The sequence below is a fragment of the Streptomyces kronopolitis genome (genome assembly GCF_014646275.1).
Taxonomy (GTDB): domain Bacteria; phylum Actinomycetota; class Actinomycetes; order Streptomycetales; family Streptomycetaceae; genus Streptomyces; species Streptomyces kronopolitis.
Window position 1 is genome coordinate 1 of sequence record NZ_BMND01000039.1, and the last position, 53,135, is coordinate 53,135.

Annotated in this window: 42 protein-coding genes, 1 pseudogene and 1 riboswitch; of the genes and pseudogenes, 13 read left to right on the top strand and 30 right to left on the bottom strand. The window is 73.3% G+C overall.

Annotated elements, in window-relative coordinates:
- Positions 1-154 precede the first annotated feature (154 nt).
- Positions 155-1,432, top strand: a complete 1,278-nt coding sequence (locus IEY78_RS28885; protein ID WP_189103237.1) for a cytochrome P450 family protein — start codon at positions 155-157, stop codon at positions 1,430-1,432.
- Between the two features lie 44 nt (positions 1,433-1,476).
- On the opposite strand, the gene glyA is transcribed toward IEY78_RS28885, so the two are convergent.
- Positions 1,477-2,760 (bottom strand): serine hydroxymethyltransferase, encoded by a 1,284-nt coding sequence (glyA, locus tag IEY78_RS28890; RefSeq protein ID WP_189103238.1) that lies wholly within the window; start codon positions 2,758-2,760, stop codon positions 1,477-1,479.
- Positions 2,761-2,801: 41 nt separating this feature from the next.
- Positions 2,802-2,893: riboswitch (ZMP/ZTP riboswitch) on the bottom strand.
- A gap of 120 nt (positions 2,894-3,013) precedes the next feature.
- Between glyA and rocD the strand changes: the two genes are divergently transcribed.
- Positions 3,014-4,219 (top strand): ornithine--oxo-acid transaminase, encoded by a 1,206-nt coding sequence (rocD, locus tag IEY78_RS28895; RefSeq protein WP_189103240.1) that lies wholly within the window; start codon positions 3,014-3,016, stop codon positions 4,217-4,219.
- 118 nt (positions 4,220-4,337) lie between these two features.
- Here the strand turns inward: rocD and IEY78_RS34655 are convergent, their stop codons facing one another.
- Positions 4,338-9,941, bottom strand: a complete 5,604-nt coding sequence (locus tag IEY78_RS34655) for a beta strand repeat-containing protein (protein WP_229700232.1) — start codon at positions 9,939-9,941, stop codon at positions 4,338-4,340.
- Positions 9,942-10,345: 404 nt separating this feature from the next.
- A complete protein-coding gene (gene pdxR / locus IEY78_RS28935) occupies positions 10,346-11,773 on the bottom strand; it encodes a MocR-like pyridoxine biosynthesis transcription factor PdxR (RefSeq protein WP_189103242.1) in 1,428 nt (475 codons plus the stop codon).
- A gap of 47 nt (positions 11,774-11,820) precedes the next feature.
- Between pdxR and IEY78_RS28940 the strand changes: the two genes are divergently transcribed.
- Positions 11,821-12,330: a carboxymuconolactone decarboxylase family protein gene (locus tag IEY78_RS28940; RefSeq protein WP_189103243.1), complete on the top strand. Its 510-nt coding sequence runs from the start codon at positions 11,821-11,823 to the stop codon at positions 12,328-12,330.
- A 5-nt stretch (positions 12,331-12,335) separates the two neighbouring features.
- A complete protein-coding gene (locus tag IEY78_RS28945; RefSeq protein ID WP_189103245.1) occupies positions 12,336-12,785 on the top strand; it encodes a carboxymuconolactone decarboxylase family protein in 450 nt (149 codons plus the stop codon).
- A 59-nt stretch (positions 12,786-12,844) separates the two neighbouring features.
- Here the strand turns inward: IEY78_RS28945 and IEY78_RS28950 are convergent, their stop codons facing one another.
- From IEY78_RS28950 to IEY78_RS28985, 8 genes are all read right to left on the bottom strand, one after another.
- The gene (locus tag IEY78_RS28950) at positions 12,845-13,996 is read right to left on the bottom strand and encodes a trypsin-like serine peptidase (protein WP_189103247.1); all 1,152 of its coding nucleotides are present in this window, start codon (positions 13,994-13,996) and stop codon (positions 12,845-12,847) included.
- A 151-nt stretch (positions 13,997-14,147) separates the two neighbouring features.
- The gene (locus tag IEY78_RS28955; RefSeq protein WP_189103249.1) at positions 14,148-14,372 is read right to left on the bottom strand and encodes a hypothetical protein; all 225 of its coding nucleotides are present in this window, start codon (positions 14,370-14,372) and stop codon (positions 14,148-14,150) included.
- A gap of 194 nt (positions 14,373-14,566) precedes the next feature.
- Positions 14,567-15,559 carry an ABC transporter substrate-binding protein gene (locus IEY78_RS28960; RefSeq protein ID WP_189103251.1) on the bottom strand — a complete coding sequence of 331 codons (993 nt, stop codon included), beginning with the start codon at positions 15,557-15,559 and terminating at the stop codon, positions 14,567-14,569.
- A gap of 2 nt (positions 15,560-15,561) precedes the next feature.
- Positions 15,562-17,562, bottom strand: a complete 2,001-nt coding sequence (locus tag IEY78_RS28965; protein WP_189103252.1) for an ABC transporter permease — start codon at positions 17,560-17,562, stop codon at positions 15,562-15,564.
- Entirely contained in the window at positions 17,559-17,729 is a 171-nt protein-coding gene (locus IEY78_RS28970; protein WP_189103254.1) for a hypothetical protein, read from the bottom strand. Before IEY78_RS28970 ends, IEY78_RS28965 begins: the two co-directional genes overlap by 4 nt.
- Positions 17,729-18,862 (bottom strand): quaternary amine ABC transporter ATP-binding protein, encoded by a 1,134-nt coding sequence (locus tag IEY78_RS28975; protein ID WP_189103256.1) that lies wholly within the window; start codon positions 18,860-18,862, stop codon positions 17,729-17,731. The genes IEY78_RS28970 and IEY78_RS28975 overlap by 1 nt, the downstream gene beginning before the upstream one ends.
- Positions 18,862-20,412: a GMC family oxidoreductase gene (locus IEY78_RS28980; RefSeq protein WP_189103258.1), complete on the bottom strand. Its 1,551-nt coding sequence runs from the start codon at positions 20,410-20,412 to the stop codon at positions 18,862-18,864. The genes IEY78_RS28975 and IEY78_RS28980 overlap by 1 nt, the downstream gene beginning before the upstream one ends.
- Positions 20,413-20,468: 56 nt before the next feature.
- A complete protein-coding gene (locus IEY78_RS28985; RefSeq protein ID WP_189103260.1) occupies positions 20,469-21,971 on the bottom strand; it encodes an aldehyde dehydrogenase family protein in 1,503 nt (500 codons plus the stop codon).
- Between the two features lie 224 nt (positions 21,972-22,195).
- Here IEY78_RS28985 and IEY78_RS28990 point away from each other — a divergent pair, with 224 nt between their 5' ends.
- Positions 22,196-23,032: a hypothetical protein gene (locus IEY78_RS28990; RefSeq protein ID WP_189103262.1), complete on the top strand. Its 837-nt coding sequence runs from the start codon at positions 22,196-22,198 to the stop codon at positions 23,030-23,032.
- Positions 23,033-23,173: 141 nt separating this feature from the next.
- Positions 23,174-23,383, top strand: a complete 210-nt coding sequence (locus IEY78_RS28995; protein ID WP_189103264.1) for a DUF5988 family protein — start codon at positions 23,174-23,176, stop codon at positions 23,381-23,383.
- Positions 23,384-23,398: 15 nt separating this feature from the next.
- Here the strand turns inward: IEY78_RS28995 and IEY78_RS29000 are convergent, their stop codons facing one another.
- The 5 genes from IEY78_RS29000 to IEY78_RS29020 all read right to left on the bottom strand — a co-directional run bounded on the left by IEY78_RS29000 (position 23,399) and on the right by IEY78_RS29020 (position 27,646).
- Positions 23,399-24,262 carry a serine/threonine kinase C-terminal domain-containing protein gene (locus tag IEY78_RS29000; RefSeq protein ID WP_189103266.1) on the bottom strand — a complete coding sequence of 288 codons (864 nt, stop codon included), beginning with the start codon at positions 24,260-24,262 and terminating at the stop codon, positions 23,399-23,401.
- Positions 24,263-24,264: 2 nt separating this feature from the next.
- Positions 24,265-24,639 (bottom strand): hypothetical protein, encoded by a 375-nt coding sequence (locus tag IEY78_RS29005; protein WP_189103268.1) that lies wholly within the window; start codon positions 24,637-24,639, stop codon positions 24,265-24,267.
- Positions 24,626-26,446, bottom strand: a complete 1,821-nt coding sequence (locus tag IEY78_RS29010) for an AbeC-like domain-containing protein (RefSeq protein ID WP_189103270.1) — start codon at positions 26,444-26,446, stop codon at positions 24,626-24,628. The genes IEY78_RS29005 and IEY78_RS29010 overlap by 14 nt, the downstream gene beginning before the upstream one ends.
- Before the next feature lie 143 nt (positions 26,447-26,589).
- Positions 26,590-26,727: a DUF397 domain-containing protein gene (locus tag IEY78_RS35050; protein WP_189103272.1), complete on the bottom strand. Its 138-nt coding sequence runs from the start codon at positions 26,725-26,727 to the stop codon at positions 26,590-26,592.
- Positions 26,690-27,646 (bottom strand): helix-turn-helix domain-containing protein, encoded by a 957-nt coding sequence (locus IEY78_RS29020; RefSeq protein WP_189103307.1) that lies wholly within the window; start codon positions 27,644-27,646, stop codon positions 26,690-26,692. Before IEY78_RS29020 ends, IEY78_RS35050 begins: the two co-directional genes overlap by 38 nt.
- A 324-nt stretch (positions 27,647-27,970) precedes the next feature.
- On the opposite strand from IEY78_RS29020, the gene IEY78_RS29025 reads away from it, so the two are divergent.
- Positions 27,971-28,291 carry a hypothetical protein gene (locus IEY78_RS29025; RefSeq protein ID WP_189103274.1) on the top strand — a complete coding sequence of 107 codons (321 nt, stop codon included), beginning with the start codon at positions 27,971-27,973 and terminating at the stop codon, positions 28,289-28,291.
- 153 nt (positions 28,292-28,444) lie between these two features.
- On the opposite strand, the gene IEY78_RS29030 is transcribed toward IEY78_RS29025, so the two are convergent.
- From IEY78_RS29030 to IEY78_RS29045, 4 genes are all read right to left on the bottom strand, one after another.
- The gene (locus IEY78_RS29030) at positions 28,445-29,437 is read right to left on the bottom strand and encodes a malate dehydrogenase (protein WP_189103276.1); all 993 of its coding nucleotides are present in this window, start codon (positions 29,435-29,437) and stop codon (positions 28,445-28,447) included.
- 423 nt (positions 29,438-29,860) lie between these two features.
- Positions 29,861-30,967: a helix-turn-helix domain-containing protein gene (locus IEY78_RS29035; RefSeq protein WP_189103278.1), complete on the bottom strand. Its 1,107-nt coding sequence runs from the start codon at positions 30,965-30,967 to the stop codon at positions 29,861-29,863.
- A 433-nt stretch (positions 30,968-31,400) separates the two neighbouring features.
- A complete protein-coding gene (locus IEY78_RS29040) occupies positions 31,401-31,829 on the bottom strand; it encodes a DUF3017 domain-containing protein (protein ID WP_189103279.1) in 429 nt (142 codons plus the stop codon).
- Between the two features lie 72 nt (positions 31,830-31,901).
- Positions 31,902-32,756, bottom strand: coding sequence for a bifunctional methylenetetrahydrofolate dehydrogenase/methenyltetrahydrofolate cyclohydrolase (locus IEY78_RS29045; RefSeq protein WP_189103281.1), 855 nt, complete (start codon positions 32,754-32,756; stop codon positions 31,902-31,904).
- 241 nt (positions 32,757-32,997) lie between these two features.
- Here IEY78_RS29045 and IEY78_RS29050 point away from each other — a divergent pair, with 241 nt between their 5' ends.
- Entirely contained in the window at positions 32,998-33,762 is a 765-nt protein-coding gene (locus IEY78_RS29050) for an RDD family protein (RefSeq protein ID WP_189103283.1), read from the top strand.
- A gap of 130 nt (positions 33,763-33,892) precedes the next feature.
- On the top strand, positions 33,893-34,444 hold the full coding sequence (locus tag IEY78_RS29055; protein WP_189103285.1) for a hypothetical protein: 552 nt from the start codon (positions 33,893-33,895) through the stop codon (positions 34,442-34,444).
- A gap of 73 nt (positions 34,445-34,517) precedes the next feature.
- On the opposite strand, the gene purH is transcribed toward IEY78_RS29055, so the two are convergent.
- Both purH and purN read right to left on the bottom strand, forming a co-directional pair.
- Positions 34,518-36,116 (bottom strand): bifunctional phosphoribosylaminoimidazolecarboxamide formyltransferase/IMP cyclohydrolase, encoded by a 1,599-nt coding sequence (gene purH / locus IEY78_RS29060; protein ID WP_373294266.1) that lies wholly within the window; start codon positions 36,114-36,116, stop codon positions 34,518-34,520.
- A 26-nt stretch (positions 36,117-36,142) separates the two neighbouring features.
- Positions 36,143-36,799, bottom strand: coding sequence for a phosphoribosylglycinamide formyltransferase (purN, locus tag IEY78_RS29065; protein ID WP_189103287.1), 657 nt, complete (start codon positions 36,797-36,799; stop codon positions 36,143-36,145).
- 245 nt (positions 36,800-37,044) lie between these two features.
- Here purN and IEY78_RS29070 point away from each other — a divergent pair, with 245 nt between their 5' ends.
- Positions 37,045-37,950, top strand: coding sequence for a hypothetical protein (locus tag IEY78_RS29070; protein WP_189103289.1), 906 nt, complete (start codon positions 37,045-37,047; stop codon positions 37,948-37,950).
- Between the two features lie 34 nt (positions 37,951-37,984).
- Here IEY78_RS29070 and IEY78_RS29075 read toward each other — a convergent pair whose 3' ends face one another.
- Complete coding sequence (locus IEY78_RS29075) at positions 37,985-39,646, bottom strand: cell division protein PerM (protein WP_189103291.1); 1,662 nt, start codon at positions 39,644-39,646, stop codon at positions 37,985-37,987.
- Between the two features lie 100 nt (positions 39,647-39,746).
- Here IEY78_RS29075 and IEY78_RS29080 point away from each other — a divergent pair, with 100 nt between their 5' ends.
- Positions 39,747-40,682 carry an RNA polymerase sigma factor gene (locus tag IEY78_RS29080; RefSeq protein WP_189103293.1) on the top strand — a complete coding sequence of 312 codons (936 nt, stop codon included), beginning with the start codon at positions 39,747-39,749 and terminating at the stop codon, positions 40,680-40,682.
- 200 nt (positions 40,683-40,882) lie between these two features.
- On the opposite strand, the gene sucD is transcribed toward IEY78_RS29080, so the two are convergent.
- The 7 genes and pseudogenes from sucD to IEY78_RS29110 all read right to left on the bottom strand — a co-directional run bounded on the left by sucD (position 40,883) and on the right by IEY78_RS29110 (position 51,079).
- Positions 40,883-41,767, bottom strand: a complete 885-nt coding sequence (gene sucD, locus IEY78_RS29085; RefSeq protein ID WP_006603733.1) for a succinate--CoA ligase subunit alpha — start codon at positions 41,765-41,767, stop codon at positions 40,883-40,885.
- Between the two features lie 20 nt (positions 41,768-41,787).
- Positions 41,788-42,963, bottom strand: a complete 1,176-nt coding sequence (gene sucC, locus IEY78_RS29090) for an ADP-forming succinate--CoA ligase subunit beta (protein WP_189103295.1) — start codon at positions 42,961-42,963, stop codon at positions 41,788-41,790.
- A gap of 635 nt (positions 42,964-43,598) precedes the next feature.
- Positions 43,599-44,942: a hypothetical protein gene (locus IEY78_RS29095; RefSeq protein WP_189103297.1), complete on the bottom strand. Its 1,344-nt coding sequence runs from the start codon at positions 44,940-44,942 to the stop codon at positions 43,599-43,601.
- 94 nt (positions 44,943-45,036) lie between these two features.
- Entirely contained in the window at positions 45,037-45,993 is a 957-nt protein-coding gene (locus IEY78_RS29100) for a hypothetical protein (RefSeq protein WP_189103299.1), read from the bottom strand.
- Positions 45,994-46,127: 134 nt separating this feature from the next.
- Positions 46,128-47,198, bottom strand: coding sequence for a VWA domain-containing protein (locus IEY78_RS34665; protein WP_308426947.1), 1,071 nt, complete (start codon positions 47,196-47,198; stop codon positions 46,128-46,130).
- Between the two features lie 270 nt (positions 47,199-47,468).
- Positions 47,469-49,916: pseudogene (locus IEY78_RS34670) on the bottom strand (DUF5682 family protein); the annotation flags it as partial.
- A complete protein-coding gene (locus IEY78_RS29110) occupies positions 49,913-51,079 on the bottom strand; it encodes an ATP-binding protein (protein WP_229700234.1) in 1,167 nt (388 codons plus the stop codon). The gene IEY78_RS29110 and the pseudogene IEY78_RS34670, both read right to left, overlap by 4 nt.
- A gap of 168 nt (positions 51,080-51,247) precedes the next feature.
- On the opposite strand from IEY78_RS29110, the gene IEY78_RS29115 reads away from it, so the two are divergent.
- Positions 51,248-52,645, top strand: coding sequence for an SWIM zinc finger family protein (locus IEY78_RS29115; protein ID WP_189103303.1), 1,398 nt, complete (start codon positions 51,248-51,250; stop codon positions 52,643-52,645).
- Between the two features lie 124 nt (positions 52,646-52,769).
- The coding region (locus IEY78_RS29120) for a DUF5691 domain-containing protein (protein ID WP_444544924.1) at positions 52,770-53,135 on the top strand (366 nt) is incomplete at its 3' end.

Sequence of the window (53,135 nt, forward strand, 5' to 3'; positions counted from 1 at the left end):
CGCGCGGGCCGGCCGGCGGCGGCCCTGCGGCTCGGCGGCGGCGGCCTGTTCGGGGCGGGCGGGAGCTGGGATCGTGGGCCGCGCAGTCGTGGTCCGCGCCCGTGCGGGCCTGTGCACCGCCCCGGATCTCCGCCCCGATCTGTGAGGACCGCCGATGACCGACGCCATCCGCCCCGCGCCCCCGACCGCCGCCGCCCGCCCCGCGCACTCCGGCCGGGAGCCGCACCGGCTCGCCCCCGGGGGCGCCGGCCGGGCCGCGGCCGACGCGCGGCTGCGCGCGGACGGGGCGGTGGTACCGGTGCTGCTGCCCGGGGAGGTGCCCGCGGTCGCCGTGACCCGCCACGAGGCGCTGCGCGAGATGCTGGCGCACCCCGAAGTCGCCAAGAACGCCCGGCACTTCACCGCCCTGCACGACGGCACGGTGCCGCCCGGCTGGCCGCTGACCCTCTTCGCCGCCGTCGAGGGGATGACGACCGCCGACGGGGCGGACCACCGGCGGCTGCGCGGCCTGGTGACCCAGGTGTTCACCGGGCGGCGGGTGGCGGCGCTGCGGCCGCGGATCGCGGAGCTGACGGCCGGGCTGCTCGACGCGCTGCCCGGGGCCGCGGACGCCGGCGGCACGGTGGAGCTGCGCCGGCACTTCGCCTATCCGCTGCCGATGGGCGTGATCTGCGAACTGCTGGGGGTGGACACCGCGTTGCGCGACCGGCTGCACGAGCTGTCGGACCTGATCGTGGGCACGGCCGGCACCGCGGCCGAGGTGCTGGCCGCCAACCAGGAGATCACCGCGCTCCTCACGGAGGTCGCCGAGGCCCGGCGGGCGGCGCCCGGTGACGATCTGACCAGCGCGCTGCTCGCCGCCCGGGAGGAGGACGGCGACCGGCTCAGCGCGGGGGAACTGGTCGGCACCCTGCTGCTGATGATCATCGCCGGGCACGAGACCACGCTGAACCTGATCACCAACGCGGTCCGGGCGCTGTGCACCGACCGCGGGCAGCTGGAGCTGGTCCTGGCCGGGCGGGCGAGCTGGGAGGACGTGGTCGAGGAGACCCTGCGCTACGACAGCCCCGTCGCCCACTTCCCGTTCCGCTACCCGGTCCGGGACCTGGAGATCGGCGGCACCCTCGTCCCGCGCGGCACCCCGATGCTGGCCTCCTACGCGGCGGCCGGCCGCGATCCGGAGGCCTACGGGGCGGACGCGGACCGGTTCGACGTCACCCGGCGGCCCGCCGCCCGCCACCTCTCCTTCGGCCACGGCCCGCACTACTGCCTGGGCGCGCCGCTGGCCCGGCTGGAGGCGACGGTGGCCCTGCGGGCACTGTTCACCCGCTATCCGGCGCTGCGCCTGGCCGTCCCGGACGCCGAACTGCCGGCGCACCCGAGCTTCATCGGCAACAGCACCCACGTCCTGCCGGTCCGGCTCACCGGCTGAGCACGGGCCGGTGAGCCGGGCGGGGGTGGCGTGGGGCCGCGGCGTCAGTCCGTCGCCAGGCCCGGCGCCGGGTAGGCGGCCATCAGCTCCGCGACCTCGCCGCGGATCACCGCCAGCGCCTCCTCGTCGTCCTTGGCCGCGGCCCGGACGCTCCGGTCGATCCACTCGGCGACCTGCGGCATCCGGTCCGTGCCCAGCCCGCGGGAGGTGAGGGACGGGGTGCCGATGCGGATGCCGGAGGGGTCGAAGGGCTTGCGGGTGTCGAAGGGGACGGTGTTGTAGTTGACGACGATGCCGGCCCGGTCCAGCGCCTTGGCGGCGACCTTGCCGGGGACGTCCTTGGAGGTCAGGTCGATCAGCACCAGGTGGTTGTCGGTGCCGCCGGAGACCAGGTCGTAGCCGCGGGCCAGCAGCGCCTCGGCGAGCGCCTTGGCGTTGGCGACGACGGCGTGGGCGTAGTCCCGGAAGGACGGGGCGGCCGCCTCGCGCAGGGCGACGGCGATGGCGGCGGTGGTGTGGTTGTGCGGGCCGCCCTGGAGGCCGGGGAAGACGGCCTTGTCGACGGCCTTGGCGTGGCTCGCCCGGGACATCAGCATCGCGCCGCGCGGCCCGCGCAGGGTCTTGTGCGTGGTGGTGGAGATGACGTCGGCGTGCGGCACCGGCGACGGGTGGGCGCCGCCGGCGACCAGCCCGGCGATGTGGGCGATGTCGGCGACGAGCACGGCGCCGACCTCGCGGGCGATCTCGCCGAAGGCGGCGAAGTCGATGGTGCGCGGCACGGCGGTACCGCCGCAGAAGATGATCTTCGGGCGCTCCTTGCGGGCGAGGTCGCGCACCTCGTCGAAGTCGATCAGCGCGCTGTCGGCCCGGACGCCGTACTGCACCCCGCGGAACCACCGGCCGGTCGCCGAGACGCCCCAGCCGTGGGTGAGGTGGCCGCCCATCGGCAGCGCCATGCCCAGCACGGTGTCGCCGGGCTCGGCGAAGGCGAGGTAGGCGGCGAGGTTGGCGGGCGAGCCGGAGTAGGGCTGGACGTTGGCGTGCTCGACGCCGAAGACGGCCTTGGCGCGCTCGACGGCCAGCGTCTCGACGCGGTCGATGTTCTGCTGGCCTTCGTAGTAGCGACGGCCCGCGTACCCCTCGCTGTACTTGTTCTGCAGGACGGTGCCGGTGGCTTCCAGGACGGCGGCGGAGACGTAGTTCTCGCTGGGGATCAGCCGCAGGGTGTCGGCCTGGAGCTGCTCCTCGGCGCCGACCAGTGCGGCCAGTTCGGGGTCGGCGCCGCTCAGCGCGGGATGCGGAAGGGAATGCGGCAGGGGAAGTGACATGGTGTCCTCCGGGGCGGTCGATCGGTGGTCCGGTCGTGGTCCCGGGGTGCCCAGGCGGGGCGGCACCTCGTGAGGGTTCCCGCACACCGCTTCCTCGAGGTTGCTTCCCCGTACGCCAGTCGCGCTGTGCACGGCCGAGTGTAGGACACCCCTGGCCCCCGGCGGATCCGTGCAGGTCCGCCCGGCCGGGCGCGACAATGGAGGGGGACGCGGCAGCGCCCGCGCCCCCGGGGTCTACCGAACGGAGTCACCGGTGACGTCCACGGAACGCTTCCTCGCCGCCGCCGAGGCCCACAGCGCGCACAACTACCACCCGCTGCCCGTCGTGGTGGCGACCGCCGAGGGTGCCTGGGTGACGGATGTGGCGGGCCGGCGCTATCTGGACCTGCTCGCCGGGTACTCCGCGCTGAACTTCGGGCACGGCAACCGCCGGCTGCTCGACGCGGCCCGGGCCCAGCTGGAGCGCGTCACACTCACCTCCCGCGCCTTCCACCACGACCGGTTCGGCGACTTCTGCACCCAGCTCGCCGAGCTGTGCGGGATGGAGCTGGTGCTGCCGATGAACACCGGTGCCGAGGCGGTCGAGACGGCCGTCAAGACGGCCCGGAAGTGGGGCTATCAGGTCAAGGGCGTCCCGGACGGCCGGGCGAGGATCATCGTCGCGGACGGCAACTTCCACGGCCGGACGACCACCCTGGTCTCCTTCTCCACCGACCCCGAGGCGCGCGCCGGCTTCGGCCCGTACACCCCCGGCTTCGACGTCGTCCCCTACGGTGACGCGGCCGCGCTGGAGGCCGCCCTCGACGAGGACACGGTCGCGGTGCTGCTGGAGCCGATCCAGGGCGAGGCGGGGGTCCGGGTGCCGCCGCCGGGCTATCTGGCGCGCGTACGGGAGCTGACCCGCAGCCGGAACGTGCTGTTCATCGCCGACGAGATCCAGTCGGGACTGGGCCGCACCGGGCGGACCTTCGCCTGTGAGCACGAGGGCGTGGTGCCCGATGTGTATGTGCTGGGCAAGGCGCTGGGCGGCGGGGTGGTGCCGGTGTCGGCGGTCGTGTCCTCGCGCGAGGTGCTGGGCGTCCTCGCGCCGGGCGAGCACGGGTCGACGTTCGGCGGGAACCCGCTGGCCTGCGCGGTGGCCCTGGAGGTCGTGGCGATGCTGCGGACCGGCGAATTCCAGCAGCGGGCCGCGGAGTTGGGCGCGCGCATGCATCGCGAGCTGGCGCGGCTGGCGGCCGGCGGCGCGGTGGCCGCGGTGCGCGGCCGCGGGCTGTGGGCGGGCGTCGACATCGACCCGTCGCACGGCACCGGACGGGAGCTGTCCGAGCGGCTGCTGGCCCGCGGGGTGCTGGTCAAGGACACCCACGGCAGCACGCTCCGGCTCGCCCCGCCGCTGGTGATCGACGAGGCGGACCTGGACTGGGGGCTCGAACAGCTGCGGGACGTGCTGGGGGCGTAGCCCCTGTTGCCACGCTCCCGTCCGCCCGGGGGCGCCACGGCACACGCGGGCGCCGGGCCGCCCTCCGAAGAGGACGGCCCGGCGCCGTGTGCACGGTGGTGGTGGAGGGGTCGGCGGGTCAGGGGAGCACCGTCTGGGTGTCCGTGTCGCTGGAGCCGGTGAAGTTGGTGTCACCTCCGTAGACCGCCGTGATCGTGTAGAGGCCGGCGGTGGTCAGGGGGCTGCTCACCGCGGCGACTCCGGCGCCGTCGAGGGTCCCGGTGAGGTTCAGCGTGGTCATCCCGTCGGTGATGGTGAAGGCGACCGTCCCGGTCGGGACGCCGCTGCCCGGTGCCACCGGCCCCACGAAGGCGAGGAACGCCACCGAGTCGTTCACGTGGGACGGGTCGGGGAACGAGGTGGCCGTGAGGGTCGTGGCCGTCTGGCTCACCGTCTGGGTGTCGGTGCCGCTGGAGCCGGCGAAGTCGGTGTCGCCGTTGTAGGTCGCGGTGACGTTGTGCACACCGGCGTCGAGGGTGGCGGTGGTGACGCTGGCCATCCCCCCGGCGACGGTGCCGACCAGCGTGCCGCCCCCGCCGCCGTCGATGACGAAGGTGACGGTGCCGGTCGGCGTGCCCGCGCCCGGCGCGACCGGCGCGACGGTGGCCGTGAAGGTCACCGACTGGCCGAACAGCGACGGGTCGGGCGCCGAGGTGACCGCGGTGGTCGTGCTCGCCTGGTTCACGGTCTGGGTGTCGGTCCCGGTGGAGGTACTGAAGTCGGCGTCACCGCTGTAGGTCGCGGTGACGGTGAACGTGCCGGCCCCCAGCGCACTGGTCGAGGCGGTCGCGACGCCCCCGGAGAGCGTCCCGACCAGCGTCGGACCGCCCGTGATGACGAAGGTGACGGTGCCGGTCGGCGTCCCCGCCCCCGGCGCCACCGGCGCGACGGTGGCCGTGAAGGTCACCGACTGCCCGACCACCGACGGATCGGGCGAGGAAGTGACGGTCGTGGTCGTCGACGCCTGCCCCACGATCTGGGTGTCGGACCCCGTGGAGCCGGTGAAGTTGGCATCACCACTGTAGGTCGCGGTGACCGTGTACGCGCCCGCCGTCACCAGCCCGTTGGTGCTGACACTCGTGGTGCTGCCGCTGAGCGTGCCGGTCAGCGTCACCGTGGTGACCCCATCGGTGATCACGAACCCCACCGACCCGGTCGGGGTGCCCGCACCGGGCGCGACCGGAGCGACGGTGGCCGTGAACGTCACCGACTCCCCCACCACGGACGGATCCGGCGCCGAGGTGACCGTCGTGGTCGTCGACGCCTGCCCCACGATCTGGGTGTCGGTCCCGGTGGAAGTGCTGAAGTTGGCATCGCCACTGTAGGTCGCCGTGACGGAGTAACTTCCCGCCGTCACCAGCCCGTTGGTGCTGACGCTGGTGGTGCCGCCGCTGAGCGTGCCGGTCAGCGTCACGGTGGTGGGCCCGTCGGTGGCCACGAAGACGACCGTGCCCGTCGGAGTACCCGCCCCCGGCGCCACCGGCGCGACGGTGGCCGTGAACGTCACCGACTCCCCGACGACGGACGGATCGGGCGAGGAGGTGACCGTCGTGGTCGTGGACGCCTGGCCCACGGTCTGGGTGTCGGTCCCGGTGGAAGTGCTGAAGTTGGCATCGCCGCTGTAGGTCGCCGTCACGGTGTACGCGCCGGCCGTCACCAGCCCGTTGGTGGTCACGCTCGTGGTGCCCGCGAAAAGCGTGCCGGTGAGCGTGACGGTGGTGACCCCGTCCGTGGCCACGAAGACGACCGTGCCGGTCGGGGTGCCCGCACCTGGCGCGACCGGCGCCACGGTGGCGGTGAACGTCACCGGCTGCCCGACGACGGACGGATCCGGCGCCGAGGTGACGGTCGTGGTCGTCGACGCCTGCCCCACGGTCTGGGTGTCGGACCCGGTGGAGGTGGTGAAGTTGGCATCACCGCTGTAGGTGGCGGTGACCGTGTACGCGCCCGCCGTCAATAGCCCGTTGGTCGTGACACTCGTCGTGCCGCCGCTGAGCGTGCCGGTCAGCGTCACCGTGGTGACCCCGTCCGTGGCCACGAAGACGACCGAGCCCGTCGGAGTCCCCGCACCCGGCGCGACCGGCGCCACCGTGGCCGTGAACGTCACCGACTCCCCGACCACCGACGGATCCGGCGACGAACTGACCGTCGTCGTGGTCGACGCCGGACCGACCGTCTGGGTGTCCGTCCCGCTGGAGGTGCTGAAGCTGCCGTCACTGCTGTAGGTCGCGGTGACGGTGTAACTGCCCGCCGTCACCAGCCCGTTGGTCGTGACGCTCGTGGTGCCGCCGCTGAGCGTGCCGGTCAGGGTCACCGTGGTGACCCCGTTGGTGGCCACGAAGGTCACCGTGCCGGTCGGGGTGCCCGCGCCGGGTGCGACGGCCGCCACGGTCGCAGTGAACGTCACCGGCTCCCCCACCACCGACGGATCCGGCGACGAACTGACCGTCGTGGTCGTGGACGCCAGGCCGACCGTCTGGGTGTCCGTCCCACTGGAGGTACTGAAGTTGGCGTCACCGCTGTAGGTCGCGGTCACGGTGTGGCTGCCGACGCTCAGGACGCTGGTGGTGACGCTCGCCGTCCCACCGGAGAGGGTGCCGGTCAGCGTCGGACCACCCGTGATCACGAACGTGACGGTGCCGGTCGGCGTCCCCACTCCCGGCGCGACGGGCGCGACCGTGGCCGTGAACGTCACCGGCTCACCGAAGACCGACGGATCCGGCGACGAGCTGACCGTCGTCGTGGTCGACGCCTGGCCGACGGTCTGGGTGTCGGACCCGGTGGACGTGGTGAAGCTGGCGTCGCCACTGTAGGTCGCCGTGACGGTGTAACTGCCCGCCGTCACCAGCCCGTTGGCCGTGACACTCGTGGTGCCGCCGCTGAGCGTGCCCGTGAGCGTCACCGTGGTGACCCCATCCGTGGCCACGAAGACGACCGTGCCCGTCGGAGTCCCCGCACCCGGCGCCACCGGAGCGACCGTGGCCGTGAACGTCACCGACTGCCCGACCACCGACGGATCCGGCGACGAACTAACCGCCGTGGTCGTCGACGACTGCCCCACGGTCTGGGTGTCGGACCCGCTGGAGCCCGTGAAGTTGCCGTCACCGCTGTAGGTCGCCGTCACGGTGTGGCTGCCGACGCTCAGAGAGCTGGTCGTGACGGTCGCCGTGCCCCCGGACAGCGTGCCGGTCAGCGTCGGACCACCCGTGATCACGAACGTGACCGTGCCGGTCGGCGTCCCCGCACCCGGCGCGACGGGCGCGACCGTCGCCGTGAACGTCACCGGTTGCCCGAATACCGAGGGATCCGGCGACGAGCTGACGGTCGTGGTCGTCGACGCCAGACCGACCGTCTGGGTGTCCGTCCCGAAGGAGGTGGCGAAGTTGGCGTCGCCGTTGTAGGTCGCGGTAACGGTGTAACTGCCCGCCGTCACCAGCACGTTGGTCGTGACACTCGTCGTGCCGCCGCTGAGCGTGCCGGTCAGCGTCACCGTGGTGACCCCGTTGGTGGCCACGAAGGTCACCGTGCCGGTCGGGGTGCCCGCGCCGGGCGCGACCGGCGCCACGGTGGCCGTGAAGGTCACCGGCTGTCCGACCACGGACGGGTCCGGCGACGAGGTGACGGTCGTGGTCGTCGACGCCGGGCCGACCGTCTGGGTGTCGGTGTCGCTGGAGCCGCTGTAGTTGGCGTCACCGCTGTAGGTGGCGGTGACGGTGTACAGGCCGGCGGTGACCAGCCCGTTGGTGCTGACGGTGGCCACGCCGGAGCCGTCGAGGGTGCCGCTGAGGCTGACCGTGGTCGTGCCGTTGGTGATGACGAAGGCCACGGTGCCGGTCGGGATCCCGCCGCCGGGGAACACCGGCCCCACGAAGGCGGTGAAGTTGACGGTCTGGCCGGTCACCGAGGGGTCGGGGAACGAGGTGACCGTGGTCATGGTCGCGGCCTGGCCGACGGTCTGGGTGTCGGTCCCGGAGGAGGTGGTGAAGTTGGCGTCACCGCTGTACGTCGCGGTGACGGTGTGCACACCGGCCGCCAGCGCACTGGTACTGACGCTCGCTGTGCCCCCGGACAGCGTGCCGGTCAACGTCGGACCGCCGCTGATGACGAACGTGACCGTGCCCGTCGGCGTGCCCGCACCCGGGGCGACCGGCGCCACCGTGGCCGTGAACGTCACCGACTGCCCGACCACGGACGGATCCGGCGCCGAGCTGACCGTGGTGGTCGTCGACGCCTGCCCCACGGTCTGGGTGTCGGTCCCGGTGGAGCCGGTGAAGGCGGCGCTGCCGCTGTAGGTCGCCGTGACGGTGTGCGTACCGGCGGAGAGTGCGCTGGTCGTGACGCTGGCGGTGCCCCCGGACAGGGTGCCGGTCAGGGTGGGGCCGCCGCTGATCACGAAAGTGACCGTGCCGGTCGGCGTCCCGGAAGCAGGCGGGACGGGCGCGACGACGGCCGTGAAGGTCACCGGCTGTCCGACGACGGACGGATCCGGCGACGAGGTGACCGTCGTGGTCGTGGCTCCCTGGCCGACGGTCTGGGTGTCGGTCCCGGTGGACGTGGTGAAGTTGGCGTCACCGCTGTACGTCGCGGTGACGGTGTGGACGCCGGCCGCCAGCGCACTGGTACTGACGCTCGCCGTGCCCCCGGACAGGGTGCCGGTGAGGGTCGGGCCGCCGCTGATGACGAACGTGACCGTGCCCGTAGGCGTGCCCGCGCCGGGCGCGACCGGGGCCACCGTCGCGGTGAACGTCACCGACTGCCCGACCGCCGACGGGTCCGGCGCCGAGGTCACCGTGGTGGTCGTCGCGGCCTTGTTGACGGTCTGGGTGTCCGTACCGCTCGATGGCGCGAAACTGCCGCTGCCGCTGTAGGTGGCGGTGACGGCGTGACTGCCCACGCTCAGGCTGCTGGTAGAGACGCTCGCCGTGCCGCCCGAGAGCGTCGCCGTCAGTGTGGGGCCGCCGGCGATCACGAAGGTGACCGTGCCGGTCGGCGTCCCCGAGGCGGGCGGGACCGGTGCGACGACGGCCGTGAAGGTCACGGACTGCCCGAAGACCGAGGGGTCCGGGGACGAGGTGACCGTGGTGGTCGTCGCGGCCGGCGCCGCCACCACCGTCTGGGTGTCGGTGCCGGAGGAGGCGTTGAAGCGGGTGTCGCCGTTGTAGGTGGCGGTGATCAGATGCGTGCCGACGGCGAGGCTGCTGGTGGTGACGGTCGCCGTCCCGCCCGAGAGGGTGCCGGTCAGGGTGCCGCCCCCGCCGCCCGCGATGACGAAGGTGACGGTGCCGGTCGGTGTCCCCGCGCCGGGCGCGACGGCGGCGACCTGGGCGGTGATGGTCACCGTCTGCCCGGAGTTCGACGGGTCCGGCGCGGAGGTGACCGTGGTGGCCGTGGAGGCCTTGCCCACCGTCGCGGAGCCGGTGGAACTGGACGGCCCGAACTGCGCGTTGCCGTTGTAGTTCGCGGTGTAGGTGTGGAATCCGACGCTCAGGCTGCTGGTGGTGACGGTGGCGGTGCCGCCGACGAGGGTTCCGGTCAGGGTCGGCCCGCCGGGGATGACGAAGGTGACGGTGCCGGTGGGCGGGCCCAGCCCGAACGGGATGACGGTGGCCGTCAGCGTGACGGTCTGGCCGAAGACCGACGGATTGGGAGCGGCGGAGGTCAGCGTGAACGTGGGCGTTGGCATGAAAGGCCCTCCGAGGACGGTGAGGATGACGGGCCGCAGGGCCCCGCGGCGTGCCGGATTCCGTGGGAAATACGGCAACTACCTGCGGAAGAAGGCGCGTTGTGGGCAGCCGGGACTCAAGTGCACCTGCCTTGCGGTCCTCCCACAGGTGGGGGCGGCCCCGCCGGTCGATGGCATCAGTAGGCGCGTTTTTCCGGCCACCACGCCATAGCCCGTGCGCAGTTTTACCCTGAATGGCGCAGCGCGGGACGGCGCACCCGTCCCCCGTGCCCGCACACCACCCAGCGCGCACCGCCCCCGCGCCGCCCCGACGGAAGCGGGAGCACGGCACACCCCCGCCGGAAGCCACGTCCGCACCACCCTCCACGCGGTGGTGCAACGGCGTCGGGGGTGGTGCGGGCCGCCTACCGCTCCGGTGGCAGCGCCCTGAGCAGGGCGTCCAGGACGCCGGTGAAGGAGTGGTCGGGTGGGGTGCCGTAGGCCACCACCAGGGCGTCGCGGGCGGGTTGGGAGGCGGCGGGGTGGCGGAAGCTGCCGAGTCCCTCCAGGGCCAGGCCCTGCCAGCGGGCGGCTTCGACGACGGCCTGTTCGGTGCCGGGCGGGAGTTCCAGTACGGCGTGCAGGCCGGCGGCGATGCCGGAGACCCGGACGTGGGGTGCGCGGTCGGCCAGGGCGGCCACCAGTTGGTCGCGGCGGCGCCGGTAGCGCAGCCGCATGCCGCGCAGATGCCGGTCGTAGGCGCCCGAGGCCAGGAAGTCGGCGAGGGTGAGCTGGTCCAGCGCGCCGGACTGCCATTCGCCGGTGCCCTTGAGTGCCAGCACCGGGTCGACCAGCCGGTCCGGCAGCACCATCCAGGCCACCCGCAGTGCGGGGGCCAGGCTCTTGCTCGCGGTGCCGAAGTGGACGACGTGATCGGGGTCCAGGCCCTGGAGGGCGCCGACGGGCTGGCGGTCGTAGCGGAACTCGCCGTCGTAGTCGTCGTCCAGGACGTAACCACTGGTGAGCCGGGCCCAGTTGACGGCGGCGGCGCGGCGGTCCGGGTGCAGCGGGACGCCGGTGGGGAACTGGTGGGCGGGGGTGAGCAGGGCCGCCCGGACGTCGTCGAGCCCGGCCAGTTGCCCGGTGTCGGCGCCGTGTTCGTCGACCGGCAGCGGGACGGTGCCCAGGCCGGCGCGGGTGATCACCGCGCGGTGGAAGTCCAGGCCGTAGGACTCGACGGCGATCCGTCCGGGGCCCAGCGCCCGGCTCAGCAGGGACAGCCCCTGCGGGAAGCCGGCGCACACCACGATGCGCTCGGGGTCGGCGCGCACGCCCCGGGCGCGGGCCAGGTAGTCGGCGAGCGCGGCGCGCAGTTCGGGGCGCCCGGCGGGGGTGGTGTAGCCGAAGGCCTCGCTGGGGGCGGCGGTCAGGGCGCGGCGGGCGGCGGCCAGCCAGGCGGTGCGCGGGAAGGCCGAGACATCGGCGGTGCCGGGGGTGAGGTCGAAGCGCGGCCGGTCGGGGCGGTCGGCCGGGCCGCGCGCCACGCCCGCCGCGCGCCGCGCGCTCCCTCGCGCCGCGTCCGGGGCGGCCCGCCAGGCGACCCGGGTGCCGGAGCCCTGCCGGGCGGTCAGCCAGCCCTCCGCGACGAGTTCGGCGTAGGCGTCGGCGACGGTGTTGCGGGCCAGCCCCAGGTCGGCGGCGAGGGAGCGGGAGGAGGGCAGCCGGGTGTCGGGGGCGAGCCGCCCGGACCGTACGGCGTCCCGCAGCGCGCGGATCAGCCCGGCCCGGCGCCCGCCGGGGCCGCCGAGGTCCAGATGCAGATCACGGCCGAAAGTGGCCCAGGAATGTGGCATGAAAGTGGACCATACAGCTGCGCCATTACCGCCGTAGCGTCAGAGACATGACGACACCGCAGACACCGCAGACACCGCAGACACCCGCTACCGAAGGCGCCCCGGCGCACCACCACGGCCCCCGGATGCGCTGGGTGCAGCGGGCTCCCGAGGTCTATCAGGCCATGATCGCGCTGGACGCGGCCGCCAGGAAGGGCGTCGACCCGGGCCTGGCCGAACTGGTCAAGATCCGCGCCTCGCAGCTCAACAAGTGCGCCTTCTGCCTCGACATGCACCTGACCGACGCCCGCAAGGCCGGCGAGTCCGAGGAGCGGCTCCAACTCCTTGTCGCCTGGGCGGAGGCACCGGACCACTACACCGCGAAGGAGCGGGCCGCCCTGGCCCTCACCGAGGCGATCACCGTCCTCACCGACGGCTTCGTGCCCGACGACGTCTACGCGACCGCCGCCGCGCAGTTCGACGAGACCGAACTCGCCCAGCTGATCGCGCTGATCACCACCATCAACGCCTGGAACCGCTTCGGCGTGAGCACTCGCATGACCCCGGGGAAGGCGTGACCACGATGAGCCGTCGCATGGCGTTCTGGGGCCAGATGTCCGCGTTCGGCCGGGCCCAGCTGCGGCTGACCACGGCCGCCAAGAAGGGGCTGGGCGATCCGGTGCTGGCCGAACTGGTCGTGCTGCGCGCCTCCCAGCTCAACCGGTGCGCCTTCTGCATCGACATGCACGTGAAGAACCTGCACGAGGCGGGCGTCGAGCCGCGGCGGATCGACCTGCTGCCCGCGTGGGAGGAGACCGGCGACCTCTACACCGCGAAGGAGCGCGCCGCCCTCGCCCTCACCGAGGCCGTCACCGTCCTCACCGACGGCTTCGTCCCCGACGACGTCTACGCGACCGCCGCCGCACACTTCGACGAGACCGAACTCGCCCACCTGCTCGCGGTGATCGTCGCGATCAACAACTGGAACCGCGTCAACGTCACGATCCGGCAGCCCCCGGGCGAGGAGCTGTGAGCACCACCGGGGCGGCGGAGCAGGAGGGGGGGCGAAGGGTACCCAACGCCCCTCCCCCGCTACCGGTCGGCGAACTTCCGGCTGATGTCGGAGAAGACCCGCTGCGCCTCCGGCCCCAGGTGCGGGCCGGCCAGCCAGGTGTGGCTGCTGGAGCTGATCGAGGTGTTGGAGACCAGGGTCAGCTTGCCGCCGCGGTTGACGAACCAGCCGCCGCCCGACGTGCCGCCGGTCATCGTGCAGCCGATGCGGTGCATGGCGGGCGTGCCCGGCTGGATGACCAGGCGGCCGGGGCGGGCGGGGCAGTTCATCATCCGGGCGCCGTCGTACGGGGCCGCGGCCGGGTAGCCGAACGCGTCCAGGGCGCCGAGGCCGTTGGCGGCGGGGGCGTTGAACCAGACCTGGGCGGCTGCCCCCACGGTCTCCTGGAGCGACTTGGTCCCGCCGTTCTCCGGCTTGACGTGCAGCACCGCGAAGTCGTAGGCGGAGCCGCCGTTGCCGGTGTCCTCGCTGCCCATGCCGATCCATTCACCGGAGGTGGTGATCCAGTCGGCCCAGAAGCGGCCGTACGGGGTGACCTGCTGCGGGGGCGTGCGCCCGACCTCGTCCATCGGCACGCCGTCGTCGTTGTAGGACGGCACGAAGACGATGTTGCGCATCCAGCCGCCCCGCTTGCCGGAGTGCACGCAATGCCCGGCCGTCCACACCAGGTTGGACTTCCCCGGATGCGCCGGGTCCTCGACGACGGTGCCGGAGCAGACCATCGGCCCCTTCGGGCTGTCGAAGAAGATCTTGCCGACCGGTGCCATGTGCCGGTGGTAGGGCCGGGCGACCTGCGCGGCGCCGACCGGCGCCGGCACCGGGTCGGTGGCCTCGGACTCGTCGCCCGCGCCGGTGGCCCGCGCCCCGATCTCGGGGGCGGCCTTCGCCTGCGCCAGCCGGTCGGTGCGCCAGTGGTCCTTGATGACCGGGTTGGCGAAGTCCGAGGCCCGGCGGGCCCACGAGTGCCAGTCGCTCCAGCCGCCGTCCTTCCACTGCTTCAGGTCGTCCAGGCTGGTGGGTATGCCCTTGGGGAGCCCGAGTCCGCCGTCGGCCGGGTCCTTGTGGTCGGCGGCCGCGGCCCGGTCCTCACCGGGGCCGCAGGCCGTGGCGGTCCCTGCGAGCAGGACGAGCAGCGCGGCGGCCGCGGCGGCGGAACGGCGGATGGCTGGCATGGTGCGTGGCTCCCCCTGATGCGTGCCGGCGGCCCCCTGCTACCGGCCGGCGTCCCGGTGATGCGTGCCGGCCTGGCGGCGAACGGCGCGCCACAGTTTGTCATGTCCCTCATCGGGTGCGCCGCACCGTGCCGTCCGCCCGGGCCGCGCCCTACTGCCGGTTCGCCCCGGCCCGGTGGTCGCGGTAGGAGGAGTGCGGCGCCCCCGCCGACGCCCCGTCGCGGAAGTCCGCGAGCTGCTCCGCCGTCGGGTACCACTTCTTGTCGCAGCGGCAGCACCACCAGCGCCAGTTGTCCCAGTCGGTGTCGGTGGTGGCGGTGTCCTTCCACAGCCAGTCATGGCAGTCGGCGGTGGGGCACTTCGGCGGCAGGGGCATCGCGGGCCTTCCCTCGGCAACGGCCCCCAGCGTGCTGCGCCCGTCGATGAACGGTGCGGCAACACGGCGCCGCCACCCGAACGAGGGAGGCAGTCGGCGGGCGGTGGACGCCGGGCGCCACCGGCCCACAACGCGCCCGCGGGCGGCCGCACCCATGGTGCGACCGCCCGCGGTCCGTAGCGCTCCCCGTACGGCTACTTCTTGGGGAGCCACTTCTTCCAGACGTCCGGGTGCTTGTCCACCCACTGCTTGGCCGCCTCGTCGGCGGTCAGCCCCTTCGAGGCGATGCCCTCGGAGACCTCGTTCTGGTCGTCCTTGGTCCACTTGAAGTTCTTCAGGAAGGCCGCGGCGCTGCCGCCCTTCTTGGCGAACTCGGTGTTGAAGAACTTCTGGAGCGGGGTCGTCGGGTAGGCGCAGTCGATCGACTTGGGATCCTTCGCGCCCTTCGCCGCACACGCGTCGGTGTACTTGGGGAGCTTGACCTCCTTCATCGGCACCTGGTTGAAGAGCCACTGCGGCTCGTACCAGTACGTCAGGAAGGGCTTCTTCTCCTTGGCGAACTGCTGGATCTGGGTGATCTGCGCCGCCTCGGAGCCCGCGAAGACGACCTCGTAGTTCAGCTTGAGGTTCTTCACCAGCGCCTTGTCATTGGTGACATAGGACGGCGAACCGTCCATCAGCTGGCCCTTGTTGCCGCTCTCCGAGGTGCGGAGCTGCTTGGCGAACTTGTTGAGGTTCTTCCAGTCGGCGACCTCGGGGTGCTTGTCGGCCCAGTACTTGGGGACGAACCAGCCGATGTGGCCGGTGACGCCGTTGCCGCCGCCGGCCGTGATCGTCTTCTTGTCCTTGACGTACCGCTTCTCCTGGTCCGGGTGGCCCCAGTCCTCCAGGATCGCGTCGACCCGGCCCTGGCTGAGGGCGTCCCAGGCGGGGATCTCGTCCACCTGGACGGTGTCGACGTGGTAGCCCAGCTCGTGTTCGAGCAGGTACTTCGCCACCGCGACGTTGGACTGGGCGCCGACCCAGGTCTGGACCGACAGGGTGACCGACTTCGAGCCCTTGGCCGCCGCGAACGGCGAGGTCTGCTTGGTCATGTCGGCCTTGCCGCAGGCGGACAGGGAGAGGGCGAGGACCGCCGTGCCGGCCAGCGCGGCCGTCCCGATGGTCATGGTGCGCTTACGGGACATGGTCAGGCTCCCTTCCCCGTCATGCGGCGTTCGGTGGGCTGGGTGACGCGGTCGAGCATCAGGCCCAGGCACACGATGGCCACACCCGCGACCAGGCCGAGGCCCAGGTCGCCGGTGGCGAGACCGGTGACGACGTCGTAGCCGAGGGCACCGCCGCCGACCAGGCCGCCGATGATGACGACGGCGAGGACGAGGACCACACCCTGGTTGACGGCCAGCAGCAGCGCGGGCCGGGCCAGCGGGAGCTGGACCTGGCGCAGCATCTGCCAGCGGGTGGCGCCCAGCGAGCGGGCCGACTCGACGGCCGCCGGGTCGACCTGGCGCAGGCCCTGGGTGGTGATGCGGATGACCGCGGGCAGCGCGTAGACCACGGCCGCGGCGACGGCCGGGGCGCGGCCGACGGCGAACAGCGCGACCACCGGGATGAGGTAGACGAACTGCGGCATGGTCTGCATGACGTCCAGGACCGGACGCAGGATCGCCTCCAGCCGCTTGCTGCCGGCCGCGAGGATGCCGATCGCGAAGCCCAGCACCAGGGTCACCACCAGGGCGGCGAGCACCTGCGAGAGGGTGTTCATGGAGGGCTTCCACACGCCCAGCACGCCGATGGCGGCCATCGCGAGGACGGCGGTCAGGGCGGTGCGCCAGGTGCCGATGAGCCAGGCCAGCGCGGCGACGATGAGCAGCGTGCCGTACCAGGGCAGCGCGGTCAGGCCGTCCCGCATCGGGTTGAGCACCCAGTTGGTGAAGTGCGCGGCCCAGTCGGCGGTGCCGCCGATGACGGGGACACCGGAGTAGAGGTGGTCGACCATCCACTCCTTGAAGTGGTTGACCGGGTGGGCGATGTCCACGGCCCAGGCGTCCGGCCAGACCAGGGAGCCGGTCAGCCGGCCGAGACCGGCGAAGAGGGCGGTGAGCACGGCGGCGCCGGCCCAGACCCGCCAGCCGCGCAGCCACTCCGGGCCGGTGGCGGAGGTGCCCGCGCCGAGCCGTTCGCCGGCTGCCGCGGTGGTGCGGTCCATGACGATGGCCAGCAGCACGATCGGGACGGCGGCGGCGAGCGCGGCGCCGACGTCGACCGAGGCGAGGGCCTGGTAGACGCGGTCACCGAGACCGGCCGCGCCGATCATCGAGGCGATGACGACCATGGACAGCGCCATCATGATCGTCTGGTTGACGCCGAGCAGCAGCTCCTTGCGGGCCAGCGGGAGCCGCGCGGTCAGCAGCCGCTGGCGGCCGGTGGCGCCGAGCGAGGAGACGGCCTCCAGGACGCCGGGGTCGGCGCCGCGCAGACCGAGCGCGGTCAGCCGGGCCATCGGCGGCGCCGCGTAGATGACGGTGGCCAGCAGCGCGGCGGGGACGCCGATGCCGAAGACCAGCACCACGGGCAGGAGGTAGGCGAACGCGGGCAGCACCTGCATGGTGTCCAGCACCGGGCGCAGGATGCGGAACAGCCGCTCGGACAGGCCGCCGGCCAGGCCCAGCAGGGCGCCGACGACGACCGAGAAGACCACCGCCACGATCATCAGGGCGAGCGTCTGCATGGTCGGGACCCACATCCCCAGCAGGCCGCTGACCAGGAAGGAGATCAGCGCCGTCGCGGCGATGCGGGGTCCGGCGACGCGCCAGGCGAGCAGCGTCACGCCGGCCGTCACACCCGTCCAGCCGAGCGCGAGCAGCAGCAGGTAGACGGCGCGGACGGAGATCACCACGGCGTTGCTGAGGTGACCGAGGAAGTAGACGAACAGCCAGTGGCTGTCGCGGTTGTCGATGATCCAGTCGCTGGTCTTGCCGAGCGGGCCGGAGACGTCGACGGTCAGCGAGTGCGGCCAGGCGGCGCCGTACTTGGCGGCCAGCAGCGGGACGAGGACGGCCGCGGCGACGGCGAGCAGCAGCAGCTTGGCGAGGCCGCGGCGCTGCAGCAGGGCCTGGACCGGGCCGGCCTTCGGGGCGTCGGCGCCGAGGCCGCGCCGGGCGGCCGGGGGTGCGGACACGGTGCTCATGCGCGCCCCCGCTTCACGGTGCCGGCGGGGATGTTCAGCGCGGCGCAGCGCTGGGCCTCGCGCCAGTGGCGCAGCAGGCCGGCGCGCAGCCGGGCCCGCGGGGTGGCCGCGGGAGCTCTGGAGCCGACGGCGCGCAGGGCGCCGCCGCGGGTGGTGGCGACGTACATCAGGCGGCCACCTCACCGTGCTGCGGGGTGTCGACCCGGGCGACCACGTTCAGCAGGCAGGCGTGGTCGACGATGCCCACGCAGCGGCCGTCGTCGACGACGCGGACCGCGCCGCCGGTGCGGGCGACCGCCTCGATGGCCTCGGAGATCAGGGTGTCGGGGCCCAGCGCGGGGCCCTGGTCGGCCTCGCCGTCCTCGACGGGGCGCATCGCGCGGCGCACGGTGAGGACCTGCTCGCGCGGGACGTCGCGGACGAAGTCGCGGACGTAGTCGTCGGCCGGGGAGCCGACGATCTCCTCGGGGGTGCCCAGCTGCACGATCTGTCCGTCGCGCATCAGGGCGATCCGGTCGCCGACCCGCAGCGCCTCGGAGAGGTCGTGGGTGATGAAGACCATCGTCCGGCCCTCCTCGCGGTGCAGGCGGACGACCTCTTCCTGCATGTCGCGGCGAATGAGCGGGTCGAGGGCGCTGAACGGCTCGTCGAAGAGCAGGACCTCGGGGTCGACGGCGAGCGCGCGGGCCAGGCCGACGCGCTGCTGCTGGCCGCCGGAGAGCTGGCCGGGGCGGCGCTTCTCCATGCCGGCCAGGCCGACCTTGTCGACGATCTCGCCGGCCTTCTCGCGGCGCTCGGCCTTGCCGACGCCCTGGATCTCCAGGCCGTAGGCGACGTTGTCGACGACGGAGCGGTGCGGCAGCAGGCCGAAGTGCTGGAAGACCATCGCGGCCCGGCGGCGGCGCAGTTCGCGCAGCGTGCCGCGGTCCATCGCGCGGACGTCCTCGCCGTCCATCTCCAGCGCGCCGCTGGTCGGCTCGATCAGCCGGGTCAGGCAGCGCACGAGGGTGGACTTGCCGGAGCCGGACAGGCCCATGACGACGAAGACCTCGCCCTTGTGGACGTCGAAGGAGACATCGCGGACGGCGGCCACACAGCCGGTCTGCTCGCGCAGCTCCTGGGCGCTCAGCCCGGCGACCGAGGAGTCCTCGGGGATGCGCTCGGCCTTGGGCCCGAAGACCTTCCAGAGGTTGCGGACGGAGAACACGACCTCGCGGCCGTCGGCGTCCCCGGCGGGGGAAGCGTCCTTCGGCGTGCGGGCGTTGGGTATCTCGGATGCGCCGGCGGAGGTGGTAGCCATCACGCATCACCTCCCTGGGTCGGAGCCTTATGGAGCAGGTCGGCGCACTTCTCCCCCACCATCAGCACGCCCAGCATCGGGTTGACGGCCGGCATCGTCGGGAAGACGGAGGCGTCGGCGATGCGGATGCCGGACAGCCCGCGGATGCGCAGCTCCGGGTCGACGACCGCGAGCCGGTCGTCGGCGGCGCCCATCTTGCAGGTGCCGGCCGGGTGGTAGACGGTGTGGGCCGCCTTGCGCACCAGCTCGCTGATCTCCGCGTCGTCGGTGACGTCGGGGCCGGGGAAGACCTCCCGCTTGAGCCACTTCGCGAACGGCTCGGCCTGCGCGATCTTGCGGGCCAGCTTGATGCCGTCGACGAGGGTGTCGCCGTCGTAGTCGACCCCGTTCGCGTCCTTGGCGAAGTACCGGAAGTCGAGCGCGGGCTTGGCCTCGGGGTCCGCGGAGGTGAGGTAGAGCCGGCCGCGGGAGCGGGACTTGGGGATGTTGGGGGTCATCGAGACCCCGTGCTCGGGGCGCTCGTAGCCCAGTCGCTCGGGGTTGTCGGTGAAGGGGATCTGGTAGAAGTGGAACATCAGGTCGGGGCCCTTGTGCGCCGGGTCCCGCTTGACGAACAGGCCCGCGTCGGAGTCCATCGCGGAGTTGTCCGGGATCGGCCCGTCGGTCTCCCAGACGATCACCGACTCGGGGTGGTCAATGAGGTTCTCCCCGACACCCGGCAGGTCGAGCACGCAGGGCAGTCCCAGCGCCTCCAGGTCCTGCTTCGGGCCGATGCCGGAGTGCATCAGCAGCCGCGGGGTGTCGACGGCGCCGGCGCACACCAGCACCTCGCGGGCCGCCTCGACGTAGACCTCCTCGCCGTCCTTGGTGCGGACGTGGACACCCTTGGCGGCGTCGCCCTCCAGCTCCAGCTTGTGCGCCCAGGTCTCCAGCATCAGCGTGAGGTTCGGGCGGTCGCCGGCCTCCATGTGCGGGTGGAGGTAGGCGACCGACGCGGAGGAGCGCTTGTTGTTCTCCGGGTGGTAGGAGAGGTCGAAGAAGCCGACGCCCTCGTCGAAGGGCTTGTCGTTGAAGCCGACGACCTCGGGGACGCCGAGGGCGGTCTTGGTCGCCTCGATCCAGTCCGTGGCGATCTGGTTCTGGTCCTTCTTCGCCACCCGCACGATGTTGTTGCGCAGCTTGCCGAAGTAGGGGTCCATCTCCTTGGCGCCCCAGCCGGCCGCGCCCGCCTCTTCCCACTCGTCCCAGTCGGACGGCAGCGGCTTGAAGGAGATCAGGGTGTTGTGGGAGGAGCAGCCGCCGAGCACCTTGGCGCGGCTGTGCAGGATGTGCGAGTTGCCGCGGGGCTGCTCGGTGGTCGTGTACTCGTAGTCCAGCTCGCCGCCGAGCAGGCCGAGCCAGCGGCGCAGCGTCAGCACCTCGTCGCGGTCGAGGTCGGAGGGGCCGCCCTCGATGACGGCGACGGTGACGTCCGGGTCCTCGGTGAGGCGGGAGGCGATGACCGAGCCGGCGGTGCCGCCGCCGACCACGACATAGTCATACACGGGCATGGGGTGCTCCTTCTTGCAAAGTGCGTGGTGCGGGTGGTGCCAGGTGTTCCCGGGTGTCAGCCCGCGAACCAGCGCACCGGCTCCGGCCGGAGGTTCTCGTAAATGTGCTTGCTCTCGCGGTACTCGTCCAGACCCGTGGGGCCGAGTTCCCGTCCGATGCCGGACTTGCCGAAGCCGCCCCACTCCGCCTGCGGGAGGTAGGGGTGGTAGTCGTTGATCCAGACCGTGCCGTGCCGCAGCCGGGCGGCGACCCGGCGGGCGCGGGCGGTGTCGCCCGAGAAGACCGCGCCGGCCAGGCCGTACTCGGTGTCGTTGGCGAGCGCGACGGCCTCGTCCTCGGTGGCGAAGGTCTCCACCGTCAGGATCGGGCCGAAGGTCTCCTCGCGGATGACCTTCATCTCGCGGTGGCAGCCGTCGAGCACGGTCGGCGCGTAGAAGTAGCCGCTCGCCGGGCGGACGTCGCTGGGCTCGGGGCGCTTGCCGCCGCAGCGCAGCTGGGCACCCTCGGCCAGCGCGGAGGCGACGTACGCCTCGACCTTGTCGAGCTGCTGCTGGGAGACCAGCGGGCCGCACTCGACGCCGTCCTCGGTGCCCCGGCCGAGCTTGATCTTCTCGGCGCGGCGGGCGAGTTCGGCGACGAAGCGGTCGCGCACCGACTCCTCGATGATCAGCCGGGCACCGGCCGAGCAGACCTGGCCGCTGTGGATGAAGGCGGCGTTGAGCGCCTGGTCGACGGCGGTGTCGAAGCCCTCGTCGGTGGCGCAGGCGTCGGCGAAGACCACGTTGGGGTTCTTGCCGCCGAGCTCCAGCGCGATCTTCTTGGCGCCGGAGACCGCGGCCGCGCCCGCCTTCGTGCCGCTGACCAGGCCGCCGGTGAAGGAGAACAGGTCGACGTCGGGGTGTTCGGCCAGGCGCTGGCCGACCGGCAGGCCCGCGCCGGTGACGATGTTGGCGACGCCGGCCGGCAGCCCGGCCTCGACCAGCAGCTTGATCAGGTGCACGGTCGACAGCGGGGTGACCTCGCTGGGCTTGATCACAAAAGTATTGCCGGCCGCGAGGGCCGGCGCGATCTTCCAACTGGCCTGGAGCAGCGGGTAGTTCCAGGGCGTGATGAGCGAGCAGACGCCGACCGGCTCGTGCACGACGACGCTGTGCACATCGGGCGATCCGGCGTCGACGACCCGGCCGCCGCTCTCGTTCATCACCACGTCGGCGAAGTACCGGAAGGCGTTGGTGACGTCGTCGACGTCGACCCGGCCCTCCTCCAGCGTCTTGCCGGTGTCGCGGCTCTCGATGAGGGCGATGACCTCGCGGTCGCGCTGGAGCAGATCGGCGACCCGGCGCAGCAGCGCGGAGCGCTCGGCGACGGCCGTGCGGGGCCAGTCGCCCTCGTCGAAGGCCCGGCGGGCGGCGGCCACGGCCGCGTCGGCGTCCTGGGCACCACCCTCGGACACCAGCTGGAGCGTCGTCGCGTCGGCGGGGTCGAGGACCTCCCGCGTTTCGCCGGCTGCGGCGGGGAGCCACACCCCGTCTACGTGAATGGTCTCGATTGACGACACGTCGTTACTGCCTTCCGGTTACCGATTGTTCCCACTGGTGCAACCACTGGTGTCACCAGCAACGGGGACCCCTCCCCGGAAGCGACGTACCTATGCCCAAACATTCATGGAAAGTGAGCCGACTCACTCAACGTGCGGCGGAATGTCCCGGAACATAACCTGAATAGCCGTATGTCCATCGCGGGATTCATCACGTTTTGTCCCACGGGACCGGAGGTGGCGAGATGACCAGCAGACGGCGCGCAGCCACCGCTCCCGCCGCTCTGACCTGTGGCGCGGCCCTCCTCGTGGGGATTGCCTGCACGGGTGGCGCGGCGGCGGCCGGCGACTCCGACGGCGGCGAGGGCGACCTCGCGCACAAGTCCGCCCAGCAGATCTCCGACGACGCACTCCACCAGCTGGTCGCCGCGCAGTCCCTGCGGCTGCGCACCCGCACCAGCACCGACCCCACGACGCTCGACCTCACCCTCGACCGGGCCGGCAACTGCACCGGCGCCGTCGCCAAGGGCTCCCTCGGCCGCGTCGAGCTCGTCAAACGCGGCAACGAGGTCTGGATGAAGCCGGACGCGGCCTTCTGGAAGAGCCAGCTGCCCGGTGACAAGGGCGACCGGGCCGCCGCCAAGTACAAGGACACCTACCTGCACGGCACCACCCGCAACGCCTTCCTGCGGGGCCTGTCCGCGGCCTGCGACCTCCGGGCGTTCCAGAAGTCCGCCGCGGGCCCCGACAAGGGGCAGCAGCCCCCCTCCGGCGCCCCGTCACCCTCCGTGACCCCCACGCTCACCAAGGGGCAGCCGACCACCCAGGACGGCACCCGGGTACTCCCCGTCACCAAGAAGGTCGACGGCGCGGTCCAGACCCTCTACGTGGCCATCGACGGCAAGCACTACCCCCGCAAACTCACCGCCGAGGCCGACCACCAGAGCGCCACGATCCTCCTGAGCAACTACGGCACCCCGGTGTCCGACAGGACACCCCCGCCGAGCCGCACGGCGGACATCTCCGCCCTGGACGACCTGATGCGCGGCTCCCAGGGCCAGCAGGACACCCAGACCGCGTGACCCTGCCGTTGACCGCACCCTCTCCACCGAGGACTTCCCCCGGGACTGACCCTGGAGCCCCCACGGCCGCCTGTCCCGCCCCGTCACCCGCGCTGCCGAACCGGAGGGGCCCGGGGCGGCCGGGCGGACGACAATGCAGGCATGGCTGAGACAGCGGCGAAAGCAGTGCTCGAAGGCGGCCCCGCCGGGTTTCCCGAGCGGATCGTGCCGATCGACCCGCCCGGGACGGAGCTGAAGATCCCGTTCCGCAACGGCTACGAGCACTTCCGGGCCACCGACCGGCAGCAGCGGACCGCCGAGGGAACGCTCCCCGTCTACGAGTGGTGGGAGCGGACCGAACTGCCCGGGTAGTAGCCGCCGTACCTGTCAGGCCGCGGGTGCGAAGGCGGCCAGGGCGATCTGCTGGGTGCGTTGCTGTTGTGGCCAGTTGGCCTCGGTGCCGAGGACGAGGACGGCGAACTGGCGGCCGTCGGAGACCGTGAAGGCGCAGTCGACGACCTTGACGCGTTCGCCGAGTTTCTTGCTGTCATAGGCGTAGACCAGTTGTGCGGCGTCGCTGCCCGGGGCCGGGCCGTCCAGCGGGCCGAGGCTTATCTCCTCGTAGCCGGGGTTGCCGGACAGCCCCTTCGATGCCTGTTCCAGCGCCGTGCGCGGGCTGGTGTCCGGCTCGGTGATCTCGAAGATCTGCACCAGTCCGCGGTCGTCCGGGGCGGTGTAGAAGACCCCCGACGAGCGTTCGCTGCGCTGCCAGTCGCCGGGCACCGCGAGGGTGAAGCCCTTGGTGTCGTGGACCAGCCGGTAGCCCTCGGGCAGGCCGGAAGCGGGGGTGGGCGTGCCGGTGGCGCCGGTGGGGCCGCCGGTGGACGGGACGGTGGCGGTGCCCGGCGCGGAGGCCTTGGACGGCGGGTGGGCGGCGGGCGGTACGTCCTGGCGGTTGAGGAGCAGATAGCCGCCGAGCGTGGCCACCGCGATCGCGGCCACCGCCGCACCGGCGATCAGCGCGGTACGGCGCGGACCGGCGGAGGCCGGAGCGGGAGGAGGAGCGGGAGGAGACGTGGGAAAGGGCCCGGGATACGGGCCGGGGTACGGGCCGCCCGTGGTGGCCGCGTCCGCCGCGGGGGCGTGCGGCGGACGGGACGGCATCGGCCCCGAGTAGGGCGCGGGCGGCGGCGTGCCGTCCTCCCAGCGCTGGGTCTCGTTGTTCCAGCGGGCCTGGCCGCCGCGCGCCATCGTCAGCCTCCCACCAGGGCCGCGACCGCCTGGACGACCGCCGCGCCGGAGGCCAGCAGGCCCACCACGCCCCCGGCGTCGGCCAGCGCGGTACGCAGCCGCGCCACCCGCCCGGGCCCGGCCGCACCGGTGTCCGCGATCTCCGTCTCGGTCTCGGCGAGTTCCCCGCTCAGCGCCGTGACCTGCGGGCTCTGCACCGCCCGGGCCAGGTCGTCGCGCAGCGCCCGCACCGCGCGCAGCAACTCCTCCTGCGCCGGGTCCATCGCGGGAGTGGAGCCGCCCTCGTGATGGGTCACGGTGTTGTAATTCCCGATGGCGAAGGCACCCCGGACGCTGCCGATGTGGATGCCGTCGCCGCGCTCATCAGCCGTTGCCACGCTGGCCACTTCCCTTCTCCGCGGAGTCCTGTCCGGTGGGGCCCTGTCCGGTGGGGCCCTGCTGGGTGATCGTGTTGTGGTCGCCGATGCCGACGGCGCCCTGCGCGGACTCGACGTAGACGCCGCCCTCGGCGACGTGCACCACCCGCCGCTCGAACTCGTCGGTCTGGTAGCCCGCTTCGCGCAGCGCCGTGGTCACCCCGGCCGCCACCCGCTGCTGCACGGTCTTCAGATAGCGGGCCACGTCCATGTCCTGGAAGAGCGAGGAGTCCCCGAAGGAGCCCAGCTCGCGCACGGCCGCGCCGGGGCCCTCGGGCAGCGCCGCGCCGTGCCCGGCGGTGGCCAGCCGCCAGGCCGACACCAGGCCCCGGACCAGCGTGAGCGCGGCGTCCCCGGCCGACCGGGGCGTGCGGGTCACCGCCCACACCGCCTTGCCGAAGTGGTGGTGGTGCCGGTACTGGTGGGCGAGCCGGTCGGCGTCCTGGAAGAGCTGCCGCAGCGGCCACAGCACATGCGGCGCGACCTCCATCATCAGCATCCCGCCCTGGGTGTGCACCCGCACGAACACCGTGGTGACGATGCCCTCGTTCCAGCCGCCGACCCGGATCCGCAGGAAGTGCCGACGGGTCTCGCCGCCCTCCTCCACCGCGTCCCGCCGGTGCGCCTCGAACGCCTCGGGTGCGTACGGCGCGGCCGCCCGGTTCGGCAGCCCCTCGGCCGGCAGGTAGACGCACTCGTCGATCTCCAGCGCGCGCAGCCGGTCGCGCACCGCGGCCGCCACCTCCGGCGAACCGTGCGGCGACGGCACCCGCAGCGCCTCCACCAGCGGGACGATCCGGGCCAGGATGGCGCTGTTGTCCAGCGGTTCGGGCGTGCGGTCGGTGCGGGGGTTCAGCTCCACGGACAGCGACCAGGTCCGGTAGGCCTGCCCGGCGCCGCAGAACGGATCGGCGGCCCGGTACATCACCAGCGGCCCGTGCTGCTCGATGCGCACCCGCTCCCGCAGCCGCTGGAAGCGGTAGCCCTCGGCCCGCTCGGCGGGGTCGGACATCACGTCGGGGAAGCGCTCCCTGGACAGTTCGCGGGCCAGCGCCCGGGCGAACTGCCCGCGCTGCAGGGCGACCAGCAGGGCCAGCATCAGCGGCAGCAGCACCGCGACCCACAGCCCCAGCACGGCGACGGTGCCGACCAGCGCGACGTCGTTCCCGAGGCCGGACGAGTCGCTCGTCAGGCCGCCCATCCCGTCCGGGAGCAGCGCGGTCAGCGGCCAGCCCGTGCCCATGATGCCGATCGTGCCGCCGCACGCCGTCACCAGCAGCGACAGCCACAGGACGGTCAGCCCCAGCCGGCCGTACCAGCGCAGGCCGAACGCGAGGGTGCGGGCCACCCACGGCGGGACGGGCGCCCTGCGCACGGCGCGGCCCAGCGCCATGAGGAGGACGGGGAGGAGGTAGAGCAGCGCGAGGCCGAAGGACAGCGGGATCGCCATGATCCACACGCCCAGGATCGCCGCCGCCCAGCCCAGTTCGAGCCGCCGGGCCCGCAGCGCGTGGGCCAGGACCCGGGCCGCGTCGATGCCGAGGGAGGGCGCAGCGAACCGCTGCTCGTGGACGTACAGCTCGTCGATGACCGCGTTGCGGAAGCTGTCGTCCAAGTAGGTGCCGGCGCACAGCAGGCGGGTGGCCTCGCTGGCTCCCGGCGGGGTGGGCAGCAGCGGCGGCGGGGGCGGCGGGCTCGCGGGCGTCTTCCGTAACCCCTGCGGACCGCCGGGTTCACCGGGCTGCGCAGGCACATCCGTCCGAGTCATGGTCCTCCCCCGAATCCCAACTGACCGCCCCCGCGGCCTCGTTGGCACACGCATGAGGCGGCCGGACGCGGGGCGGTACGAGCCGCAGCATAGGGGAGCCGAGCACTCCGTGTCAGCGCGATAACCCAAGGTCGCGACGCGGGTCAGACGCCCGAGGGGAACTCCCCGTTCTTGACGGCGCCGACGAACGACGACCAGCCGCCCGTCGGGAAGACCAGCACCGGGCCGTTCGGGTCCTTGCTGTCACGGACGGGGACGGAGTCGGGGATACCGGGGGCCACTTCGATGCAGTTGCCGCCGTCGCGATCGCTGTAGCTGCTCTTCATCCAGTTGAGCGCCACTTCGATGCAGTCGCCGCCGTTGTCGCCGCTGTAGCTGCTCTTGGTCCAGGTCGCCGCGCTGAGTTCGGGCCTGTTCATGCTGCTCGTACCCCTCCATGACGTCGCTGATCAGAGCAGCGGACTCGTGGGCTGACAGAGCGTCCGCCCTGAGCACATCATAGGTCTGACTGTGGCGGGCGAAGACAGCTGGATCGTCGTTGAAATGCCCACTGTCCAGCGACTCCGAGTAGACCCACTGCTCTCCCTTCGGCAGGGTGATCAGCGTCATCGAGGTTTTGGGCCGGATGAGTTCAGGACGATGGGCCGGGGCGACCTGGATACGGATGTTGGGTCGTCGGCCCACGTCCAGCAGGTGTGCGCACTGACCGCGCATGACAGCCGCACTCCCCACCACGTTGCGTAGGCAGCTCTCATCCAGGACAGCGACATACAGGGGGCCGCCATCATCAAGGAAGCGCCCCTGTCGGCTGAGTCGTGCCCTGACGCGCTCTTCCGCCCTCTCGCTGCTCGCGAGGTCGGAGAACAGCCCCCACGCGTAGTCTTTTGACTGCAACAGTCCAGGCATCACTTGCGCTTGATACTCCCGCAGCGCCACCGCCTCGGCGTCCATCTTCGCCCGACGCTCGAACCAGTCCGGATGCTGCACCTCCGGATACCAGTCGATCCGCCCCCACAACCGCTCCAGCACTCCGCCCGTGCGCAGGATCTCGTCGCACTGCTTGGCGAACGTCTCCCCCGGGACGCGCGTGCCCGCCTCGACGCGGGCCACCTGGGAGCGGTCGCACGGGATCTTGAGCGCCAGCGCCTCCTGCGTGAGGCCCGACGCCTCCCGGAAGTGCTTCAGCACCTCCCCGAACACGGCGGCGTTGGTGGCGGCCGGTCCACTCGCGGTGGTGCGTCGTCGTCGGCTCACCGCATCCCCCTTTGTGCCAGATGGTGAGTGTCACGCGTCCGTCGTTGCGACTCGCGCTACGGGGCGCAACGCTGAACACACCCAACGTAAGGGGTTATTCGGCCGACCGTGCCGTCTTCCCACGCAATACCCCCGCGACGGGGATCAGCCGTCCGGGGGCGTGGCCACCAACTTCTCGGAGTCAATGAGCATGAACAAAGGTATCGCCCGGTTCGCCGCACGGCCGCCGCGCCTGCGGGAGCGGCCGCACGGAGCGGAGGCGGGCGCGTGATGAGTTACGACCGGGATGCCGCTCCCCTGTGGCCCGGGCTGCGCCTGCTGCCGTGGGAGGGCGAGGGCGGGAAGCCGTGCTTCCTGTCGGCGGACGGCGCCGACGGGGTGCTGGCCCGGCTGGCCGACGAGATCGAGGCGGAGCAGCTGTGCGACGGCGCCGATGTCCTCAAGGGCGCGGTGGCCGTGCTGGACGACGTCAAGGCGGGGGAACACGCGCTGCGGCTGGCGCTGCGGGCCACCACGCAGGCCTTCGGCAACGTGCTGCGCGTCGCCGACAGCCGGGGCGCGCGCCTGTCCGTGGCGTCGGGCGGTGACTGACCGGCCCGTATGACCGGGTCCCCATGGCCGGGCCCCTGTGACCGGGTCCGTATGACCGGGTCCATATGACCGAGCCCGCACGGCCGTTGTGGACCGTGCGGGCTCGTCGGTGCTGCGGTGCCGCCCCGCGCGCGGGGCGGCCGCGGCGGTGGGTCAGCCGAGGAGGCCGAGACCGCGGACGGCCTCGCGCTCCTCCGTCAGCTCCTTGACCGACGCGTCGATGCGCGCACGCGAGAAGTCGTTGATCTCCAGGCCCTGGACGATCTCGTACGCGCCGTCCTTGGTGGTGACGGGGAACGAGGAGATCAGGCCCTCCGGGACGCCGTAGGAGCCGTCCGAGGGGATGCCCATCGAGGTCCAGTCGCCGGCGGCGGTGCCGTTGACCCAGGTGTGGACGTGGTCGATGGCGGCGTTGGCGGCGGAGGCGGCCGAGGACGCGCCACGGGCCTCGATGATCGCCGCACCGCGCTTGGCGACGGTCGGGATGAAGTCCTCGGCCAGCCACTTCTCGTCGTTGACGGTCTCGGCGGCGTTCTTGCCGGCGACCGTGGCGTGGAAGATGTCGGGGTACTGGGTGGCCGAGTGGTTGCCCCAGATCGTCAGCTTCTGGATCTCGGACACCGGGGTGCCGGTCTTCTTCGAGAGCTGCGAGAGCGCGCGGTTGTGGTCCAGACGCGTCATCGCGGTGAAGCGCTCGGCGGGTACGTCCGGCGCGGCGGCCTGGGCGATCAGGGCGTTGGTGTTGGCCGGGTTGCCGACGACCAGGACCTTGATGTCGTCCGCGGCGTGGTCGTTGATGGCCTTGCCCTGCGGCTTGAAGATGCCGCCGTTGGCCTCCAGGAGGTCGCCGCGCTCCATGCCCTTGGTGCGGGGGCGGGCGCCGACGAGCAGGGCGACGTTCGCGCCGTTGAAGGCCTCGTTCGGGTCGTCCGAGATGTCGATGCCCTGCAGCAGCGGGAAGGCGCAGTCGTCGAGCTCCATCGCGGTGCCCTCGGCGGCCTTCAGGCCCTGCGGGATCTCCAGCAGGCGCAGCTTGACCGGCACGTCCGCGCCGAGGAGGTGTCCGGAAGCGATGCGGAAGAGGAGTGCGTAACCGATCTGGCCGGCGGCGCCGGTCACGGTCACATTGACGGGAGTGCGGGTCATGGCGATCTCCTGCGCGGTGTTTTCCGGGGGCAAGCCCCTGGACCACCATGGGTGGCGGTGGGTGTCCCTGCCCAGCTATCGAGGTCTCTTGGTATCGAGAGACCCGGCCGTCAGGCTATCGGACCCCCGCCCGCCCCCGGTGCCGGGCCGGTGTGGAACACCTCACCGGGTGCCCGGCGGAGTGCGTACGGCGGCCCGTGCCCGACTGTGCGGGGAGCGCTGCGAGACATTGCCCCGAAGGGGCGGCGGCCGCCCGCCTATGGAGGGGGGAGTGCGGGCGGCCGCCCAGTTGTGCCACACCCGTGGGGGGGTTATCCGTCGCTTGCCCGGGATCCCGGAGGGCATGCCTCCCGTCTTTCGGACATCCTCCGCGGGCGGTGTGAGCCCGTCCGGGAGGGCGCCGCGGCCCCGTCGGCCGGTGGCCTACCGGGGCGTCCTGGAGGGTGCGCCGGAGGGGCCCACGGCACCGGCCGCCGTCGTCGGAAGGGGCTGTGAGCAGCCCTTCAGGCCCGCGACGGTGGTCCCGCAGGCCGCGACCTTTGCCGGGTCCCCGGACACCGAGACCATCGGCGTGTAGGCGTCACCGGCCCGCTCGGCGCGCGCCGTGGCACGGTGGCCGCCGGCGCTGATGGTGGCTTGATCTCCTCGCGCGGCACGGCTGATCCGGGCCCAGGCGGTGTGGCAGACGGAGCTGTAGCGGACCTCGATCAGGGTGCGGCCCGCAAGCCCGCGGGACGGCGTGGTGGCGTGCTGCCCGCCGCACCCCATCGCCTCGGGGTCCTTGCCCACACAGCCGTCGCCGGTGCAGCGCACCCCGTTGGGCAGCGCCGGCTCCACGCTCGGCGCGGGGGCCGGGGCCGTCCGGGCCACCGCTTCCTTCTTGGCCGGCGCGGCGCCGGGGTTCAGCAGCAGGACACCGGCGACGGCCACCAGCACCGCGCCGGCCGCGCCGACCAGGATCATCGGGGTCCGGTAGCGGCGGCCGGACCTGCCCTCGGCGGGCGCCGGTTGCGGGGCCGGGGCCACCGCCTCCCAGCCGGGGAAGTCCGTACTGGAGGGCACCTGCGACAGCGGGGCGGTGCCGGGGTGGGGCGCGGGGGCCTCGGGGGTCCCGGACTTGCCTGCCTTCCCGGCTTTCGCGGCCTTCCCGGCCTTCTCGGACGGTGCGTCCGTCGCGGCCGGGTCGGGGTCCAACTCCCCCAGCGCGGCGCGCGCCTGCGCCACCCGGATCGCCTCCATGGTGACGTCCTGGCGCATCTCCGCCCGGCTCCAGGCGCGTTCGGCCAGCTCCCAGAGCGTGGTGAGGTGCGAGGGGTGGGCGCCGGTCTGCTCGGCGAGGGCGAGCACCGCGCGCAGCGGAGGCAGCAGCCGCCCGTTGAGGTAGCGCTCCCAGGACGTCTTGCTGTAGCCCGTACTGTCCGCGACGGCGGCCACGCTCAGCCCGCTGCGGTCGATGAGCCTGCGCAACTGCCCGGCGAACTCCCGCACCTGCGGATCGAGCTCTTCCGGCAGCGCCTTCCAGCGAGGCATTGCCTCCCCCTATCCCCCCGCTTACGTGCCAATGCGCGGCTCCCCCGGCCCGCCTCCTTGCTGCCCGCGGGCCGCCGCCCGGTCACGACGGCGGTCCCCGCTTGAGGGCGCACGGGAGCATCCGGACAAATGCCTCTGGTCCGAGCACACTCCGTGCCCCTGCAGTGTGGCATTTCCGGACGAGGCCCTACGAGTTCCGTGCGAATTCCAACAAGAATCGGTCAGGATTCGATAAAAAAGTGCAGTCCTGGCGCCGCGCGCGCTACCGGAGCGGCCCGCCCGCACTCACCGTTCCGCCCCGCACTCACCGTTCCCTCCGCGCCATCACGCGACGGCGGCCCGCCCCTCCCGGAGGAGGCGACGGGCCGCCGTCATCGCGATCCGGCCGCTGTCAGCGCGACCCCGGGCCGCCGGCACACGGCGGCGTGGGCGATCAGCGCACGGTGAAGTGGACGATGTCGTCCAGGAACGGGATGTGGATCCACGGCTTGGGCTGCACCATCAGCGACAGCATCACGATCACGAAGCCGAGCACCCCGTACGTCAGCATGTCCGTGAAGCGGGAGCGCACCGCCAGCATCCCCACCGACGGCAGCGCCCACCGCAGCACCGCGCCGCCCAGCAGCGAGAGCCCGATCACGATCGACCCGATGCGGAACGCGCCGAGTGCCACCAGCAGCAGCCCGACCGCGACCCCGCCCATCACGCTCAGCAGGGGCCACTGCCGGGCGGGCGCGGGGTAGCCGCCCGAGGCGGCCCGGCCGCCGCCCTCCGGGCGGGCGGTGTCGCGGGTCAGCGTCGGAAAGCGGCGCGAGGAGCGCTGCGGCTCGGAGGCCCCCTCCGAATGCGCTGTGGCAGCCATGGCGGGCAGTTCCTTCCGGTGTCCGGATCCGTCTGTCGAGGACAGGGTCTCAGGTCCTGGGTGCCGACGTCGTCAGCCGGCCGCGCGCTCGGCGGCCTCGACGACGTTGACCAGCAGCTGGGCGCGGGTCATGGGCCCGACGCCGCCCGGGTTGGGGGCGACCCAGCCGGCCACCTCGGTCACGCCCGGGTGCACATCGCCGACGATCTTGCCCGCCTCGTCGCGGCTGACGCCGACGTCCAGGACGGCCGCGCCGGGCTTGACGTCCTCGGGCTTGATGATGTGCGGCACACCGGCCGCGGCGACGATGATGTCCGCCTGCTTGAGGTGCGCGGACAGATCACGGGTGCCGGTGTGGCACTGGGTCACCGTGGCGTTCTCCGACTTGCGGGTCAGCACCAGCGGCATCGGGCGGCCGATGGTGATCCCGCGGCCGACGACGACCACGTGCGCGCCCTTGATCTCGACCTCGTGCCGCCGCAGCAGCTGGACGATGCCGTACGGGGTGCAGGGCAGCGGGCCCTCGATGCCCAGCACCAGCCGGCCCAGGCTCATCGGGTGCAGCCCGTCGGCGTCCTTGGCCGGGTCCATCAGCTCCAGGACGCGGTTCGCGTCGATGCCCTTGGGGAGCGGGAGTTGCACGATGTAGCCGGTGCAGGCGGGGTCCTCGTTCAGCTCCCGGACGACCGCCTCGATCTCCTCCTGGGTGGCGGTCTCCGGCAGCTCGCGCTGGATCGAGGCGATGCCGACCTGGGCGCAGTCGCGGTGCTTGCCGTTGACGTACCAGCGGCTGCCCGGGTCGTCGCCGACCAGGAGGGTGCCCAGGCCGGGCTGCACGCCCTTGGCCTTCAGGGCCTCGACACGGACGGTGAGCTCGGACTTGATGGCGGCCGCGGCGGCCTTGCCATCCAGAATCTGGGCAGTCATGCCGCCATTGTCCCGGATGAGGGCGGTGACCTTCCAATCAGGGCACCCCGGGACGTCCGTGGCCGGAATTGATCATTGCACTTGGACAACGGACAGCTACCCGAACTGGACAGAGTGAATGCGCAACTAGAAGGATTGACGCGCAGTGCCGCAGGCATCGTCGGGGGGTCGCCAGTGAAACCTGTATTTCCTCCACGTCACGCTGCACCGTCCCCATGGACCCAACGGAGGAAAACCGCAGATGAGTTTCGGTGACCCGAACAACCCGTACGGCCAGCAGCCGCCGCAGGGCCCTTATGGCCAGCAGCCGCCGCAGGCCCCCTACGGCCAGCAGGCGCCGCAGGGCCCGTACGGTCAGCAGCCGCCCGTCCCGCCCCAGGGACAGCCCGGCTACGGGTACCCCCAGCAGCCCCCGCAGCAGCAGCCGTACGGCTACCCCCAGCAGCCCGTTCCCCCGCAGCAGGGCTACGGCTACCCCCAGCAGCCGCCCTACGGCCAGCCGGGCATGCCGGGCATGGGGATGCCGACCGGGTACGCGAGTTGGGGCGCGCGGCTGTGCGCACTGCTCATCGACGGCCTGATCGTGGGCCTGGTGCCCGGCATCCTGTACGGCATCGCGGCCGGTATCACGGCGTCCTCCGTGAGCAAGGTCAGCACCTGCGCCTACGACGACACCCAGTGCCGGATGGACGCCTCGGCCGGACCGCCGGCGATCGTCTTCGTGCTGATCGCGCTGGCCGGCCTGGCGGCCATGGCGGCGGGCATCTTCATGCTCGTCAAGGAGGGCAATACCGGCCAGACCGTGGGCAAGAAGGCCATGAGCATCCGCCTGGTCCGCGAGGACACCGGGCAGCCGCTCGGCTTCGGCATGGCCTTCGTCCGCCGCCTCGCCCACTTCCTCGACAGCATCGCCTGCTACATCGGCTGGCTGTGGCCGCTGTGGGACGACAAGGCCCAGACCTTCGCCGACAAGGCCGTCGGCTCGGTGGTCGTCAAGACCCAGTAGGTGGTCGTCAAGACCCGGTAACGGGCGGGGTGTCACCCCGGTCCCGGTGCACCACTCGGTGAAGGCCCCCTCGCCACCGTGCGATCGGGGCCTTCGCCGCTCCCGTTCACGCCGCTTGAAGGACACGCTCGTGAGTTATCCCCCACAGAACCCCTACGGTCCCCCGCAGGGCCAGCAGCCCGGCTACGGCTACCCCCAGCAGCCCGCGCAGTACGGCCCCTATCCGGGCGGCCAGATGCCCGGCATGCAGCCGCAGTACCCGATGGCGATGCCCGGCGGGGTCAAGATCGCGCGGGCGCTCATGTTCGTGCTCGCCGGACTGAACCTCATCGGCCTGGTCGGCGCCGTGATCGGCCTGGGCAGCGTGAGCAAGGCCGCGCACCACACCTCGCCGTACGCCACCACGGACACGATGTCCATGCTGGACTTCGGCAAGGGCTTCCTGATCTTCGCCATCGTGCTGATCGTGATCTTCTCGGCGGTGGCGATCACGCTGGCCCTGCAGTGCGCCAACGGCGGCAAGGGCGTGCGGACCGGCGCCATCATCTTCGGCGTCGGCACCCTCCTCGTGAGCCTGATGACCTTTCCGCTCGGGCTGGCGCACACCGTCCTGGGCATCCTGGTCATCGCCTTCATGTCGAAGGACGAGAGCAACGCCTGGTTCGGCCGGCCGCGTTACTGACCGCCGCGACCGCACGGCGAAGGGCCGCACCCCGCGCGGGGGTGCGGCCCTTCGGCTTCGGTGACCCGACGGCTCAGTGGAAGAAGTGCCGGGTGCCGGTGAAGTACATCGTCACGCCGGCCTTCGCGGCGGCCTCCACGACCTGCTCGTCACGGACCGAACCGCCCGGCTGGACCACGGCCTTGACGCCGGCCGCGGTCAGGATCTCCAGACCGTCGGGGAACGGGAAGAAGGCGTCCGAGGCGGCGTAGGCGCCCCGCGCCCGCTCCTCGCCGGCCCGCTCGACCGCCAGCTTCGCGGAGTCGACGCGGTTGACCTGGCCCATGCCGACGCCGACCGAGGCGCCGTCCTTGGCGAGCAGGATCGCGTTGGACTTGACCGCGCGGCAGGCCCGCCAGGCGAAGGACAGCTCCGCCAGCTCGTCGGCGGACAGCGCCTCGCCGCTCGCCAGCGTCCAGTTCGCCGGGTCGTCGCCCGCCGCCTGGAAGACATCGGTGTGCTGGATGACCGCGCCGCCGGAGAGGAACTTCACATCGCCCGGCCGGGTCGGCAGACCCTCGACCTTCAGCACGCGGATGTTCTTCTTCTTGGCGAGGACCTCGACCGCGCCGGCCTCGTACGCCGGGGCCGCGATGACCTCGGTGAAGATCTCCGCGACCTGCTCGGCCAACTCGATGGTCACCGGACGGTTCACGGCGATCACCCCGCCGTACGCGGACAGCGGGTCGCAGGCGTGCGCCTTGCGGTGGGCCTCGGCGATGTCGTGGCCGGTCGCGATGCCGCAGGGGTTGGCGTGCTTGATGATCGCCACGCACGGCTCGTCGTGGTCGAAGGCGGCACGGCGCGCGGCCTCGGTGTCCACGTAGTTGTTGAAGGACATCTCCTTGCCGTGCAGCTGCTCGGCGTTGGCGATGCCGCCCGGCTCGCCGTCCGTGTAGAGCGCGGCGGCCTGGTGCGGGTTCTCGCCGTAGCGCAGGCTGCCCTTGCGCTCCAGGGTCTCGCCGACGAACTCCGGGAGGCCGTTGTAGGCGTCCTCGGGGGCGTAGCGGTCGGTGAACCAGGAGGCGACGGCAGTGTCGTACGCCGCGGTGTGCTGGAAGGCCTCCGCCGCCAGCCGCCGGCGATCGGCGAGCCCGAAGCCGCCGACCTCGACGGCCTCCAGGACCTCGCCGTAACGGGCGGGGTTGACGACGACGGCGACCGACGGGTGGTTCTTGGCGGCGGCACGGACCATCGAGGGGCCGCCGATGTCGATCTGCTCCACGCACTCGTCGGGGGTGGCGCCGGAGGCCACGGTCTCCCGGAACGGGTAGAGGTTGACGATCACCAGGTCGAACGGCTCGACCCCCAGGTCGGCCAGCTGCCGGCGGTGGTCGTCGAGGCGCAGGTCGGCCAGGATGCCGGCGTGCACCTTCGGGTGGAGGGTCTTGACCCGGCCGTCGAGGCACTCGGGGAAGCCCGTCAGCTCCTCGACCTTGGTGACCGGCACCCCGGCCGCGGCGATCTTCCCGGCCGTCGACCCGGTCGACACGAGCTGGACGCCCGCCGCGTGCAGCCCCTGCGCCAGCTCCTCCAGACCGGACTTGTCGTAGACGCTGACCAGAGCCCTACGAATGGGGCGGGCCTGCAAGGACCCCGATTGAGGGTGGTGGCGGGTGACGGGCGGGTGGATGGGCCGCGGAGTGCCTTCGGTGGCGGTCACGAGATACGTACCTTTCGTCCCTCAATGCGGTAGCCGTGCCGGGCCAGTTGCCCCACGACCTCGACGAGCAGCGATCGCTCGACTTCCTTGATGCGCTCATGCAGCGCGGATTCCTCGTCCGCCTCCCGGACCTCGACCACGCCCTGGGCGATGATCGGGCCGGTGTCGACCCCGTCGTCGACGAAGTGGACGGTGCATCCGGTGACCTTCGCGCCGTACGCGAGCGCGTCGCGCACGCCGTGGGCACCGGGAAAACTCGGCAGCAGCGCCGGGTGGGTGTTGACGGTCCGGCCGCCGAAACGGGCGAGGAACTCCTTGCCCAGGATCTTCATGAAGCCGGCCGAGACGACCAGATCGGGCTCGTACGCGGCGGTGGCCGCGGTCAGGGCGGCGTCCCACTCCGCGCGGCTGCCGTAGTCCTTGATCCGGCAGACGAACGTCGGCAGCCCCGCGGCCTCGGCGCGCTCCAGGCCGACGATCGCGCCGCGGTCGGCGCCGACGGCCACGATCTCGGCGCCGTAGGCCTCGGCGCCCTGCTCGGCGATGGCGTCCAGGAGCGCCTGGAGGTTCGTTCCGGAACCCGAGACGAGCACGGCGACGCGGGCCGGACGGCCGGGTCGGGCGGGCGGGGCGGGGGCTGGGGAGGAAGCCACGGCGGGGCTCTTTTCCGATCTCGCGTGCTTTGTGTGGTCATACAAGACTGCGGGTACCGCAGATCCGGGGAACCCTACGAAGGCGCCGACCGTCAGCAACGATACCGGCACACCGCGCGGCCCCCACGGGACGGGGGCGGGCACGGGAGGTAGCGTCAGGCGTAAGACTGCATGCAGTTCGTGGTAACCGGGCGCCGGTCGCGAAGGCCCGCGTACGGACGAGACAAGGGGAAGACGCACACCTGATGACGGACCGACGCCGCCGCGCGGCCCTCCCGCCCCTTCCCGCAGCGACCACCGGGTGGCACCCCCGGCCCACGACCGCGCCCGGGACGGTGCTGCTGCGTGAGGGCAAGCCGTCGTCCGCCTCCCCGGACTCCCCGGACTCCTCGGGGCCCGACCGCGACAACCCCTTCGCGCCGCCCCCGGCGGACGCCCCCGACCAGGAGTGGCGCCCCCGCCACCCCGACCCGCACGGATCGGGCTCCGGCTCCGACGGGCAGGACGGCCGGGACGAGAACGGGGAGCCGTCGAAGGACGACGCGGCGCCGAGCTGGGGCAGCCAGTGGAGCCCGCGGCAGCCGGGCCGCCAGAACGGCGGCTTCGGCACCCGGCCGGGCAGCCGCGGCGGCCCGCAGAGCGGCGGCCCCGGCGGCTCGGGCGGCTCCGGTGGCGGGCTGCGCTGGGACCCCACCGACCCGGCCCAGCGCCGGGCGCGCTATGCCCTGCTCGCCGGCATGTGGGCGTTCTTCTGCGTGCTGTTCAGCCTGCCGGAGATCTCCCTTCTGCTGGCCGCGCTGGCGCTCTACTGGGGGATCAGCTCCCTGCGCGCCAAGCCGGACTCCTCGAAGGCCACGGCCGAGGCGACCACCGCCGCCATGGAGGGCCGCCCCGCGCCCGCCACTCCCCCGGCCGGACAGCCCGGCGCCGCGTCCGCCCAGGGCAGCACCCGCCCGCAGGTCACGGCGGCGATCGCGGGCCTGGTGACCGCCTCGCTGGCGCTGATGATGGTGGCCGCGACCTTCACCGTGCAGATCGTCTACCGCGACTACTTCACCTGCGTGAACGACGCCCTGACCCAGTCGTCCGGCAAGTCCTGCGAGAAGCTGCTGCCCAAGGAGCTGCGCCCGCTGCTGAGCACGCGGGAGTAGCGGAAGCGGGCGGGAGCGGCGGGAGCGGGTGGGCTCAGGCGACGGCTCCGCCGGTGCCCGCCGGGGCGTCGGCCTTCTCCGCGGACCGGTCCTCGTCGTCGCTCGCCTCAGCCTTGCTCGCCCCGGCCCTGCTCGTCCCGGCCGGTGTGGCGGCTCGTTCACCGGCGCTCGTCGCGCCCGCGCTCTGCACGGCCATGGCGGCCTTCACGGCTGCGGCGCTCTTCACCGTCGCGGCAGTCTTCCCATGCGTCCATCCCGTCAGGCGGGCGGCGGGCTTCGCGCCCGTCGCCCCCTCCGGGCGCTCAGCTGCTTCCGGCTCGCCCCGCCCCGCGCCGTCCGCCCGCTCCGCACCGTCCGCCCGGTCCGCCCGCCGCCCCGTGTGCCGTCGCCAGACCCGTAGGGCGAGCGCGCCCGGGATGCCCGTGGCGGCGGTCCAGGCCGTCGCCGCGAGGCCCGTGCGCCACCAGCTCGGGCCGAAGGCGGCGAGTGCGCCGGTGCCCAGCGCGCCACCGGAGAGGCCGGCGAGCACGGCCATGGCGACGCCGCAGAAGCCGGCGCCCAGGGCCGCCACACAGGCCGTCGCCCACCAGGACCAGGGCGCGTCGTCGGTGCCGGGCGGGGGCTGCGCGGCGCGGGCCACCGAACGGGCCAGCAGCGCCCCCGCGATCAGCGGCAGCACCGCCACCGCCCAGGTCAGCGGGCCCCCCGGACCGGCGTCCGGTACCCCGCCGAGCAGCGGCAGCTGCGGCAGTACGGGATGTGCCGAGGTGCCCAGCGGGCCGACCGTGCTGCCCGCGCCGACCGTGAAGCCGGGCCCCAGGCCGTACGCGGTGCCCCATACGGCGGCGTTGGGGAGCAGCACCAGGCACAGCAGCAGCACCGTGGCGCGGCCGGCCCAGTCGGGCGCCAGGTGGAGGAGGTCCGCGCCCACCCGGTCCGCGTGCAGGACGAGCCCGAGGAGGGTGAGCAGGACGCCGGAGCCGAGCAGGGCGGCGAGGGCGAAGGCGGCGGCCCGGCCGGCGGCGGCGCACCGGGAGCCGCCGAGGAGCGTGCGCAGCCCGTCCGGCACCCGGGCGCAGGCCCGCAGGGCGCGCGCGGGCAGCAGATCGGCGCCGGGGTGCCGCAGCAGGCGCCAGGCCGTGGCGGCGAGCGTGGCGACCGCGGTGGCCGGGACGAAGAACAGCGCGCTGAGCGGCTCGGCGCTCAGCTCTCCGGCGCAGGCGTAGAGCAGCGCGCCGGCCGCGATGCACAGATAGCCGGCGAGCAGCGCCCCGAGCAGGGTGCGCGGCGCGACCGCGGTGGCGCCGGGGTCGTCGCCGGGCGCTTCCGGACGGCCGTCGGCCGCGGTCGCCAGGGCATGGCGGGCGGCCCGGTGCAGCAGCCGGACCGGCACCACCACGAGCAGCAGCGGGGTGATCCCGACCGGGGCCGGGATGCCGGAGCGGGTGGTGCGGACCAGGTCACCGCCGTGCGCCGACAGCCACAGATCGGCGGCGAGGTGCAGGGCCCGGGACGGGCCGCTGTCGGGTGCGGGTGAGGCGACCCAGAGCAGCAGGACGGCGACCGTCAGCGCGCCGAGCCCGAGGCCGGCGGCCGTCACACCGCCGAGGAAGGCCGCGCCGATCGCCGAGGAGCGCTGCGCGGCGGTTCTGCCGTGCGAGGACAATGCGGGGCCACGATCGGTGAACTGGCTCACGCGGCCATGCTGCCAACAAGAGGCGTTTCAGCCATGTACTGGCGACCTGCCCGACGTGTCGCGCCGCAGATGGCTCAGCGGGTTTTCCACACTGCTGTGTATGACTCCGCACGACCAGGCCACCGCCGCCTTCGACGCACTCCTCGCCCGGCACGCCGTCGCGCTGACCCGGCAGGCGTTCCTGCTCACCGGCCGGCCACGGGTGGCGGAGCGGGCGGTGGCGCGGGGGTTCCGGCGGGCCTGGCAGCACTGGCCGCGGGTCGCGGTGGACCCGGACCCGGCGGGGTGGGTGCGGGCCGAGGTCTACGAGTACGCGCTGACGCCGTGGCACCGGCTGTGCCCCGCGCTGCGCTGCGCCCGTACGCCGGACCCGCACACCGGGCGGGCCGAGCCGTCGGACCCGGAGCTGCTGGCGGCGCTGCTGAGCCTGCCGGCGCCGTACCGGCGGACGCTGGTGCTGCACGACGGGGTGGGGCTCGGGCTGTGCGAGACGGCGGCGGAGGTCGAGGCGAGCACCCCGGCCGCGGCCGGGCGGCTGGCCCATGCGCGCGAGCGGATCGCCGAGCGGCTGCCGGAGCTGGGGCTCGGCGGGCAGCCGCCGGCACGGCAGGGCGAGATCCTGCGGACCCGGCTCACCGCGCTGACGGCCGCGCAGCGGATGACGCCGCCCGCCGCGGCGCACGTACGGTCCGGGAGCGAGCGCAGCGCCGAGCGGACGACCCGGTCCGTGTTCGGGCTGACCGGGCTGCTCGCGCTGGTCACGCTGCTGACGATGGTGCTGGCGCCGGATCACCGCACGCCGCCGGACCGCTCGCTGTCGAGCGCGCCGCACGCCCCGGTGTCACCGGCCCGGCAGCCGGACGGGAGCGCACCCCGCACCACGGGCGCGCACGAGCCCGGCGGTCCGCGCCGCGAGCCGGGCGGTACGCACCGGCGCCACGGCGCGCACCGGCACGGGAGCGCACACCGCGGCGGAAGCGCGGCAGCGGCGCGCAAGCGGCTCCGGCAGGCCCGGCTGATGCCGGAAAGCCGTTAGGGGCTGCCGTGGGGGCCGTCGTTGGGGCCTGCTTCGGTCTCCCGTCCGCACCGACGGGCCCCGAACGCACCGCGCCGGCGCGGCGGAAGGATCTTCCGCAGCGCCGGCGCGGTGTCACCGGAGCGAGGGGGTCCGGCGGGATCGGGGGCGGACGCCGGGCGGGCGTCGCTCCGATCCGGCGGACCCGCCGGGTGGCGCAATCAGCCGCCGAGGATCTCGCGGGCCAGCCGCGCGGTCTCCGACGGGGTCTTGCCGACCTTGACGCCGGCGGCCTCCAGGGCCTCCTTCTTCGCCTGGGCGGTGCCGGAGGAGCCGGAGACGATGGCGCCGGCGTGGCCCATGGTCTTGCCCTCGGGCGCGGTGAAGCCCGCGACGTAGCCGACGACCGGCTTGGAGACGTTGGCCTTGATGAAGTCGGCCGCACGCTCCTCGGCGTCGCCGCCGATCTCACCGATCATCACGATCAGGTCGGTGTCGGGGTCGGCCTCGAACGCGGCGAGCGCGTCGATGTGCGTGGTGCCGATGACCGGGTCGCCACCGATGCCGACGGCCGAGGAGAAGCCGATGTCACGCAGCTCGTACATCATCTGGTAGGTCAGCGTGCCGGACTTCGACACCAGACCGATGCGGCCGGGCTTGGTGATGTCGCCCGGGATGATGCCGGCGTTGGACTGGCCGGGGGTGATCAGGCCGGGGCAGTTCGGGCCGATGATCCGGGTCTTGTTGCCCTTGGACTTCGCGTACGCCCAGAAGGCGGCGGAGTCGTGCACCGCGATGCCCTCGGTGATCACGACGGCCAGCGGGATCTCGGCGTCGATCGCCTCGACGACCGCGGCCTTGGCGAAGGCCGGCGGCACGAAGAGCACGGACACGTCGGCGCCGGTCTTCTCCATCGCCTCGGCGACCGAGCCGAAGACGGGCACGTCGGTGCCGTCGAAGTCGACGCTGGTGCCGGCCTTGCGGGGGTTCACACCGCCGACGATGTTGGTGCCGTCACCGAGCATCAGCTTGGTGTGCTTCATGCCAGTGGCACCGGTCATGCCCTGGACGATGACCTTGCTTTCCTTGGTCAGGAAGATAGCCATGGTTGTTGTGTCCTCGTCCTTTACTTAGCAGCCAGCTCGGCGGCCTTGTCGGCCGCGCCGTCCATGGTGTCCACGCGCTGCACCAGCGGGTGGTTGGCCTTCGACAGGATCTCGCGGCCGAGCTCCGCGTTGTTGCCGTCAAGACGCACGACCAGCGGCTTGTTGACGTCCTCGCCCTTGGACTTGAGCAGCTCCAGGGCCTGCACGATGCCGTTGGCGACCTCGTCGCAGGCGGTGATGCCACCGAAGACGTTGACGAAGACGGACTTGACGTCCGGGTCGCCGAGGATGATCTCCAGGCCGTTCGCCATGACCTCGGCGGAGGCGCCGCCACCGATGTCGAGGAAGTTGGCGGGCTTGACGTTGCTGTGCTTCTCGCCGGCGTAGGCGACGACGTCCAGGGTGCTCATGACGAGACCCGCGCCGTTGCCGATGATGCCGACCTGGCCGTCGAGCTTGACGTAGTTCAGGCCCTTGGCCTTGGCAGCGGCCTCGAGCGGGTTGGCCGCGGCCTTGTCCTCCAGCGCCTCGTGCTCCGGCTGACGGAACTCGGCGTTCTCGTCCAGGGAGACCTTGCCGTCGAGGGCGATGACCTCACCGCTGGCGACCTTGGCGAGCGGGTTGACCTCGACGAGGAGCGCGTCCTCGGCGATGAAGGTCTTCCACAGCGTGACCATCACGTCGGCGACCTGGTCGGCGACCTCGGCCGGGAACTTCGCGGCGGCGACGATCTCGGCGGCCTTCTCCTTGGAGACGCCCTCGTTGGCGTCGACCGGGATCTTGGCGAGCTTCTCGGGGGTCTTCTCCGCGACCTCCTCGATGTCCATGCCGCCGGCGACGGAGGCCATGGCCAGGAAGGTGCGGTTGGTGCGGTCGAGGAGGTACGAGACGTAGTACTCCTCGGCGATCTCCGGAGCGGTCTCGGCGATCATCACCTTGTGGACCGTGTGGCCCTTGATGTCCATGCCGAGGATGTCCGTCGCGCGGGCGACGGCCTCGTCCGGGGTCGCCGCCAGCTTGACGCCGCCGGCCTTGCCACGGCCGCCGACCTTCACCTGCGCCTTGACGACAGACTTGCCGCCCAGCCGCTCGGTCGCCTCGCGGGCTGCCTCAGGCGTGTCGATGACTTCACCGGCCAGCACCGGTACACCGTGCTTGGCGAAGAGGTCCCTCGCCTGGTACTCGAACAGGTCCACGCGCGTCCGTCCCTTGTCTTCTCAGAATCGCCGTAGTGATCGCGGATCGTTGTCCGCGATGGGCGTGCCGCGAAGGGCAACGTGACGGCGCTGTCACAGGGGAGGCGTACACGGTGTCCGGATACGCGGCATGTCCGTCCGGCAGGTTATCGCCGCGGGCCGTGAGCCCCTAAATCACAGATCACACTCCAGCGGTGATTACCATCACAGATCTTTGGATCAAGTTACGCCTTCTCGGGATATCCGCATGTCGGAGGCGAGGGGAAGGCGCCTGCCCTTTCGCGCGCGGCAGGGGGCGCTGCGGGCGCGCTGCGCGGGCCGGTCGGTGGCCGCTTCGGGGGACGGGGGTGGCGGTGGCGGACCACGGGGGCGAGGGGCGGGCGCAGGGCGCGGGGGCGAGGGGACGCGGGGCGAGGGGGCGAGGTGCGAGGGGACCCAGGCCTCAAGTGGGGGTAGGGATAGGAGTGGGGCCGGGTGTCGGGCTCAACTACGGCGTGCCGGTGCACTGTTGACGGGTTCCGGGAACGCCGAAGCCGGGCGGTCCTCCCCCACAGAGGACCGCCCGGCTGTTCACGGGTGTTCCGGTACCGGCCGCCGCCGCGGCCGGTGAACCGGGGTTACTGGCTCGGCGAGCCTCAGATGCCCTGCACCGGGAGGGCGGGCAGCGCCGGGATGTTGGCGGCGTTGGTGAGGTCGGCGAGGTCGGCCGGGACGGCGACGGCGTGGGTCAGGCCGGCCGGCACGGCGTCGGTCACGTGACCCGGGACGGCGGGCACGGCGGGCACCGACGGGAGGGCGACGGCGTGGGTCACATTGCCGGGCACCGACGGGACGGCGGGCACGGTCGGGACAGACGGCACGGACGGGACCGAGGGAACTGCCGGGACCGAGGGGAGCGACGGCACGGACTTGGCCGGCGTCAGGCCGCGCACGCCGGCGACGGTCTGGTGGGCGGTGCCCTGGGCGTCGGTCGCGACGACCGCGGTCAGGCCCTGCGCGAACGGGGTGGCGTCGGCGGCCACACCCTTCGCGAACGGGGTGGCGTGGCCCGCGACGCCCTTGGCGAACGGCACCGCGTCGGCCGCGACACCCTGCGCGAACGGCACCGCCTCGCCGGTCTCACCCTGCACGAGCAGCTGCCCGCGGCCGCCGACCGTGGTCACGAACGGGGTCGCCTGGCCGGCCGCGTCACCCGCGAGCTGACCGGCGTTGCCGACCGCGCCCTGGGCGACCGGGACGACCTTGACGACGACCCGGCGGGCGACGGGCGGCAGCACGTCGGAGGCGGCGTGGTCGACGACCGGACGGGCCGTGGCCAGACCGCCCTTGGCCTGGTTCGTCAGCTGCTCGGGGCGGACCCCCGCACCGGCGAGACCGGCCAGCAGGTTGTCGACCGAACCCGGAGCCTTGGGCAGCGCGGGGGCCTTGGGCAGCGCCGGGACGGCGGGCAGGCCGTCGCTGAGGCGGGCGGCCGGAATGCCGGTGGCGGGCAGTGCCGGGACGGCGGGCAGCGTGCCGTCGGCGAGGCGGCCGGCCCGGACCTGACCGGTGGCGCCCTCGGCGGTCTTCTTGACGGCCTTGACCGCCTTGGTCGCCTTGGCCGCCTTGACGGCCTTCTTCGCCTTCGTCACGTCGGCGGTCTTGCGGACCGCACCGGTGTCCGGGAGGCCCAGACCATGGGTCAGCTTCTGCACGCCGTCCGTCGCGGGCAGGTCCTGGGTCGACACCCCGCCGCCGAGCACGCCGGTGGCCTTGCCCGCCGTCCGCGCGGCGGTGTCGGTGACCTTCTTGGCGGCCTTGGTCGCCGTGCCGGTCACGTCACCGGTGGGCAGCTTCTTGGCGGTGTCGGTCACCGTGCCGGCGGACGGCAGGTCACCGGCGACGGGCAGTTCGGCGGCGTTGGCGGCGACGGAGCCCAGGGCCCACAGTCCGGTGGCGGCAGCGGCGACGACGATGGAACGGCGGATGTTGGAGCGCATGGAGGTGAAGTCCTTCGAATTCAGGAGGGGTGAAAGGGCAGACCTGTCCCGCCCCCGCGCGGCAGGTCCAGTTACAGACGCGGAGCGGTCTGCCCTAGCCCGGGAATTCGAGGATTTCTTCGGCACGCCGACGCGTCGGAGCGCCATCGGCCGTGCGGACGCCACCGGGCAGAAGCCGGAAGCGAAGGGAGTCCGCCGTATCGGCGGCGTGCTGGTCCCCGCCACGGGGGCCGTGGCCGTCGCCCGCGCTGTGCGAGGCGGGCGCCACCGGGCCCTGCGGGGACTGCCCCGGAAGGCCGTGGTGGCCCGGGTCCCGCTGCTCGTGGACGGTGGCCGAGGGGTGCTCGTCGGCCGCCGTGCGCGGGCCGTTGACGAGGTGGGCCGCCCGGCCCGTGCCCGCGTCGGCCTGCGTGCAGGGGCCGCGCTGACCGGCGGTCCGGTCGCCGTCCGGCGTACGGCCGTGCTGCTGCGCACCGCCGTCCCCGGGGTGGCCGGTGTGCTCACCGGACGGGAGGTGGACGGGCAGCGCGGCGCGGGCCGAGTCCCCGATCTCCCGTACGACGCGGCTCACCGGGCGGGTGAGGCGGCCGGTGGCCGATGCGGCCCGGCCGGTGGCGGGCCGTACGGTTTCGGCCACCTTGTCGGACGCGGTGTGGGCGCGCCGGGCCAGCTCGGCCCCGGACGCCTTGCCCTGCCGTGCCAACGTGGTTCCGGCGCCGGACAGTTGCTTCGCCCGGCCCGTCCGGTCCGCCTGGCCTGCCTGGCCTGCCTGGTCTGCTTCGTTCGCCTGGCCGGCTCGGTCCTTCGGGATCGCCGACCCGTCCCGGGTGGCGGCCCGGTCCGGGGTGGACGCCCCGGCGGCGGTCTCGGCCGGGGCGGTGAGCCCGGGCAGATCCGCCGTCCGCGTCCGGTCGACGGCATGGGCACCGGGACCGAAGGCGAAGCCGAGGGCGACGAAGCCCGCCAGGAAGAGCCCGGCCAGCAGTGCACGCCGCACGGCGACCGTGCGCGGCAGGCGCACGGCGGCAGGCAGGGCGAGCACAGCGGACAAGGAGGGGACCTTCCCATACGGACGGGGACGACCGGGCACACGGCCTCGGCGTCACGCGCGTCGCGGGCGATCGAGCGATGGCCTGATCCTTGCATGAGAAACCAGGTGCCACGCAAGTCCCGCGGACCCACCTGTCACCGTTGCTCCGCCATGTCCGGTATGGGCAGCGGGCGTTTCTCCAGGGCGGCCGCCATGACGTCCGGGAACAGATCGGGCGTACAGGCGAACGCCGGTGCATCCAGGGCCGCGAGAGCCGCCGCGTGCTCCCGGTCGTAGGCCGGGGCGCCTTCGTCGGACAGGGCGAGCAAGGTCACGAACTGCACTCCGGACGCCTTCATGGCGGCGACCCGCTTGAGCATCTCGTCGCGGATACCGCCCTCGTAGAGGTCGCTGACGAGCACGACGACCGTCTCCGCGGGGCGGGTGATCCGGGACTGGCAGTAGGCGAGCGCGCGGTTGATGTCCGTGCCGCCGCCGAGCTGGGTGCCGAAGAGCACGTCGACCGGGTCGTCGAGGCGGTCCGTCAGATCGACGACGGCGGTGTCGAAGACGACCAGACGGGTGTCGATGGCCCGCAGGGACGCCAGCACGGCGCCGAACACCGAGGCGTACACGACGGAGGCGGCCATCGACCCGGACTGGTCGATGCAGAGCACCACTTCCTTCCGCACCGACTGCGCGGCCCGGCCGTGGCCGATCAGCCGCTCGGGGACGACCGTGCGGTACGCGGGGAGGTAGTTCTTGAGGTTCGCCCGGATCGTGCGGTTCCAGTCGATGTCGCGGTGGCGCGGGCGGCTGATCCGCGCGGAGCGGTCCAGCGCGCCGGTGAGGGTGGCGCGGGTGCGGTGCGCGAGCTTGCGCTCCAGCTCCTCGACGACCGTGCGGACGACGGCGCGGGCGGACTCCCTGGCCCGCTCCGGCATCAGCCGGTTGAGCGAGAGCAGGGTCCCCACCAGGTGGACGTCCGCCTCGACGGCCTCCAGCATCTCCGGTTCCAGCAGCAGCGCGGACAGCCCCAGCCGGTCTATGGCGTCACGCTGCATCACCTGCACCACGGAGGACGGGAAGTACGTACGGATGTCGCCGAGCCAGCGCGCCACCCCGGGCGCCGAGGCCCCGAGCCCCGCCGTACGACGGCCGCCGTCGGCCCGCTTGCCGCCGTCGCCGCCCTCCCGGCCGTAGAGCGAGGCCAGCGCCCCGTCCATCGCGGCATCCCGCCCCCGCAACTCACACCCCGTCCCCTCCGCCCCACCACCCCCGAGCACCAGCCGCCAACGCCGCAGCCGTTCGGCTTCGGGGGTGATGGAGACGGGGGCCGGTGGAACGGGGTCGGTGGAGACGGGGGTGGCGGGAATGGGGGCTGCCGCGTTGGGCGTGGGGTGGGGGGTGGTGGCGGAGGGGGTCGGGGGCGTGGCGGTGGGGGGTGTGGCTGGGGTGGAGGTCGGGGCGGGTGCCGTCTGGCCGTAGGAGTCCTCCTCGCCGATGCCCAGGAGGAGGCGCAGTGTGGGGAGTGCGGCGGCGGCGCGGTCGCGGTCCAGGCCGGGGCCGAAGCCGGGGGCGGCGGCGTCCGGGGCGTCGCCGGGCGGCCGTTGGGACGGTGCCGTGGGCCCGCGGCGGATCAGCTCGCCGAGGGTGCGCCGCACGCCGGTCTCGTACTCGGCGAAGGTCCTGCGCAGCAGCGGCAGCACGTCCGTGAACGCCGCGTCCGGCACCCCGGTCAGCCAGCCGTCGACGAGGGCGAGCAGTCGCGCGTCGTGGACCAGCAGCATGCCGCCGTCCCCGCCGCCGGCGAAGCCCTCGATCCAGCCGGCGGCGTCGGCGGGCGGGGTGCCGGGCGAGAGGGCGAGCCCCATCAGCCGCGCGGATTCCTCCTCGCGCAACTCGCCGTCGTCCAGCAGGAGTCTGACGGCCCCGCCGCGGAGCAGCCCCGGCACGGCGTCCCGTGCGCTCACCGTGTGCAGGACGGCCGCCCACCGCGCCCGCAGGCCGTCGGGGGCGGGCCGCTGTCCGGGCTCCGGCCGGGCGAGCAGGCCCACCGCCTGATGGGTGGCGTCGAGCGGCTCGCGCATGGCGGCGGCGCCTTCGGCGTCCAGGCCCGCACAGGCCGGCGGCAGCCCGACGAAGACCCGCTCGGCCAGGCCCGTGGCGACCTCGCGGAGCGCCGCGGACTCCGTGCCGCGGACATCGCCGTACCGCACGGAGCGGACGAGGGCGGGCAGCGACCGGGCGAGTTGGCCCACGTCGGCGTCGAGCGCCGCGCGGTCGGCGAGGGCCTGCGTCACCACCGGCAGGGCGTCGGGGAGTTCGGCGAGCAGGCAGTGTTCGGCGAGCGTCGTCACCCCGGCCAGCGTGGCGGCCTCGGCGGCTTCGGACACGGCCTTGGCGGTGGCGGCCGAGAGCACCGTCGTGCCCCAGATACCGGCCTCCGCGACCCGGACCGAGAGTTCGGGCTCCCAGCGCAGCCGCCAGCTCTCCCGGAAGGTGCCGGTGCCGGCGCGGGAGCGGTCGGGCTCGCCCCAGGGGATGCCGAGCAGCCGCAGCCGGTGCAGCAGGCGGCTGCGCGCGGCGTCGGTCTCCTTGCGCAGATCCAGCTCCAGCACCCGCTCCGCCGCCTCCGGGGTGAGCCGGAGCGTGCGCCGGATACGGGCGATGTCCCGCTGCAACGGGACCGCGGGGGCGTCCTCGGGGACCTCGCCCAGCACCTCGCCGACCACCAGCTTGTCGCGGATCAGCACGGACGGGGCGTCGGAGCCGTCGCCCATGACGGCCCGGACCGCGTCCTCCAGTTCCGTCAGCCCGGGCAGCGGGCGGCCGCGCACCGTGGCCAGCCCCTCGGCGAGCCGCACCGCTTCGATGACATGCGCCGACGAGACGGCGTAGTCCTCCTCCCGGAGCAGTCCGGCGACCTTGGTCAGCCAGCGTTCGACGGGACGGTCGGGGGCGCTGAAGAGATGGCCGTACCAGCCGGGTGCGGCGACACCGGCGCCGTAACCGCTGTGCCGGGACAGGCGCCGGTACGTCCAGGGCACCCAGGTCACCGTGGCCTTCACCTTCGGCAGGCCCTTGAGCAGCTGCCGGTCGGCGGTGAGGGTGGTGCGCCGCGTCAGGGCCGGGACGTGCCAGGCTCCGCACACCACGGCGATGCCGTCGCCGAACTCCTTGCGCGCGGCCCGCAGTCGGAGCCGCATATGGGCCTCGCGCACCGGATCACGGTCGTGCCCGCCGTCGCCGTAGGTCTCCCGCAGCGCGCCCATCGCCTCGGCGAGCGCCGCGAACGGCGCGGCCGCGTCGGGCTCCTGGCCGCACCCGGCTTCGGGCCCCTGCTCGCCACCGCTGTCGGGCTCCTGCTCGCCGCCGCCTCCGCCCGGCGCGCGGGAGGTACCCCCGCCGCGGTGCTCGACCACGTCCTCCCACCAGCGCTCCGGGTCGTCGTACCCGGCCGCCTCGGCCAGCACCCTGATCGGGTCGACCCGGACCCCGGCCGCGGCATCCCCGCCCCGGGCGGGCCCGGAGGCGCCTTCCCCGGGCTCCTCGTCTCCTGGGTCTCCGGGGCCTCCGGGCTCTCCGGGCCGCTCGCCGTCCGCCGCCTCCTCGTCCTCCCCCATGGCCAGAGAGTGGGCCGCGGGCAGATCGATGAAGCGGACCGGGACGCCGTGCCGCAGGGCCCAGCGCATCGCCACCCACTCCGGGGAGAACTCGGCCAGCGGCCAGAACGCCGCGCGCCCGGGGTCGTCCTGCGCGTGGGCGAGCAGCGCGACCGGCGGCCGCATGTCCTCCCGGGCGGCCAGCGGCACCAGTGCGTCCGCCTCCGGCGGGCCCTCGATCAGGACCGCGGCGGGGGTGTACCGCTCCAGGGCGGCCCGCACCGCCCGTGCCGATCCGGGGCCGTGATGCCGCACCCCCAGCAGCAGCGGCCCGGTCATGCGCTCACCTCACGGCAGGCGCGGTAGAAGTCCTTCCAGCCGTCGCGCTCGCGCACCACCGTGTCCAGATACTCCTGCCAGACGACCCGGTCCGCGGCCGGGTCGCGGACCACGGCGCCCAGGATGCCCGCGGCCACGTCCCCGGAGCGCAGCACGCCGTCCCCGAAGTGGGTGGCCAGCGCCAGGCCGTTGGTCACCACCGAGATGGCCTCGGCCGTGGAGAGGGTGCCGGAGGGCGACTTGAGCTTGGTGCGGCCGTCGGCGGTGAGGCCGGAGCGCAGCTCGCGGAAGACCGTGACGACCCGGCGGATCTCGTCCATCCCCTCCGGTCCGGCCGGGAGATCCAGCGAGCGCCCGATCTGCCCGACCCGGCGCGAGACGATGTCCACCTCCTCCTCCGGGGTCGCGGGCAGCGGCAGCACGACGGTGTTGAAGCGGCGGCGCAGCGCACTGGAGAGTTCGTTGACGCCGCGGTCGCGGTCGTTGGCGGTGGCGATCAGGTTGAAGCCGCGGACGGCCTGCACCTCCTGCCCCAGCTCGGGGACCGGCAGAGTCTTCTCCGACAGGACCGTGATGAGCGAGTCCTGGACGTCGGCGGGGATGCGGGTCAACTCCTCGACGCGGGCGGTCATGCCCTGCGCCATCGCGCGCATCACGGGGCTGGGGACCAGGGCCTCGCGGCTGGGGCCGTTCGCGAGCAGCTGGGCGTAGTTCCAGCCGTAGCGGATCGCCTCCTCGGGGGTGCCGGCCGTGCCCTGCACCAGCAGGGTGGAATCGCCGCTGACGGCGGCCGCCAGATGCTCCGAGACCCAGGTCTTGGCGGTGCCGGGCACGCCGAGCAGGAGCAGCGCGCGGTCCGTGGCGAGGGTCGTCACCGCGACCTCGACGATCCGGCGCGGGCCGACGTACTTCGGTGTGATGACCGTGCCGTCCGCGAGCGTGCCGCCGAGCAGATAGGTCGCCACCGCCCACGGCGAGAGCCGCCAGCGCTCGGGCCGCGGCCGGTCGTCGGCCGCGGCGAGGGCCGCCAGCTCCGCCGCGAAGCTCTCCTCGGCATGCGGTCGCAGCACCGCCCCGCCGGCGGCTTCCGCTGCCGCCCCGCCCGCCGGATTCCCGGTCGCGACCGCCGCGCCGTCCGCCGCACCGAAGCTGTTCCCGGACATGATTCCCCCTCGTCTCGCGTCCGCCGGCCGCACCGCGGAAACCGCTGTCGGCCGCCTGCGGGATCAAGCCTGCACCAGACCACTGACAACGCCCCGAAAACCGTCCCTGAGCTGCGAGTTCGGGATCGGACGGCGGGATTGTCAGTGGCGCGTCGTAGCGTCGGTGACATGAATCCGCAGGGGGAACGCTGGACGACGGATCAGGTGCGCGCGCTGGCGCCTGACGAGGCCTCGCGCAGGGCGGGCGGCAGGCTCGCGGCGCCCGGGCCCTGGTCGGAAACGGGCGCGGACGACGCCGCGGTGTGGGGGCAATGCAAGGGCAGCGGCAAGACGCCGTACCGCACCGTGGTGGACCTCAACGGACCGGCATTCAGCTGTAGTTGTCCGAGCCGGAAATTTCCGTGCAAGCACGCGCTGGGGCTGCTGCTGCTCTGGGCGGGCGAGGCGGGGGCGGTGGCGGCCGGGGAGCCGGCGCCGTGGGCGGGCGAGTGGCTGGCCGGGCGCCGCGAGCGCGCCGGGCGGTCCGCGGGTCCGTCTGCGGGTGCGGGCGCGGCGTCGCGGGCGCCCGCCGACCTGGAGGCGGCCGACCGGCGGGCCGCCCGGCGGCTGCGGCGGATCGGTGCCGGTGCCGTGGAGCTGGAGCAGCGCCTGGAGGATCTGCTGCGGTCCGGCCTGGCCTCGGCCGGGCACCCCGGAGGGGGCGCCTCCCGCCCGGGCGGTACCGGCGGCGGGGGCGGCTCCTGGGACGAGACCGCCGCCCGCATGGTCGACGCCCAGGCGCCCGGACTCGCCTCACGGGTACGCGAGTTGGGCGCGGTGGCGGCGTCCGGCCCCGACTGGCCGGCCCGGCTGCTGGAGGAGTGCGCCCTGCTGCACCTCCTCGACCAGGGGTTCCTCGGCCTCGACCGCCTGCCGGCCCCGCTCGCGGCGACGGTCCGCTCCCGCGTGGGGCTCACCACGGAGGCGGCCGGCCTGCTGACCGGTCCCGAGGCGGCGACGGTCCGGGACCGCTGGCTGGTGCTCGCCCAACAGGACGGCTCCGAGGGCACCTTGTTCACCCGAAGGATCTATCTGCGGGGCGAGCGGACCGGCCGGATGGCGCTGCACCTCTCATTCGGCGGCGCCGGCCGCCCGCCGGAGCTCGCCCTACCGCCCGGCCTGGTCCTCGACGCGGACCTCGCGTACTACCCCGGTGCCCGTCCGCTGCGCGCCGCCCTGGGCGAGCGGCACGCCCCGGCCGCCCCCGGGCCGGTGCCGCCCGGCTGCGGCATCGATGCCGCGCTGACCGCGTACGGCGATGCGCTGCGTGACGACCCGTGGCTGGACTCCTGGCCCGTGGTGCTCAGCGATGTCACCCCGATACCGGGCCGCGACGGGGCGGGCTGGCAACTGGCCGACGCGGACGGGGAGTCGGCGCTGCCGCTGGATCCGCGCTCCTGCGGCGGCGCGGGCCGCTGGCAGCTGGCCGCCATATCGGGCGGGGCGCCGGTCACCGTCTTCGGCGAATGCGGCCACCGCGGCTTCCGGCCGCTGACCGTCTGGGACCCCACCCCGGTGTCCCTGTGACCCGCACCCCGGCCCCGACCACCCCGGCTCCCCGCCCTCAGCGGAAGCCGTCCCCACTCACGCGACCGATCTCCCCGACGCCACTACTGACGCCGCTGACGCCACCGATGCCTGGAGGACGGGCATGACGAGCACCACCCCCACCCTGAACGGCACGCACAACAACACCTCACCCAACACACCCACTTCACCCACCACCTCCTCCTCACTCACCACCCCCACCTCTGCCTCTTCTCCCGCCACATCCACCTCAGTTACCTCACCCGCCGCGCCCAGCCCGGCCGCACCCAGCCCCACCGCACCCGGCTCGCCCGCCCCCGCCACCTGGCCCGCCCTCGTGAGTGCCGCGCTGCTCGGCACCGAGCGCCGGACCCCGCCGGTGGCGATGCGACCGGGGCAGAGCGGTGCGGCCGCGCTCCTGGACGAGGCCGCGGTGAGCACGGTGCGCCGGCGCGCTGCGCTGCGCCCCGCGCCGGCCGGCGAGCGCCCC

Excerpts from the sequence above, each read along its gene's own strand:
- IEY78_RS28885 (WP_189103237.1), top strand. The coding sequence starts at position 155 with ATGACCGACGCCATCCGCCCCGCGCCCCCGACCGCCGCCGCCCGCCCC.
- glyA (WP_189103238.1), bottom strand. The coding sequence starts at position 2,760 with ATGTCACTTCCCCTGCCGCATTCCCTTCCGCATCCCGCGCTGAGCGGC.
- IEY78_RS34655 (WP_229700232.1), bottom strand. The coding sequence starts at position 9,941 with ATGCCAACGCCCACGTTCACGCTGACCTCCGCCGCTCCCAATCCGTCG.
- pdxR (WP_189103242.1), bottom strand. The coding sequence starts at position 11,773 with ATGCCACATTCCTGGGCCACTTTCGGCCGTGATCTGCATCTGGACCTC.
- IEY78_RS28940 (WP_189103243.1), top strand. The coding sequence starts at position 11,821 with ATGACGACACCGCAGACACCGCAGACACCGCAGACACCCGCTACCGAA.
- IEY78_RS28945 (WP_189103245.1), top strand. The coding sequence starts at position 12,336 with ATGAGCCGTCGCATGGCGTTCTGGGGCCAGATGTCCGCGTTCGGCCGG.
- IEY78_RS28950 (WP_189103247.1), bottom strand. The coding sequence starts at position 13,996 with ATGCCAGCCATCCGCCGTTCCGCCGCCGCGGCCGCCGCGCTGCTCGTC.
- IEY78_RS28955 (WP_189103249.1), bottom strand. The coding sequence starts at position 14,372 with ATGCCCCTGCCGCCGAAGTGCCCCACCGCCGACTGCCATGACTGGCTG.
- IEY78_RS28960 (WP_189103251.1), bottom strand. The coding sequence starts at position 15,559 with ATGTCCCGTAAGCGCACCATGACCATCGGGACGGCCGCGCTGGCCGGC.
- IEY78_RS28965 (WP_189103252.1), bottom strand. The coding sequence starts at position 17,562 with ATGAGCACCGTGTCCGCACCCCCGGCCGCCCGGCGCGGCCTCGGCGCC.
- IEY78_RS28970 (WP_189103254.1), bottom strand. The coding sequence starts at position 17,729 with ATGTACGTCGCCACCACCCGCGGCGGCGCCCTGCGCGCCGTCGGCTCC.
- IEY78_RS28975 (WP_189103256.1), bottom strand. The coding sequence starts at position 18,862 with ATGGCTACCACCTCCGCCGGCGCATCCGAGATACCCAACGCCCGCACG.
- IEY78_RS28980 (WP_189103258.1), bottom strand. The coding sequence starts at position 20,412 with ATGCCCGTGTATGACTATGTCGTGGTCGGCGGCGGCACCGCCGGCTCG.
- IEY78_RS28990 (WP_189103262.1), top strand. The coding sequence starts at position 22,196 with ATGACCAGCAGACGGCGCGCAGCCACCGCTCCCGCCGCTCTGACCTGT.
- IEY78_RS28995 (WP_189103264.1), top strand. The coding sequence starts at position 23,174 with ATGGCTGAGACAGCGGCGAAAGCAGTGCTCGAAGGCGGCCCCGCCGGG.
- IEY78_RS29000 (WP_189103266.1), bottom strand. The coding sequence starts at position 24,262 with ATGGCGCGCGGCGGCCAGGCCCGCTGGAACAACGAGACCCAGCGCTGG.
- IEY78_RS29010 (WP_189103270.1), bottom strand. The coding sequence starts at position 26,446 with ATGACTCGGACGGATGTGCCTGCGCAGCCCGGTGAACCCGGCGGTCCG.
- IEY78_RS29025 (WP_189103274.1), top strand. The coding sequence starts at position 27,971 with ATGAGTTACGACCGGGATGCCGCTCCCCTGTGGCCCGGGCTGCGCCTG.
- IEY78_RS29030 (WP_189103276.1), bottom strand. The coding sequence starts at position 29,437 with ATGACCCGCACTCCCGTCAATGTGACCGTGACCGGCGCCGCCGGCCAG.
- IEY78_RS29035 (WP_189103278.1), bottom strand. The coding sequence starts at position 30,967 with ATGCCTCGCTGGAAGGCGCTGCCGGAAGAGCTCGATCCGCAGGTGCGG.
- IEY78_RS29040 (WP_189103279.1), bottom strand. The coding sequence starts at position 31,829 with ATGGCTGCCACAGCGCATTCGGAGGGGGCCTCCGAGCCGCAGCGCTCC.
- IEY78_RS29045 (WP_189103281.1), bottom strand. The coding sequence starts at position 32,756 with ATGACTGCCCAGATTCTGGATGGCAAGGCCGCCGCGGCCGCCATCAAG.
- IEY78_RS29050 (WP_189103283.1), top strand. The coding sequence starts at position 32,998 with ATGAGTTTCGGTGACCCGAACAACCCGTACGGCCAGCAGCCGCCGCAG.
- IEY78_RS29070 (WP_189103289.1), top strand. The coding sequence starts at position 37,045 with ATGACGGACCGACGCCGCCGCGCGGCCCTCCCGCCCCTTCCCGCAGCG.
- IEY78_RS29080 (WP_189103293.1), top strand. The coding sequence starts at position 39,747 with ATGACTCCGCACGACCAGGCCACCGCCGCCTTCGACGCACTCCTCGCC.
- sucD (WP_006603733.1), bottom strand. The coding sequence starts at position 41,767 with ATGGCTATCTTCCTGACCAAGGAAAGCAAGGTCATCGTCCAGGGCATG.
- IEY78_RS29095 (WP_189103297.1), bottom strand. The coding sequence starts at position 44,942 with ATGCGCTCCAACATCCGCCGTTCCATCGTCGTCGCCGCTGCCGCCACC.
- IEY78_RS34665 (WP_308426947.1), bottom strand. The coding sequence starts at position 47,198 with ATGGACGGGGCGCTGGCCTCGCTCTACGGCCGGGAGGGCGGCGACGGC.
- IEY78_RS29110 (WP_229700234.1), bottom strand. The coding sequence starts at position 51,079 with ATGTCCGGGAACAGCTTCGGTGCGGCGGACGGCGCGGCGGTCGCGACC.
- IEY78_RS29115 (WP_189103303.1), top strand. The coding sequence starts at position 51,248 with ATGAATCCGCAGGGGGAACGCTGGACGACGGATCAGGTGCGCGCGCTG.